The 57,671-nt window shown below is 26.1% G+C and carries 56 protein-coding genes and 1 riboswitch (2 of these 57 cut by a window edge); of the genes, 8 read left to right on the top strand and 48 right to left on the bottom strand.

The annotated features are described in order from the left end of the window. The 8 genes from ACYUE0_RS03805 to ACYUE0_RS03770 form a co-directional block, all read right to left on the bottom strand. A protein-coding gene (locus tag ACYUE0_RS03805) for a bifunctional 4-hydroxy-3-methylbut-2-enyl diphosphate reductase/30S ribosomal protein S1 (RefSeq protein WP_061994752.1) crosses the window boundary here: on the bottom strand, positions 1–1,076 show its 5' portion. Its footprint begins 841 nt before the window's first position; the window shows 1,076 of its 1,917 coding nt (coding positions 1–1,076); its start codon is at positions 1,074–1,076; its stop codon lies beyond the left edge, outside the window. A 132-nt stretch (positions 1,077–1,208) separates the two neighbouring features. Beyond that, complete coding sequence (gene cmk / locus ACYUE0_RS03800) at positions 1,209–1,865, bottom strand: (d)CMP kinase (RefSeq protein WP_061994753.1); 657 nt, start codon at positions 1,863–1,865, stop codon at positions 1,209–1,211. A 16-nt stretch (positions 1,866–1,881) separates the two neighbouring features. Further along, positions 1,882–2,238 (bottom strand): chorismate mutase, encoded by a 357-nt coding sequence (gene aroH / locus ACYUE0_RS03795; RefSeq protein WP_460269546.1) that lies wholly within the window; start codon positions 2,236–2,238, stop codon positions 1,882–1,884. Positions 2,239–2,241: 3 nt separating this feature from the next. Continuing rightward, on the bottom strand, positions 2,242–3,465 hold the full coding sequence (locus ACYUE0_RS03790) for a BaiN/RdsA family NAD(P)/FAD-dependent oxidoreductase (protein ID WP_460269545.1): 1,224 nt from the start codon (positions 3,463–3,465) through the stop codon (positions 2,242–2,244). A 369-nt stretch (positions 3,466–3,834) separates the two neighbouring features. After that, the gene (gene gdhA, locus ACYUE0_RS03785) at positions 3,835–5,187 is read right to left on the bottom strand and encodes an NADP-specific glutamate dehydrogenase (protein ID WP_460269544.1); all 1,353 of its coding nucleotides are present in this window, start codon (positions 5,185–5,187) and stop codon (positions 3,835–3,837) included. Positions 5,188–6,066: 879 nt separating this feature from the next. Next, positions 6,067–6,942 (bottom strand): MurR/RpiR family transcriptional regulator, encoded by an 876-nt coding sequence (locus ACYUE0_RS03780; RefSeq protein WP_010292085.1) that lies wholly within the window; start codon positions 6,940–6,942, stop codon positions 6,067–6,069. Between the two features lie 549 nt (positions 6,943–7,491). After that, entirely contained in the window at positions 7,492–8,034 is a 543-nt protein-coding gene (mnmM, locus tag ACYUE0_RS03775) for a tRNA 5-(aminomethyl)-2-thiouridylate-methyltransferase MnmM (protein ID WP_460269543.1), read from the bottom strand. Positions 8,035–8,038: 4 nt separating this feature from the next. Beyond that, complete coding sequence (locus ACYUE0_RS03770) at positions 8,039–8,764, bottom strand: pseudouridine synthase (RefSeq protein WP_061994758.1); 726 nt, start codon at positions 8,762–8,764, stop codon at positions 8,039–8,041. A gap of 160 nt (positions 8,765–8,924) precedes the next feature. Here ACYUE0_RS03770 and ACYUE0_RS03765 point away from each other — a divergent pair, with 160 nt between their 5' ends. Next, positions 8,925–10,016 (top strand): iron-containing alcohol dehydrogenase family protein, encoded by a 1,092-nt coding sequence (locus ACYUE0_RS03765; RefSeq protein ID WP_460269542.1) that lies wholly within the window; start codon positions 8,925–8,927, stop codon positions 10,014–10,016. 71 nt (positions 10,017–10,087) lie between these two features. Here the strand turns inward: ACYUE0_RS03765 and ACYUE0_RS03760 are convergent, their stop codons facing one another. The 3 genes from ACYUE0_RS03760 to ACYUE0_RS03750 form a co-directional block, all read right to left on the bottom strand. Next, entirely contained in the window at positions 10,088–10,234 is a 147-nt protein-coding gene (locus ACYUE0_RS03760; RefSeq protein WP_157450840.1) for a hypothetical protein, read from the bottom strand. Positions 10,235–10,275: 41 nt separating this feature from the next. Further along, entirely contained in the window at positions 10,276–10,833 is a 558-nt protein-coding gene (locus tag ACYUE0_RS03755) for a GNAT family N-acetyltransferase (RefSeq protein WP_460269541.1), read from the bottom strand. Between the two features lie 193 nt (positions 10,834–11,026). Further along, positions 11,027–11,779, bottom strand: coding sequence for a nucleoside phosphorylase (locus tag ACYUE0_RS03750; protein WP_460269540.1), 753 nt, complete (start codon positions 11,777–11,779; stop codon positions 11,027–11,029). A gap of 318 nt (positions 11,780–12,097) precedes the next feature. Between ACYUE0_RS03750 and recQ the strand changes: the two genes are divergently transcribed. The 3 genes from recQ (at position 12,098) to hcp (ACYUE0_RS03735) (ending at position 17,428) form a co-directional block, all read left to right on the top strand. Further along, positions 12,098–14,245, top strand: a complete 2,148-nt coding sequence (recQ, locus tag ACYUE0_RS03745) for a DNA helicase RecQ (protein WP_460269539.1) — start codon at positions 12,098–12,100, stop codon at positions 14,243–14,245. Positions 14,246–14,564: 319 nt separating this feature from the next. After that, complete coding sequence (gap, locus tag ACYUE0_RS03740; protein WP_061994762.1) at positions 14,565–15,596, top strand: type I glyceraldehyde-3-phosphate dehydrogenase; 1,032 nt, start codon at positions 14,565–14,567, stop codon at positions 15,594–15,596. A 179-nt stretch (positions 15,597–15,775) separates the two neighbouring features. Further along, complete coding sequence (gene hcp, locus ACYUE0_RS03735; protein ID WP_460269538.1) at positions 15,776–17,428, top strand: hydroxylamine reductase; 1,653 nt, start codon at positions 15,776–15,778, stop codon at positions 17,426–17,428. Between the two features lie 128 nt (positions 17,429–17,556). On the opposite strand, the gene hcp (ACYUE0_RS03730) is transcribed toward hcp (ACYUE0_RS03735), so the two are convergent. From hcp (ACYUE0_RS03730) to ACYUE0_RS03715, 4 genes are all read right to left on the bottom strand, one after another. Further along, positions 17,557–19,257, bottom strand: coding sequence for a hydroxylamine reductase (hcp, locus tag ACYUE0_RS03730; protein ID WP_460269537.1), 1,701 nt, complete (start codon positions 19,255–19,257; stop codon positions 17,557–17,559). Positions 19,258–19,680: 423 nt separating this feature from the next. Continuing rightward, positions 19,681–23,112 (bottom strand): pyruvate carboxylase, encoded by a 3,432-nt coding sequence (locus ACYUE0_RS03725; protein ID WP_460269536.1) that lies wholly within the window; start codon positions 23,110–23,112, stop codon positions 19,681–19,683. Positions 23,113–23,357: 245 nt separating this feature from the next. Further along, positions 23,358–24,377 (bottom strand): aspartate--ammonia ligase, encoded by a 1,020-nt coding sequence (gene asnA / locus ACYUE0_RS03720; protein ID WP_061995076.1) that lies wholly within the window; start codon positions 24,375–24,377, stop codon positions 23,358–23,360. 603 nt (positions 24,378–24,980) lie between these two features. Continuing rightward, positions 24,981–25,667, bottom strand: a complete 687-nt coding sequence (locus tag ACYUE0_RS03715) for a Bax inhibitor-1/YccA family protein (protein ID WP_061994766.1) — start codon at positions 25,665–25,667, stop codon at positions 24,981–24,983. A 199-nt stretch (positions 25,668–25,866) separates the two neighbouring features. Here ACYUE0_RS03715 and ACYUE0_RS03710 point away from each other — a divergent pair, with 199 nt between their 5' ends. Both ACYUE0_RS03710 and ACYUE0_RS03705 read left to right on the top strand, forming a co-directional pair. Continuing rightward, positions 25,867–26,220 (top strand): ribonuclease G, encoded by a 354-nt coding sequence (locus ACYUE0_RS03710; protein WP_199869974.1) that lies wholly within the window; start codon positions 25,867–25,869, stop codon positions 26,218–26,220. A 481-nt stretch (positions 26,221–26,701) separates the two neighbouring features. Then, positions 26,702–27,955 carry a pyridoxal phosphate-dependent decarboxylase family protein gene (locus ACYUE0_RS03705; RefSeq protein WP_460269535.1) on the top strand — a complete coding sequence of 418 codons (1,254 nt, stop codon included), beginning with the start codon at positions 26,702–26,704 and terminating at the stop codon, positions 27,953–27,955. Positions 27,956–28,164: 209 nt separating this feature from the next. Here the strand turns inward: ACYUE0_RS03705 and ACYUE0_RS03700 are convergent, their stop codons facing one another. The 25 genes from ACYUE0_RS03700 to ACYUE0_RS03580 all read right to left on the bottom strand — a co-directional run bounded on the left by ACYUE0_RS03700 (position 28,165) and on the right by ACYUE0_RS03580 (position 48,526). Continuing rightward, entirely contained in the window at positions 28,165–29,145 is a 981-nt protein-coding gene (locus ACYUE0_RS03700) for an FUSC family protein (RefSeq protein ID WP_460269534.1), read from the bottom strand. 255 nt (positions 29,146–29,400) lie between these two features. Beyond that, positions 29,401–30,345, bottom strand: a complete 945-nt coding sequence (locus ACYUE0_RS03695) for a siderophore ABC transporter substrate-binding protein (RefSeq protein WP_061994770.1) — start codon at positions 30,343–30,345, stop codon at positions 29,401–29,403. 40 nt (positions 30,346–30,385) lie between these two features. Further along, entirely contained in the window at positions 30,386–31,141 is a 756-nt protein-coding gene (locus tag ACYUE0_RS03690; protein ID WP_460269533.1) for an iron ABC transporter ATP-binding protein, read from the bottom strand. After that, positions 31,138–32,100 carry an iron chelate uptake ABC transporter family permease subunit gene (locus tag ACYUE0_RS03685; protein WP_460269532.1) on the bottom strand — a complete coding sequence of 321 codons (963 nt, stop codon included), beginning with the start codon at positions 32,098–32,100 and terminating at the stop codon, positions 31,138–31,140. Before ACYUE0_RS03685 ends, ACYUE0_RS03690 begins: the two co-directional genes overlap by 4 nt. Further along, positions 32,090–33,043 carry an ABC transporter permease gene (locus ACYUE0_RS03680; protein WP_460269531.1) on the bottom strand — a complete coding sequence of 318 codons (954 nt, stop codon included), beginning with the start codon at positions 33,041–33,043 and terminating at the stop codon, positions 32,090–32,092. Before ACYUE0_RS03680 ends, ACYUE0_RS03685 begins: the two co-directional genes overlap by 11 nt. A gap of 337 nt (positions 33,044–33,380) precedes the next feature. Next, positions 33,381–34,583, bottom strand: a complete 1,203-nt coding sequence (locus ACYUE0_RS03675; protein ID WP_460269574.1) for an ABC transporter permease — start codon at positions 34,581–34,583, stop codon at positions 33,381–33,383. Next, positions 34,564–35,298 carry an ABC transporter ATP-binding protein gene (locus ACYUE0_RS03670; protein WP_460269530.1) on the bottom strand — a complete coding sequence of 245 codons (735 nt, stop codon included), beginning with the start codon at positions 35,296–35,298 and terminating at the stop codon, positions 34,564–34,566. Before ACYUE0_RS03670 ends, ACYUE0_RS03675 begins: the two co-directional genes overlap by 20 nt. 189 nt (positions 35,299–35,487) lie before the next feature. Then, a complete protein-coding gene (locus ACYUE0_RS03665; RefSeq protein ID WP_216449918.1) occupies positions 35,488–35,991 on the bottom strand; it encodes a GNAT family N-acetyltransferase in 504 nt (167 codons plus the stop codon). Positions 35,992–36,332: 341 nt separating this feature from the next. Continuing rightward, a complete protein-coding gene (locus ACYUE0_RS03660) occupies positions 36,333–36,638 on the bottom strand; it encodes a hypothetical protein (RefSeq protein WP_243151897.1) in 306 nt (101 codons plus the stop codon). 224 nt (positions 36,639–36,862) lie between these two features. Then, complete coding sequence (locus ACYUE0_RS03655) at positions 36,863–37,405, bottom strand: GNAT family N-acetyltransferase (RefSeq protein WP_460269529.1); 543 nt, start codon at positions 37,403–37,405, stop codon at positions 36,863–36,865. 209 nt (positions 37,406–37,614) lie between these two features. Further along, complete coding sequence (locus tag ACYUE0_RS03650) at positions 37,615–38,403, bottom strand: NUDIX hydrolase (protein WP_460269528.1); 789 nt, start codon at positions 38,401–38,403, stop codon at positions 37,615–37,617. A 177-nt stretch (positions 38,404–38,580) separates the two neighbouring features. Further along, positions 38,581–39,768 carry a sensor histidine kinase gene (locus ACYUE0_RS03645; protein ID WP_460269527.1) on the bottom strand — a complete coding sequence of 396 codons (1,188 nt, stop codon included), beginning with the start codon at positions 39,766–39,768 and terminating at the stop codon, positions 38,581–38,583. A gap of 4 nt (positions 39,769–39,772) precedes the next feature. Then, a complete protein-coding gene (locus ACYUE0_RS03640; protein WP_460269526.1) occupies positions 39,773–40,447 on the bottom strand; it encodes a response regulator transcription factor in 675 nt (224 codons plus the stop codon). 92 nt (positions 40,448–40,539) lie between these two features. Then, a complete protein-coding gene (locus tag ACYUE0_RS03635; protein ID WP_460269525.1) occupies positions 40,540–40,845 on the bottom strand; it encodes a hypothetical protein in 306 nt (101 codons plus the stop codon). Positions 40,846–41,147: 302 nt separating this feature from the next. Then, positions 41,148–41,675, bottom strand: coding sequence for a GyrI-like domain-containing protein (locus ACYUE0_RS03630; protein WP_199869964.1), 528 nt, complete (start codon positions 41,673–41,675; stop codon positions 41,148–41,150). A 344-nt stretch (positions 41,676–42,019) separates the two neighbouring features. Beyond that, a complete protein-coding gene (locus ACYUE0_RS03625; protein WP_460269524.1) occupies positions 42,020–42,580 on the bottom strand; it encodes a GNAT family N-acetyltransferase in 561 nt (186 codons plus the stop codon). Positions 42,581–42,814: 234 nt separating this feature from the next. Beyond that, a complete protein-coding gene (locus ACYUE0_RS03620; RefSeq protein ID WP_460269523.1) occupies positions 42,815–43,528 on the bottom strand; it encodes a class I SAM-dependent methyltransferase in 714 nt (237 codons plus the stop codon). A gap of 130 nt (positions 43,529–43,658) precedes the next feature. Continuing rightward, positions 43,659–43,979, bottom strand: a complete 321-nt coding sequence (gene sugE / locus ACYUE0_RS03615; protein WP_460269522.1) for a quaternary ammonium compound efflux SMR transporter SugE — start codon at positions 43,977–43,979, stop codon at positions 43,659–43,661. Positions 43,980–44,106: 127 nt separating this feature from the next. Then, a riboswitch (guanidine-I (ykkC/yxkD leader) is annotated at positions 44,107–44,211 on the bottom strand. Positions 44,212–44,337: 126 nt separating this feature from the next. Beyond that, positions 44,338–44,643 carry a hypothetical protein gene (locus tag ACYUE0_RS03610; protein WP_460269521.1) on the bottom strand — a complete coding sequence of 102 codons (306 nt, stop codon included), beginning with the start codon at positions 44,641–44,643 and terminating at the stop codon, positions 44,338–44,340. Then, the gene (locus ACYUE0_RS03605; protein WP_460269520.1) at positions 44,615–44,761 is read right to left on the bottom strand and encodes a hypothetical protein; all 147 of its coding nucleotides are present in this window, start codon (positions 44,759–44,761) and stop codon (positions 44,615–44,617) included. Before ACYUE0_RS03605 ends, ACYUE0_RS03610 begins: the two co-directional genes overlap by 29 nt. A gap of 224 nt (positions 44,762–44,985) precedes the next feature. Next, positions 44,986–45,573 carry a DUF3862 domain-containing protein gene (locus tag ACYUE0_RS03600; RefSeq protein WP_460269519.1) on the bottom strand — a complete coding sequence of 196 codons (588 nt, stop codon included), beginning with the start codon at positions 45,571–45,573 and terminating at the stop codon, positions 44,986–44,988. A 219-nt stretch (positions 45,574–45,792) separates the two neighbouring features. Further along, positions 45,793–46,218 (bottom strand): hypothetical protein, encoded by a 426-nt coding sequence (locus tag ACYUE0_RS03595; RefSeq protein WP_460269518.1) that lies wholly within the window; start codon positions 46,216–46,218, stop codon positions 45,793–45,795. A gap of 352 nt (positions 46,219–46,570) precedes the next feature. Further along, entirely contained in the window at positions 46,571–47,347 is a 777-nt protein-coding gene (locus ACYUE0_RS03590; protein WP_082761142.1) for a TraX family protein, read from the bottom strand. 179 nt (positions 47,348–47,526) lie between these two features. Next, positions 47,527–47,982, bottom strand: a complete 456-nt coding sequence (locus tag ACYUE0_RS03585; protein WP_061994794.1) for a GNAT family N-acetyltransferase — start codon at positions 47,980–47,982, stop codon at positions 47,527–47,529. A 142-nt stretch (positions 47,983–48,124) separates the two neighbouring features. Beyond that, on the bottom strand, positions 48,125–48,526 hold the full coding sequence (locus ACYUE0_RS03580; RefSeq protein ID WP_199869956.1) for a GNAT family N-acetyltransferase: 402 nt from the start codon (positions 48,524–48,526) through the stop codon (positions 48,125–48,127). A gap of 240 nt (positions 48,527–48,766) precedes the next feature. Here ACYUE0_RS03580 and ACYUE0_RS03575 point away from each other — a divergent pair, with 240 nt between their 5' ends. Next, positions 48,767–48,973: a hypothetical protein gene (locus tag ACYUE0_RS03575; RefSeq protein ID WP_460269517.1), complete on the top strand. Its 207-nt coding sequence runs from the start codon at positions 48,767–48,769 to the stop codon at positions 48,971–48,973. A gap of 162 nt (positions 48,974–49,135) precedes the next feature. Here the strand turns inward: ACYUE0_RS03575 and ACYUE0_RS03570 are convergent, their stop codons facing one another. The 4 genes from ACYUE0_RS03570 to ACYUE0_RS03555 form a co-directional block, all read right to left on the bottom strand. Continuing rightward, complete coding sequence (locus ACYUE0_RS03570) at positions 49,136–50,008, bottom strand: glycoside hydrolase family 25 protein (RefSeq protein WP_460269516.1); 873 nt, start codon at positions 50,006–50,008, stop codon at positions 49,136–49,138. Between the two features lie 414 nt (positions 50,009–50,422). Continuing rightward, positions 50,423–50,578: a hypothetical protein gene (locus ACYUE0_RS03565; RefSeq protein ID WP_155844720.1), complete on the bottom strand. Its 156-nt coding sequence runs from the start codon at positions 50,576–50,578 to the stop codon at positions 50,423–50,425. A gap of 621 nt (positions 50,579–51,199) precedes the next feature. Then, a complete protein-coding gene (locus tag ACYUE0_RS03560) occupies positions 51,200–51,694 on the bottom strand; it encodes a hypothetical protein (protein WP_460269515.1) in 495 nt (164 codons plus the stop codon). Positions 51,695–51,761: 67 nt separating this feature from the next. Further along, entirely contained in the window at positions 51,762–52,355 is a 594-nt protein-coding gene (locus ACYUE0_RS03555) for a TetR/AcrR family transcriptional regulator (RefSeq protein ID WP_460269514.1), read from the bottom strand. A 103-nt stretch (positions 52,356–52,458) separates the two neighbouring features. Here ACYUE0_RS03555 and ACYUE0_RS03550 point away from each other — a divergent pair, with 103 nt between their 5' ends. Further along, on the top strand, positions 52,459–52,743 hold the full coding sequence (locus tag ACYUE0_RS03550) for a YciI family protein (protein WP_460269513.1): 285 nt from the start codon (positions 52,459–52,461) through the stop codon (positions 52,741–52,743). Positions 52,744–53,356: 613 nt separating this feature from the next. Here the strand turns inward: ACYUE0_RS03550 and ACYUE0_RS03545 are convergent. The 4 genes from ACYUE0_RS03545 to ACYUE0_RS03530 all read right to left on the bottom strand — a co-directional run. After that, entirely contained in the window at positions 53,357–53,794 is a 438-nt protein-coding gene (locus ACYUE0_RS03545; RefSeq protein ID WP_460269512.1) for a GNAT family N-acetyltransferase, read from the bottom strand. A 268-nt stretch (positions 53,795–54,062) separates the two neighbouring features. Beyond that, entirely contained in the window at positions 54,063–55,595 is a 1,533-nt protein-coding gene (locus ACYUE0_RS03540; protein WP_460269511.1) for a hypothetical protein, read from the bottom strand. 21 nt (positions 55,596–55,616) lie between these two features. Then, the gene (locus ACYUE0_RS03535) at positions 55,617–56,678 is read right to left on the bottom strand and encodes a hypothetical protein (RefSeq protein WP_460269510.1); all 1,062 of its coding nucleotides are present in this window, start codon (positions 56,676–56,678) and stop codon (positions 55,617–55,619) included. A gap of 269 nt (positions 56,679–56,947) precedes the next feature. Next, positions 56,948–57,671 carry the 3' portion of a hypothetical protein gene (locus ACYUE0_RS03530; RefSeq protein ID WP_460269509.1) on the bottom strand. The gene runs 80 nt beyond the window's last position, so only the last 724 of its 804 coding nucleotides appear in the window; its start codon lies beyond the right edge, outside the window; the stop codon is at positions 56,948–56,950.

Genomic DNA, 57,671 nt, shown 5'->3' with positions numbered 1-57,671 from the left:
ACTCTTATTATTTTAGCTTCTATTTCATCGCCTACATTTAATATTTCATCTAATTTAGCGTCTTCATCTCTAGTAACTTCATTTTTTGGAAGATAGCCTTCATTTTTAGCTCCACGTATTGTTAAGTAAGCTTCATTTTCATTAACTTTAAAGATTTCTCCTTTAACTATTCCACCTACTCTTATTTCCATATCTGTATTCATATACTCTTCATACTCTAACATTTCGTTTTCATTAACTTCATTTTTCATTTTTAACATAGCCTCCTTGATTATCCAGTCTGGTGTTGACGCCCCAGCTGTGATGCCAATCCTATTTATATTGTTATAAAAATCCTGTGGTATTTCACTGGCATTTTCTACATGTATTGTGTTTTCACAATTTTTCTTACATATCTCATAAAGTTTAGTTGTATTAGAGCTATTATATCCACCAATTACAACCATAGCTTCTACTTTTTTAGATATATCTTCTGCTGATTTTTGTCTTACTTCTGTAGCATTACAAATAGTATTTAATGCTATTATTTCTTTACAATTTGATACGACTTTTTCTAAAACTTTTTTCCAATTAGACTGCTTCTCTGTGGTTTGTGATACTACACATATTTTTCTTGGAAGATTTTCTAGTAAATCCTCACCTTTAGATATTATTGCAGTATTATCACACCATCCATTAATACCTATAACCTCTGGATGATTTTTATCCCCCACAATTAGTATTCCATATCCTAGTTCAAAATATTTTCTTACTTCCATCTGTATTTTAGTAACATATGGACAAGTAGCGTCTACTACAGTTAATTTTTTTGATTTTAAATTTTCCAACACATCTTTTGACACTCCATGTGATCTTATTATTATTATGTCTTCTTCATTTAAAGTGTCTACTTGATCAATATCTATATGATATATATTGTTTTCTTTCAATAAATTTACTACATCATTATTATGTATTAATGGTCCAAGCGTATATATGTTTTTTGCGTATTCTTTTTTTTTATTTAGCGCTGTATCAACAGCTCTTTTCACACCAAAACAAAACCCCGCTTTATCCGCTAAAAATATCTCTTTCATAGCCCACCACCTTAATGTAGGTTTCCTACTTATACTAATTTATTCCTTTGTAATTTCAATACTTTCATTAATTTGATATATTAATATCATACTACTATTTTAACACATTGTATATAAATACACTAATACTATTTACTTTTTTTTATTTTTTACATGATTACAAATTAACTCCACAACTTCGTCTATTCCTAAATATGAAGAATCTATTTCTATTGCATCATCTGCTTTAGTTAAGGGATTAAGTTCTCTTGTAGAATCTATAAAATCTCTTTTTTTAATATCTTCTAAAACATCTTCAAAATTCACATCTATTTTCTTTTCTGTTAATTCTTTACATCTTCTCATTGCTCTAGTTTCTGCACTAGCTGTTAAATAAAACTTATGTTGTGAATCTTTTAGTACTACTGTACCTATATCTCTGCCATCCATTATAACATCATAATTTTTAGCTATATCCTGTTGCATCTTAACAAGTTTCTCTCTAACCATAGGAATAGCCGCATAATTAGATACATTTTTGCTTATAATTGGCATAGTCAATTGATTGGTTATATCTTTTTTATTTAAAATAAGATTATCTCCATCAAAATACATTTCTGCATTGTTTAACAATTTCATAAGTCTATCTGTATCTTTATATGAAATGTTATTCTCTAATGCAATATATGTTACTGCTCTATACATAGAACCAGTATTTATATACATAAGCCCTAAATTTTTTCCTACTATTTTAGCAATTGTACTCTTACCTGCTCCTGCTGGACCGTCTATAGCAATAGCCATATTCATATTCCATTCTTCCCTTCTAACTATCCTTAATATCTAATCTTAATATTTCAGCATTTTTTAAATAAACAAAATGTACATCTCTTTCCTCTTCATCACTAACAACAGTAACTCTTATGCACATATTCAAGCTGCTTTCAACTTCCATCTCATTAAAATGCATAATACTAACTTTATTTAATTGAAATTTTTTTCTAATGAATGCTCCTGGGTAAGCTTTTGTTATATCTTTAGTACATGAAAATATTAATGCTTTTATTTTGCATAACTCTAAATTATTTTTCTCTATTATCCTTTTCATTAGTTCTATAGAATTTTTCTCTATGTCTTCTCTTGTATTCTCTTCTATTGTTATAGCCCCTCTAATTGATAACATACTTTATTCGCTCACTTTCATTCCTGCAAGGTATCCTGTAGAAAAAGCTATTTGTACATTATAGCCACCAGTATAAGCATCTACATCTATTATTTCACCAGCAAAGCTTAAATTTTCTACTATCTTTGATTTCATCGTAGATGGATCTATTTCCTTGGTATCAATTCCTCCAGCAGTTACTATAGCTTCCGATACAGGTCTTAAGCCTTTATAAGTTAAATTGAAATCATGTATTAAATCTACAAATTTTTTTCTTTCCTCTTTTGTTATAGCATTTACCTTTTTATTTTCATCAATTCCGCTTAATTGAACCATAATTGGTATAAGTTTTTTAGGAAATAAACCATCTAAGGAATTTTTAAAGTCTCTATTTAAATTTTCCTTAAAATCCTTCTGAACTCTCTTATCTAATTCTTCTAATGTTAATGCTGGCTTAAAATTTATAGATATTTTATACTTTTCATTCTCTTTTATATTACTACTAGCACTTAATACTAGTGGTCCTGAAATACCAAAATGAGTAAATAGCATTTCTCCTAATTCTTTAAATGCTACTTTGTTTTTATTATTTTTAATACTTAATTCTACATTTTTAAGTGATAACCCTTGAAGATCTTTTATAAAATCATCACTTAATTCAATAGGCACTAAAGAAGGTTTTAATGATATAATGCTATGACCTGTTTTTTTTATTTCTTCTAATATAACCCCATCTGAACCTGTATGAGGGTAAGAAGCTCCTCCTCCACAAATTATGAAATGATCTCCATATATTTTTTTGCCATTAGATAATATTATTTCCGTTATTCTATTATTATCTAAAACAAGCTTTTCTACATTAGAATTAAGCATAATTTCAACATTAGAATTTTTTAATTCATTTTCTAGTGTTTTTATTATATCTGAAGATTTATCTGAAACTGGAAATACTCTGTCCCCTCTTTCCACTTTAAGCTTTGTTCCTTTGCTTTCAAAAAAATTCATAGTATCTTCATTAGTAAAAGAATATAACGAACTATATAAAAAGTAAGGGTTAGTTGGTATATGATTTATAAATTCACCAATATCTTTCGCATTAGTAACATTACAACGACCCTTTCCTGTTATAAAAAGCTTTTTGCCAATCTTTTCATTTTTTTCAATTAGTAAGACTTTATTGTATTTTGCTGCAGAAATAGCAGCCATCATACCTGCTGGGCCTCCTCCAACAACAACGACTTTTGACATTGCGCCACCACCTATTAATTTGATGTTATTTAAAATTTTCTATTTCAATAGTTAAATAAGTTTCAATACATTATTTTATCATATTAAATTTAAGAATGTATTTAGAATAAAACTTTTTATAATCCAGATATATATTAAACTTCAAGCCTGATTCACTTTTAAACTTTATGTTTAATATACTCATTTAATTATAATTTAAAACCTATAACTTTTAAATTATACTCTAAATAAATAGTATGTATCAATAGAAACTACTAATTTTTTAATCTTCAATAAAGAAATTTTAAATAAAAATTAAAAAAACAAAAAAGGGTGTCTAACCCTTTTAATACAAATTTATTATAAGACACCCTTTAAATATATTCTATATTAGTATATTCCTTGTGCATACATAGCTTCTGCAACTTTTAAGAAACCAGCTATATTAGCTCCTGCAACTAGGTTATAACCAAATCCATATTCTTTAGCAGCGTTTTCTGCATTCTTATGAATATTTTTCATTATTTGATGAAGTTTAGCATCAACTTCTTCAGCTGTCCAAGAGTATCTCATGCTGTTTTGAGCCATTTCTAAAGCAGAAACTGAAACTCCACCAGCATTAGCTGCTTTTGCTGGTCCAACAGTTAAACCTTGATCTAAGAAATATTGTAATGCATCATTAGTACATGGCATGTTAGCTGCTTCACAAACAAATTTAGTTCCATTTTCAACTATTTGTTTTGCATGTTCTATTCGAATATCATTTTGAGTTGCACATGGTATTATTATATCAGCTTTAACTCCCCATGGTTTTTCTCCTGCATGGAATTCACATCCAAATTTATCAGCATAATCTTGAGCTTTATCTCTTCCTGAAGCTCTCATTTCTAATAAATAATTAACTTTTTCATCAGTTATAACTCCTTCTGAATCATAAACATATCCATCTGGTCCAGATATTGTTACAACTTTACCACCAAGTTCTGCAACTTTTTTACAAACACCCCAAGCAACTTGTCCGAATCCAGATATAGCAACTGTTTTTCCTTTTATATCTGTACCTTGATGATGTAACATTTCTTGACAGAAATAAGTTACTCCAAATCCTGTTGCTTCTGGTCTTACTAAACTACCACCAAATGATAATCCTTTACCTGTGAAAACACCGTTTTCAAAGGCGCCTCTTAGCCTTCTATAATGTCCGTATAAATAACCAATTTCTCTTGCACCTACACCCATATCTCCTGCTGGAACGTCTATATCAGGTCCTATATGTCTATATAACTCAGACATAAAGCTTTCACAGAACCTTCTTATTTCAGCATCTGACTTGCCTCTTGGGTCAAAATCAGAACCACCTTTACCTCCACCTATTGGAAGTCCTGTTAGGGAATTTTTTAATATTTGTTCAAAACCTAAGAATTTTATTATTCCTAAGTAAACTGATGGATGAAATCTTAATCCACCTTTATAAGGTCCTATAACTCCGTTGAATTGCACTCTAAATCCTCTGTTCACATGAACATTACCATTGTCATCTGTCCAAGGCACTTTAAACATTATTTGTCTTTCTGGTTCGCAGAATCTTTCTAGTAAGTTTGATTCAACATATTCTGGATGTTTGTCTATAACTGGTGCTAATGTGTGAAAAACTTCTTCAACTGCTTGTATGAATTCTGGCTCCCCATTATTTCTCTTTCTAACATTTTCTAATACTTGATCAATGTAAGCTTTAGTATTCACGGCTATTCCCCCCAATAAATTTGTTGTAATTTTAATTAATTTTTTAAATATTTAAAAAATTTTAAATATTTTATTTCTTTCATTCATTGTATACCTTTCCATGTAGTAATTGCAAGGTATATTTTTATTTTTTAAGTAAATGATTTTTTGCACGTCAATAATTTGAAAATTTTATATTTATAAAAAATTTTATTTTTTCTAATTATTATAATAATTCATGTTTTATAGTAAATCAATATAATTTATAACTATTTTTTATATTGTCTATGTATTTTTTATAACATTATTCAAAAATTTTGTAAAGCTTAATCTTCGTCAAAATTTTACCATAGTTTTTTGTTAAAACACTAATACTTCCTCTTATAAACTTATTTTTCAAAATTACTAGTAATTTCATTTTTTCAACATTTTTATAAATATTATAATTTTATTATATATTTTTAAAAATCAATATTTTTATGAAATTACACTTTTGAAAGATTTATTTATTGCAATTTTAATACAATTATACTTTATTTTAAAAAATATTTTTATTTGAAAACAATAAGTAATTTGTTAATAATAATTAACAAATTTGTGAAAAGATTTAATATTGTTTTATTATAAAACAATATTAAATCTTTTCACAAACCAATTGTATACGTTTTTATAAAAAATATATTTTTATGAAACTTATTATTTAATGAAGAGTTTCTTTTATTTTTGTAAATTCAAACTAGTCAGATAATACTTTTTAAACAAACTTTGTTAAATTTATATTTATTTTATGTAATTTTATGTAATTTTATGTAATTTTATGGTTTTAAATTGAATTTTGTATATTTTTATTTTATAATAAAAAAGATTATAAGCTCCCACAAGTTGAGCTTATAATCTTTTTTATCTGTCTTCTTTTTTATAAGAATAAACCTGATAGTTTTGCCACATATTTTCTAAATCAGCAAATGTTTGAGAAATTTTATCCTTTTCTCTTAATCCTACTGCAATTATTAATGCATTTATTACACTTAACGGTGCAACTAATGAATCAACAAAAGATGCCATATTACTTTCTGCAACAAGAGTATAATCTGCTTTTGTTGCTAATGGAGATAACAAACTATCTGTAATAGCTATAACCTTAGCATTTCTTGATTTTGCAAAATTTAATGCTTCAATAGTTCTCATAGCGTATCTTGGAAATCCAATTCCTATAATACAATCATCCTCAGATAAATTTAGCATTTGTTCAAATATATCGCTCATACCATAAGATACTATTTTTACATTATCTAATATCAAATTTAAATAAAAACCTAAAAAATCAGCTAAAGCTGTAGAACTTCTTAATCCTATTATGTAAATATTCTTCGCTTCAAATATAGTATTTACTGCTTCATCAAAAGCGGAGTGGTTTATTTTTTCTAAAGTAACTCTTATGTTTTCAATATCTGATTTCAAAACACCTTTTAGTGCATTATTGTGGCTTATAAAGTCATTTGAAAGTTCTATCCTTTGAACTGTTGTAAGTTTATTTTTTATAAGTTCTTGAAGAGCCTTTTGAAGTTCTGGATAACCTTCATATCCTAATTGATTTGCGAATCTAACAACTGTTGACTCACTTACGCCTACACTATTTCCAAGTTTAGCAGCCGTCATAAATGCTGCTTTATCATAATGCTTTAATATATATTCTGCAATTAATTTTTGTCCTTTGCTAAGTCTTGGAAACTTAATTTGTATTAATCTCATAAGATCTTGATTGTTATTTTCCAAGTTACAACCCCCGTTCGTTCGCTAACGCTTTTTATTTTAATACTTGAGAAGTACTACATTTTTAGCCAAATATTTTCTCCAAATCAAATTTTAACACTTTATGAACCATATATCAATCAAATATTTCATTTTTTAGTATTTTGAATTTTTAAATTCATATACATTATATACCAATGCTTTTATTCATAAATATTTATATTTTTAAAGCAATTCTTTCATTTTAAAAAACATTCTTTATAGTTTTTATAATTATATATATGCTTTTAAGCTTTGATAACTGAAAGAATTATATATATTCAATAACTGTTATACTTCTTTTAATTAGAACTTTTTCTAATTTGCATATAAGTTAATTTTCCACTTATTCATTTATAGTATCTACCAACATTACTTATTTTATTTCCAAATTTATATTTTTTAAAAAAGATATGCTAATAAAAAGTGAATTTAGCATATCCTTTTTTTGCATTCCAAATATTTTATATTATATGGGGTTTCAAGTTGACTTTTAAAATTATCCATTCCAAAACTTGCATAATAAAAATACAACTATTTTTTTTCTATAATTAAAAGTTTAGGAGCTGATTCACTTCTATTTAAAACCTCATGTAGCATAACGCCATATAATTTTTTATCAAGATTTTTAACATATTTCATAATTGCCATCTCTTCTTTTTTTCCCTCATCATGTCCTACATAAATAGCTATTGAAACTATCCCACCTGAATTTAGCAATTCTAATCCACTCTCTATACTTTTTATAGTACTCTCTACCATAGTAGTTATAGACTTATCACCACCAGGTAAAAAACCCAAATTATACATAATTGCATCTACATTCTCTTTTATATATTTTTCTAATTTACTATGACTATCATTTATTAATTCAACTTTATTGTTATTTCTTTTTTTATAATTATCTACTGCTATTTTTTGTATATCAAAACTATAGACTTTATTAAATTTTTCACTTAAAAAATCTGTGTCATATCCATTACCTAATGTACCATCAATTGCAACATTTTTATTTTTAGTAAAGTTCTTTATTATATGCTGTGAAAGCATACTTACATCACTTACATACTCAAACATAAAACTACTCCCCTTTTAGATGTATAATTTCATCATCTGTTAAAAATCTATATTTACCTTCTTTAAGATTACCTAATTTAATGTTTCCAACAGACAATCTTTTAAGTCTTACAACCTTATGATTTATCGCATCACACATTTTTCTTACTTGTCTGTTTTTTCCTTCATGAATTACTATTTCTAAATCACATAATAAATTTTTCTTATCTTTATCATTTATTTTTAACAATTTACACTGAGCCGGAGCTGTTATATATCCACCTATGTCTACGCCTCTACAAAATCTTTCTATTTCTGATTTTGTAGGTATCCCCTTAACTGTGGCTATATAAACTTTGTTTTTTTCCACCCTAGGATGTATTACTCTGTTATATACATCTCCATCATTTGTAAGTAATATAAGACCTGAAGTATCATAATCTAACCTTCCTATAGGATATATTCTTTCATTTACATCTATCAAATCTATTATAGTTTTTCTTCCTTTTTCATCTTTAACTGTAGATACATATCCAACTGGCTTATTCAGTGCTATATATACCTTTCTTTTTTCTGGTTTTATTTTTTTATCGTCTACTTCTATAACATCCTTGTCTTTATCTACCTTTATTCCAAGTTCTTTTATAAAGACACCATTAACTTTAACTCTTCCAGATTGTATTATTTCTTCACATTTTCTTCTTGAGGCAACACCGCAACTTGCCATATACTTTTGTAATCTTTCTTCCAAATTCTCACATCCTAAATAATTTCAAATATAAGTTATTATAATATCTTAAATTTTAAAATGCAAATCACACTTGAAATCATATACCATTTGTTTAATAATTAAATTATATTATTATTCCGAATCTTTATTCTTTAAGTTATATAATTTAGGAGGAAAATTTATGAACAATACATTTTATATGCCTACAAAAATAATTTTAGGTGAAAATTGTTTAAATGATAATAAAAACTTATTAGAACCACTTGGAAATAAGGCTCTTTTAGTAACAGGAAAACATTCTTCTAGGATTAATGGTTCTTTAAATGATGTTGAAAAAGCTTTAAAAGATTTAAATATTGAATATTACTTATATAATGAAGTTGAAGAAAACCCTTCTCTAGACACTATTAACAAAATATCTACTTTAGGAAAGCTTAAAAATGTTGATTTTGTAATTGGAATTGGTGGTGGTTCACCTTTAGATGCTTCAAAGGCTGCTGCTGTACTTATTAATAATGTAGATGCCACAATAACTGATTTAGCAAATACCCCTTCTTTATCAGCCATTCCAGTAATAGCCATACCTACTACTGCTGGTACTGGTAGTGAGACTACACCATACTCAATAGTAACCGATCATAACTTAAGAACCAAAAGAGGAATATGTCAAAAAGTTTTTCCTATAATATCTTTTTTAGACCCATCTTATCTTATTAATATACCAATATCAATAAGAGTAAATACAGGAATAGATGCACTTTCTCATCTAATAGAAGGTTATTTATCTTCTAACGCTAATATATTAAGTGATAGTTTAGCAGAAAAGGGTCTGGAATATTTTGGAGATTGTATTTATTCCCTTCAAACTGAAAAGTTAAGTTTAAATCAATGTGAAAAATTACTTGTAGCTTCTACAATTGCTGGAATGGTAATTTCTCAAGCCGGAACATCATTACCACATGGAATGGGTTATGCTTTAACATATTATAAAAATATTCCTCATGGTAAAGCTAATGGGTTATTATTAAAGGAATATCTTAACTTTTGCAATGATAAAATAAAAGTTAACAAAATACTTTCACTTCTTAAGTTTAATAATCTAGATGATTTTGGAACATTTTTAGAAGGATTGTTTGGCGAAAAAATCTCTTTATCAGAAAAAGAAATTATAGAATACTCAGATTTTATGGCAAATAATACTTCAAAACTTAAAAACCATCCTACAAAAGTTACTGTTGAAGATATAGCGACCATTTATAAATCTACATTGTAAATTTATGTTTAAAGAAGAAATTATTTTAATTGCTATATAATAATTTCTTCTTTAATTTAAATATATTCACTTTATTTATTTTTCTTTTTTCCCTCATATTTTTTTAACTCATCCATAAATTTATATTCTTTTGTATTTTTATTTTTCTTTTTTCTTTTATCAATCCGCTTATAATCTACATAATTACTACTTTTAAACACCTCACTAACTCTTAACATCACAAATCCCCCCAACCTCTAATTTATATATATTCTCGTACTTATATATATTTCTCCTTCCATTCTTTCCTTAAGATGTCCATATATAAAACATCTTGAAACATTTCATTTCTGCTATCAAAAAAAGCCTCTCTAATTATTCCTATAGGTTTAAATCCTAATTTTCTATATAAACCTTGAGCTTTTCTGTTATCAATCAGAGTAGTTAATTCAATTTTATTTATATTAAAGCTTTTAAAAATAAAATTTATAAAATGATACAATGCATCTTTTCCATACCCTTTTCCCTGTTCATTTATCTCACAAATTTTTATTCCAAATTCACATTTTTCATTTTTTAAATCTAACCCACAATAATTAATCTCACCTATAGGTGCTAAATTATCTTTTTTACATATTATAAATCTCTTATCTTTTGGGAAGAGTTCTTCTTTTACTATTTCTCTGTTCACTATATTTTTAATTGCTTCTTTACTTTGAAGTGTTCCAAAAGCTAAACCCGCATGCCCCATTAATCCTCCATCATTCCACCATCTGTACAAAAGCTCTTCATCTCCACACTCTAATGGCCTTATAATTGTCAAATTTCCTATTATCATAAAAAATCTCCAATCTTTAACTATATTTTTTATAGGGATCCAAGTTGACTCTTAAAGTTATCCATTCCCAAACTTGGATACCTAAAATAGTGAGACATGCTCCGAATTACTTAGAATTCAACACTGCATCTTGTATAAAAATATTTTAAGGTTATTGAATAAATTTAAATTGGAGCTTGTTTCCCTATATACTTTATAATTTTTTTATTAGTTCTTCTACAACTTTAGTTGCTTTTTCAAGTCCACCTAGCACAATTTCTCCCCCAAAGCCTGGATTCCATTTATGCCATAACTCATCGCTTATAGCTAAAATATTACACACTTTTGTATTTGTAGCTTGTCCAAAAGCATACATAGCTGATGTCTCCATATCAACACCATACACCCCCAATTTAGAATATTTCTCTATTTGGTCTAAAGTTTCCTTATATATAGCATCAGTCGTCCATTGTGATCCTACAATATATTTATATCCTATAATTTTTAAAGAATTCTCCATTTTACATTTTAATTCTTCACAAGGATATACATTATCTTTATGATCTAGATAATGGTATGAAGTACCTTCTTCTCTTATGCTTTCATAAGGTATTAATAAATCACCAAGTTTTAAATTTTCATTCAAACTACCTGCAAGACCTATACCTATAAATACTTTTCCTCCAAGTTCCCTAAGTTCTTCCATTGCTGCTATAGTTGCTGGTGCACCTATACTGCTATAAAATAAAGTTACTAACTTCCCATTAACATTTATATTATATATTTCATGTCTTTTACCAAAAGTGTTATATGATGGATTAACCCCATTATACTTATCCTTTAAATAGTCTATAACATTATTAAACCAAGATAATATAACAACCTCTCCAACCTTAATGTCTTCTAATTTTACATTTTTACTTTCCAGCACATAGTTAATATAATCTTTAGATGTAAATCTTTCCATTTAATTCACCACTTTCTACAAATCATCTCCACCATAGGATTTTCGTTAATAATACCATTACTCTTAAGTTTTTTCAAAATAATAAGAATATTTCACATGTTGTCTTTTTTACTATATATCGGTTTTAAATTTTCTTAAATTAGTCTATGATAATAATAAGAGATTAATGCTATAAGGTTCCAAGTTTTAGAACTATTCATTTCAAAACTTGGATTCCCAAAAGATTAATGTAATCTCGTAAGTATTTAATTTCGGACTTATATAAATATATACTTTATATACTTTTATTATTATCAATTTTATGAGGTGAATTTATTAATGATTAATAAGGCTTTAGACGTTTTAAATAAATACTTTGGTTATAATAGTTTTAGAAAAGGGCAAGAAAATGTAATTGATTCTATTTTAAATCAAAATGATACTGTAGCTATAATGCCTACTGGTGGTGGTAAATCCATATGTTATCAACTTCCAGCAATTTTATTTGATGGTATAACAATTGTAGTATCGCCGTTAATTTCTCTTATGAAAGATCAAGTAGACAATTTAAAAGCTACTGGAATAAGCGCTGGATACATAAATAGTTCTCTTTCATCACTAGAATATAAAACCGTAAAAGAAAAAATATTAAATAATGATTTTAAAATACTTTATGTAGCGCCAGAACGATTGCTATCTCAAGATTTTATAACATTAATATCTAATGTCAATGTATCCTTTATAGCTATAGATGAGGCCCATTGCGTTTCTCAGTGGGGACATGATTTTAGATCTAGTTACACAAAAATAAATGAATTTATTAATCTTTTAAAAACCCGTCCAACTGTTGCTGCTTTTACTGCTACTGCTACAGAAGAAGTTAAAGATGATATGGTTAAACTTCTTCAATTAAATAAGCCTTCCATATTTATAACAGGCTTTGATAGGGAAAACTTAATACTAAAGGTTGTTCAAGGTGGAAACAAAGAAACTTTTATTTTAAACTACTTAAAAACTCACAAAGAAGATTCCGGTATAATTTATTGTGCTACACGAAAGGAAGTAGAATCCCTTTTCGAACTTTTAAATAGTAAAGATATTAAAGCTTTAAAATACCATGCTGGACTTTCTGATAATGAACGTTTAGAAAATCAAGAATCCTTTATTTACGATAACTGTAATATAATAATTGCTACCAATGCTTTTGGTATGGGCATAGATAAATCTAATGTAAGATTTGTAATACACCATAATATGCCTAAAAATATTGAAAGCTATTACCAAGAAATAGGTAGAGCAGGAAGAGATGGTGAAGAAAGTGAATGTATTCTTCTTTTTTCTCAATCAGATATACATCTTCAAAAATATTTAATTGATGTAAGCACTTATAATGAAACAAGAAAACTAAATGAGTACAACAAGTTGCAACTAATGGCAGATTTTTCATATTCTAATGATTGTCTTAAAAAATTCATTTTAAACTACTTTGGTGAAAACTATAACCAAGATTGTGGGAAATGTAGCAACTGCCATTTCGAAGGAGAGTTTGTTGACAAAACAGAAGAAGCTAGAAATGTACTATATTGTGTTTATGAAATGAAACGTCCCTTAGGGGTAACGTCTATTATAGATATACTTAAAGGCTCTAAAAATAAAAAAGTCTTAAGACTTGGCCTAGATAAACTTAATACTTACGGAATAATGAGTAATATCTCAAAAGACTATTTAAAAACTTTTATTCATACTCTTATATCTCATAGATATTTAGAAAGCCTACAAGGAACTTTTCCTACAGTAGGACTTACCGAAAAATCTATTCCTATCCTTAAAAGAGAAGAAAGTGTTATATTCAAGGAATTTGTAAATAAAGAATACTCCGATGCAAACAATGAACTACTAACAATTTTAAAATCTTTAAGAAGAGATATTGCCACTGATGAAAACATACCACCGTATGTTGTTTTTTCTGACAGCACCTTAAAAGAACTTAGCATAAGGCTTCCTATTAATAAAGAAGAATTACTTGATATAAGTGGGGTTGGAGAACACAAATGTGAAAAGTATGGAACTCTATTTTTAAATGTAATAAGTTCATATGTAAATGAAAATAATATAACCTTAGATTTTGTTTTCACTAAAACAAAAAATGAATCTCAAGCTAGAGGTTCCTCTCATAAAAGCAAAACTATAGAAGTTACAATGGACTTACTAAGTAATAACCCATCTATTGAAAATGCTTGTAAACAACGTAATCTTCAAATAGGAACTATACTTGAGCATATAAAAAAATATTTAGAAGAACATAAAAATACTAATTTGCCTCTAGATTTCTCTAACTTATATGATGAAGATAATGAAAAAGAAATTTTAGATGCAATAAACCAAGTAGGAAGAAACAGATTAAAACCTATCAAAGAAATAGTAAATCCTAATATAACTTACGACGAGATAAAAGTAGTTATATTTAAGAATTATTTTGTTTCATAAATAGAATTTAATCATCTTTATTAACAAATAAATTTTATTATTAATACAAAATTCAAAAGTGTACACTTTTTATCACTACAACATACTATATAGTATTATATTTAATATATAGTATGTTGTTTTAAAGTATTCAAGAGCATTTAAGAGATATTGTTATCTTTTTCAACGGTATTCAACTTATTTTTATTTTTATTATGCTATACTTTATTTGATTTTTTTCTATTTATGTTGTACTATATTCTTGTAAAGAAAATACGTAATTAATTGATTTAATAATAAATTTTAAAAAGTTTTTAATGAATACTCAGGGGGTAGTTTTATGATAAATGTAGGTATAAACGGATTTGGAAGAATAGGAAGAACATTTTTAAGAATAGCTTCTGAAAATCCTGATAATAATTTTAATATAGTATCAATAAATGCTAGAGCTGATGTTGAAACATTAGCACATCTATTTGTTTATGATTCATGTTTCGGAACTTTCAAAGGTGATGTAAAAACAACTGAAGACTCTCTAATAATAAATGGAAAAGAAATCAAAATAACAAGATGTGCAGAACCAAAGGATATTCCTTGGGAAGCTCTTAATGTTAATTTAGTTATAGAATCTACTGGAAAATTCAAAACTAGAGAAGAACTTATGGGCCACGTAGACGCTGGTGCAAAAAAAGTTATATTAACAGCTCCAGGAAAAGATGAAGATATAACTGTTGTTATGGGAGTAAATGATGATAAGCTAGATGTATCTAAACATACTTTAATTTCCAATGCATCTTGCACAACAAATTGTTTAGCTCCAGTAGTTAAAGTGTTAAATGAAAAATTTGGTATAGTGAACGGATTTATGACTACTATCCACTCATATACAAACGACCAACAAATACTAGATAAGAGCCATAAAGATTTAAGAAGAGCTAGAGCTGCTGGCCAATCAATAGTTCCAACTTCAACTGGTGCTGCAAAAGCTGTTGCAAAAGTTTTACCGGAACTTAGCGGAAAACTTAATGGGTTTGCTTTAAGAGTACCAACAGCAGCAGTATCAATAACTGATTTAGTTTGCGAACTTGAAAAAGAAGTTACTATTGAAGAATTAAATAACGCATTTAAAGATGCATCTGAAAATGAATTAAAAGGAATCTTAGGATATTGTGATTTACCTTTAGTTTCTGTTGATTTTAAAGGTGATGATAGATCTTCAATACTTGATGCACTTTCAACTATGGTAAACGGCAAAATGGTTAAAGTTGCTGCATGGTATGACAATGAATGGGGATATTCTGCAAGAGTTGTAGATTTAGCTAATGTGGTAGCAGAAGCCTTAAATTCTGAAGTAGTTTGTAAAACTGCTTAAAACTTAAAACAACCTCTAAAATAACTACTTATACGAGAGTATAGTAGTTATTTTTTTATTTTAAATTTTAATTCACTTTACCTATGCAAATTAGTTTCATATTACTTTCTAAAAGAATATTTATACTTATCTTTACCAATACTAGATTTGATTACTAAACTAATATAGGAGGTTTTTTTATGGAGAATGATATGTTTTGCTATCAATGTGAGCAAACTGTTGGAGGAAAAGGTTGCACTAAAGTAGGTGTTTGTGGTAAAACACCGGATATTGCAAACCTTCAAGATTTACTTATATATCAATTAAAGGGTATGAGTTTTTACGGACTTGAACTTATTAAAAAAGGTGAAAAAATTGATAAAAAGTATATATCTTTTATAGAAGATAGTTTATTTTCAACTCTTACAAATGTTAACTTTGATTTAGAATTTTTTGTTAATCAATTAAAAAAATCTAAAAAATATAAAAATGAATTAAAATCTAAGATAGCTAATACTATTGATGAATCTGATATAGCAAGATATCAATTACCTGACAATAAAGAAGAAATGTTAAAGGACTCTAAAATAGCAGGCATTATGTACAATGAAAATTTGGATGCTGATATTCGTTCAGTAAGACAAACCATAATTTACTGTCTAAAAGGAATTAGCGCATATTCTCATCAAGCAAGATTTATAAATTATCATGACGATGATGTTGACAATTTTTATTTTGAAGCATTATCAGCAGTTATAGATGATTCATTATCACTAGAAAACCTAATTGATGTAATGATAAAAGCTGGTAAAATGTCTGTTAAATGTATGGAGGTACTTGATAAAGCTAATAACGAATTATTCCAATCTCCATCTCCTCAAAAAGTGAATGTAAAAACTAAAAAAGGACCTTTCATAGTAGTTTCTGGTCATGATTTAAAAGATTTAGAAATGCTTCTTGAGCAAACCAAAGATAAGGGAATAAATGTTTATACCCATGGCGAAATGTTGCCTGCTCATGGTTATCCTAGCCTTAATAGATATGCTCACCTTGTAGGTAACTTTGGAGGAGCTTGGCAAGATCAACAAAAAGACTTTGACAATATTCCTGGATGCATTTTAATGACAACTAATTGTCTTATGAAACCTCGTGATTCTTACAGCGACAGAATTTTTACAACTAGTGTTGTTGGTTGGAAGAATATAAAGCATATTTCCAAAGAAAATAATGGAACTAAGGACTTTTCAGAAATAATAGATAAAGCCTTAGAACTTGGTGGCTTTAAGGAAGATGAAGTTCCACAGGAAATTTTAGTAGGATTTGGGCATAAAGCAACATTAAGCCATGCAGAAAAAATAATAAAACTTGTTAAAGAGGGAAAAATTAAACGTTTCTTTGTAATAGGTGGTTGTGATGGTGCTAGGCCCGGTAGAAATTATTACACAGAATTTGCTAAACAACTTCCTGATGATTGTATAATTCTCACTTTAGCTTGTGGAAAATACAGATTTAACAAGTTAGATTTTGGTGATATAGATGGAATACCTAGACTTTTAGACATAGGACAATGTAATGACGCTTATTCAGCAGTAAGAATAGCATTAGCTCTTGCAGATGCTTTTAATTGTACTGTTAATGATCTTCCTCTATCTATTATACTCTCATGGTATGAACAAAAAGCTGTTGCTGATTTGTTAGCATTACTTTCACTAGATATAAAAGGAATTTACCTTGGTCCATCACTTCCAGCATTTCTATCACCTAATGTACTTCAATATCTTATAGACAATTTTGATATAAAACCTATAAGCACACCAGAAGATGATTTAAAATCAATCTTTAGAAATTCATAATACAAAAAAGACTGCCAAAGCAGTCTTTTTTTATATTATGATATTATAATTATATTTTAAATTAGTAAATGGTAATTTTACTCTAAACTAAAACTTTATTTAAAACATATATCTCACTATTTGTTTTATTAAGACATGAACATGTTTATATCATCATCAACATTTGTTATTCCACCAATTCCAAAGTTATCAACTAATACTTTTGTTACATTTGGTGATAAGAACGCTGGTAATGTTGGTCCCAAATGTATATTTTTGACTCCTAAATGCAATAATGATAATAATACTATAACTGCCTTTTGCTCATACCATGCTATATTATAGCTTATTGGCAAATCATTTACACTTTCAACACCAAATACTTCTGCAAGTTTTAAAGCTATTACAACTAATGAATATGAATCATTACATTGCCCTGCATCTAGCACTCTAGGAATTCCGTTAATATCTCCTAAATTTAATTTATTATACTTATATTTTGCACAGCCTGCTGTTAAAATTATTGTATCTTTGGGTAACTTTTCTGCAAACTCCGTATAGTAATTTCTTGATTTAGCTCTTCCATCACATCCAGCCATAACAAAGAATCTCTTTATAGCTCCCTCTTTTATAGCTTCAACAACTTTATCTGCTAATGCAATAACTTGATTATGAGCAAAACCTCCAACAATCTGTCCCTTTTCTATTTCTGTAGGTGCTTTGCATTTTTTAGCCATCTGTATTAATTGAGAAAAATCTTTTTTACCAAATTTATCAGTTTCTATATGCTTACATCCTGGAACACCTGTTGATCCTGTTGTAAATAATCTATTTTTATAAGAATTGGATGGAATTACAACACAATTCGTTGTCATAAGTATTACTCCATTAAACTTTTCAAATTCTTCTTTTTGTTTCCACCAAGCATTTCCATAGTTACCTGCAAAATGTTTATACTTTTTGAACTTAGGATAGTATTGTCCTGCTAACATTTCACCATGTGTATAAACATCTACTCCTGTTCCTTCTGTTTGCTGAAGTAACATCTCTAAATCTTTCAAATCATGTCCTGATATTAATATTCCCGGATTATTTCTTACCCCTATATCTACTGTTGTAATCTCTGGATGACCATAAGTTTTAGTATTAGCATCATCAAGTAATGCCATTCCATCCACACCATATTTTCCTGCTTCAAGGGCTAACCCTACTAAATCATCTACCGTTAAAGTATCATCTAAAGTTGCGGCTAATGCTTTTGCCATAAATCCATGAATTTCATCACTATCGTATTCTAAATTCATAGCGTGTTTCATATATGCTGATAATCCCTTTAGTCCATAAATTATAAGTTCTCTCAAACTTCTTATATCCTCATTTTCAGTTGCTAATACTCCAACTGTTTCCGATTTTTGCACAAAAGCTAATTCATTATTACCCTTCCATTGGGCAGCATCTGGAATAATTATTTCTTCAGTATTCATACCTAATATTTTTTTTAGAAAACCACCAGTTACCTTTGTCTCTCCTATAACGCCACCAGCTTTTAAAACTTTAACTTTTAAGCTTTCTCTTAATTTTAAAGTCTCTTTAATTCTTCCTAAAAGATCTTCTCTATCAAAATTTGCATTTGTAATTGTTGAAAATAGATTTTCTGTTATACATTTATCTACTTCTTTATCTATCACACCAACTTTTCTACCTTCATTACTTATAATTGCAAGACCTTTAGTAACATATACCAATAAGTCTTGAGTTTTTGCTACATCTTCAGTTTTTCCACAAACACCTTTTACTGTACATCCCTTACATCCTGCTGCTTCTTGGCATTGATAACAAAACATTCCCATTATAAATTCCTCCTTAATTTTTTCGTACTATTTCTATGTATCATAAGGTTTTAAATTTTAATTTTAACTTATACCTTTATAAAATAATAATTTTCCAATTTAAATAAAATGTATATTAGTAGTATTTATGTTAATTATTATTCCCTTTTCTCTATTTGCAACAAAACCTTCATGCATAAATTAAACTTTCAACTTGCATCCCTATATATCATTCTTTTGATACCTGTTTTCTACAATTGAAAGTATACTATTTTTTTAAATGTATTTCGGTAACTTTTGTTACACATTTTATTAATATATAAAATTGTTATTTTTAATTTTTATATTTTTAAGCATCAAAGTTTAGTTCTAAAAATAAAAATAAGAACCTAGTTAAACTAAGTTCTTATTTTCATTATAGTACTTTTATTAAAATGATTTTTATTAAAGTGATTTTAACTTAATTATAAGTTGACCACTTTCAACTTGGCTACCTTCACTAACCAATACTTCCTCTATTTCCCCAGATATTTTAGATACTATATTAGTTTCCATTTTCATAGCCTCTAAAATCATAAGCTTTTGATTTTTTTCTATTTTGTCCCCTTTTTTAATTAATACCTTAACAACTTTTCCCGGTATGCTAGCACCTATCTCTGTATGATCGTCTTTACTAGCAAATATAATTGATTTTTCATTTTTATTTTCTTCAATAGCCCTATCTTTTACATCTATTTCTCTTCTAAATCCATTTACTTCAAATATTACTTTTCTCATACCTTTTGAATCTGGATTTAGAACTTTTATTAGTTTTACTAAAAATACCTTACCTTCTTCAACTTCAATCTCTACAGTTTCACCTTCCACTATTCCATGGAAAAATGGTACACTTGGCATGTTCGAAAAATCACCTTTTGTCTTCTTATACTCTACATATTCTTTGAATACCTTTGGATATAAAGCATAAGCTATAATGTCTTTTTTTTCTGGAATTATTTCTAATTCTTCTCTTAATATTTTTTCTATTTTTTCAAAGTCTTCATCCTTTAAGAGTTCTCCAGGTCTACACTCTATAGAATCTTCGTCTTTTAAAACAATCTTCTGTAAACCTTTTGGGAATCCCCCATTAGGTTGGCCCATCATACCTTTAAAATAATCTACAGCTGAGTCTGGGAATGATAATATTTCACCTTTTTCTAATATGTTATTAGAGTCAATATTATTTTTCACCATAAATATAGCCATATCACCTATCATTTTAGATGATGGAGTAACTTTAACAATGTCTCCAACCATACCGTTCACTTCTTTATACATATCTTTTATCTCTTGGAACTTATGACCAAGACCAAAACTCTTAACTTGTTGTTTTAAATTAGAATATTGTCCACCTGGAATTTCATATTTATATATTTCAGCACTTGTAGCCTTTAACTCAGACTCAAAATCTTCATAAATAGGTCTTACACTTTCCCAATAATCAGATATTTGCTGTAAACTGTCACAGTCTAACTTAGTATCACGTTTTGTATTTTCAAGAGCTGCTACAACAGAATTTAAAGCAGGTTGACTTGTAAGTCCTGACATACTATTAAAGGCAGTATCAACAATATCTACTCCAGCTTGTGCTGCCATAAGTACAGTGGCAACTCCATTTCCACTGGTATCATGAGTATGTAAATGTATTGGTATGCTTATTTCTTCTTTTAATGCAGATATAAGTTCATATGCAGCATATGGTTTTAAAAGTGCAGACATGTCCTTTATACCTAATATATGAGCTCCCATAGATTCTATTTCTTTAGCCATTTTAATATAATAATTTAAATCATATTTTTTTCTACTACCATCTAAAATATCTCCTGTATAGCACATACATACTTCAGCAACTTTTCCTGTTTTTAAAACTTCATCTGTTGCTATCTCCATACCTTTTAACCAGTTCAGTGAGTCAAATATTCTAAATACATCAATACCTTTATCTGCAGATTCCTTTATAAATTCTCTTATAACATTATCTGGATAATTTTTATATCCAACTCCATTAGCACCTCTAATTAGCATTTGAAATAATACGTTTGGAATTTTTTTTCTTAATATTTCTAATCTTTCCCATGGATCTTCTTTTAAGAATCTATATGCAACATCAAAAGTTGCTCCACCCCACATTTCAATGGAAAATAAATCTTTTGCAAGATGAGCCATAGGTTCTGCTATCATAGCCATATCTTTTGTTCTAAGTCTTGTTGCCATAAGTGATTGATGAGCATCCCTCATTGTTGTATCAGTTAAAAGCAATTTCTTTTCATTTTTAATCCACTGAGTAAGGCCTAACGGTCCTTTTCTATCTAAAATTTGTTTAGTTCCATTTAAAGACTGAACTTTAGAAAATTTAGGTATTTGAGGTATATCAAAATCTTTATGACTATGCTTACCTTCATTAACTACTTTTTCTCCTAAAAAATTAAGTAATTTAAGTTCTTTATCTTCTTTAGGTATTACATTTAATAATTCTGGATGGTTTTCAATAAAGTTTGTTGTGCAAATACCTTTTTCAAATTCTTCACAACTCAAAACATTTATTAGAAAATCTGAATTAGTTTTAACTCCATCTATTTTAGTCTCTCTAACTGAACGTTTTGCTTTATTTATTGTTTCTTTAAAAGTTCTTCCATGGGTTATTACTTTCACTAATAAGCTATCGTAATATGGACTTATAATTGCACCAGTAAATCCATTTCCACCATCAAGTCTTACGCCAAACCCTGAACTAGTTCTATACATATCTATCTTTCCTGTATCTGGGAAGAAATTATTCATAGGGTCTTCAGTAGTTATCCTACATTGTATAGAGTATCCCATACAATGTACGTCCTTTTGGCTTCCTATTCCAATTTCTTTAGAACCTAAACTAAATCCTTGTGCTATTAAAATTTGACATTGCACTATATCTATAGATGTAAGCATTTCTGTAACTGTATGCTCTACTTGTATTCTTGGATTCATTTCAATAAAATAATAGTTTCCGTGACTATCTACTAAAAACTCTGCTGTTCCTGCACTTCTATAGTTAACAGCTTTAGCTATTTTTATTGCATCATTACATATACTCTCTCTTAAACTTTCAGGTAATGAAAAAGCAGGTGTATATTCTACAAGCTTTTGATGTCTTCTTTGTATAGAGCAATCTCTTTCATAAAGATGAACTATATTACCATATTTATCTCCAAGCAATTGAACTTCTATATGTTTAGGGTTTTCTATATATTTTTCTATAAAAATATCATCTATTCCAAAAGCTTTTTTTGCTTCGTTTCTAGCACTTATATATGAATCTACAAGTTCTTCCTCGCTACGAACAATCCTCATACCTCTTCCGCCACCACCAGCAGCAGCCTTTAACATTATAGGATAACCACATAAACTAGCAAGTTCTTTTGCTTTTTCTGCTGATTTTATTGGCTCATTTGTTCCAGGTATAATAGGAACCCCAACAGATTCTGCAACTATTTTACACTTTATTTTTTCTCCTAATTTGTCCATCATTTCAGATGTTGGCCCTATAAATTCTATATCATTTTCTTCACATTTTTTAGCAAATTCCATGTTTTCAGATAAAAAACCATAACCTGGATGAATTGCATCAACTTGCTTTTTCTTTGCTAATTCTATTATTTCATCAATAGAAAGATATGCTTCTACCGGTCCTTTTCCACGTCCTATTTGATAAGCTTCATCTGCTTTTGTTCTAAATAAAGCACCTTTATCTTCTTCTGAGTATATAGCTACTGTTCTTATTCCAAGTTCATGACAAGCCCTAAACACTCTTATAGCTATTTCCCCTCTATTTGCAACAAGAATTTTTTTAAAACTCATTTAAATCCACCCTTTCACTAGTTCTAACATAATATGTATATCGTTTTATCTATATAATATAATTATACGATTTTAATTATCCAAATATTTTTAAAATTTAAACTATATAATAGTTATCTTTGTAATTTTCAAATTATAATCATAAATAATTTAACATTCAATCTATTTTTTGTTAATATAGAGTCCAACGGTAAATTATTTAATATGAATTTGAATAATTTACTATTAGACCCTATATAATTTTCTTATAACAATTCTATATTGTTTTCTTTACATTTCTTTATCATTTCTTTATTCCATATACTAGCTTGAACTTCTCCTATATGTGCTTTTCTTAAAAAATACATACAGATCCTAGATTGTCCTATTCCACCACCAATAGTATATGGAAGCTTTTTGTTTAATAGCATCTTATGATATTCTAATTCTTTTCTATCTTCACAGCCATTTATTTTTAATTGTTTTAAAAGAGAATTTTCATCTACTCTTATTCCCATAGATGAAAGTTCTAATGGCTTATCTAGAATAGGGTACCAAAATATTATATCTCCATTTAGTTCCCAATCATCATAATCAGGAGATCTTGTTCCATGCCTTTCTCCAGAGTTTAAAACTTTTCCTATTTTACTTATAAAAACTGCGCCTTTTTCTTTTGTTATCAGTTTTTCCCTTGTATCCGAATCAACATCTGGATACATATCCTCTAACTGCTGAGATGTGATAAAATATATGTTTTCCGGCAACATAGGCTTTATATGTGAGTATCTTTCACATACAATTCGTTCAGTTTCTTTAAAAGTTGTATATATTTTATTTACTACATTTTTTAAATAAACTTCACTACGTTGTTCTTTACTTACTATTTTTTCCCAATCCCATTGATCTACATATATGGAGTGAGTATTATCTAAAATTTCATCTCTTCTAATAGCATTCATATCTGTATAAATACCTTCATCAACCTCAAATCCATAATTACTTAAGGCTATTCTCTTCCATTTAGCAAGAGATTGTACAATTTCCAAATTATCTTCTTTTATGTCTAAAGCATCAAAGGAAACTGGTCTTTCCACTCCATTTAAACTGTCATTCACTCCAGTATTTTCCATAACAAATAACGGAGCTGATATTCTTGTAAGATTTAAGTTTTCTGCTAAACTTTTCTCAAAATAATCTTTAATAAATTTTATAGCTCTTTCAGTTTCTATAATACTTATTTCTGAATTATAATTTTTTGGAATTATTAAGTTTTTATCCTCTTTCACAAATTCATGTTTATCTTTTTTTACTAAAGTATATTCCCCACCTGAACCATCTCCTAACAATTTTTGATTTATTTTTTCATTTCTAAATTATATATTATATTTTAGCGTAAAAATCAATCTCATAATTAATTGTATTTTAACGCCAAATTTAAAAAGAAAACTTATTCTGTATCAGCTTTTGTATCAGCTATTAACATAGTACATCTTTTTTATCAAAATTGCAATATATTTTTAAATTAATTTCAATATTTTTTATTGATTAGTTAATTTAAAGTATTTTTTCTTTATTTTCATCATTTAAATTTGCTATTTAACATACTTTATAGTGTTTTTTAGTGTTTTTATTCCTTTTATAACTTAATTGTTTTTTTTACATGAAACATAGCCATCATAAAAATTTCATTATTGTAGCATTTTATTCATTTGTGATACACTTTTATTGGTTTTTTTTATATTTTTAGATTTTTTTTATATTTAAACTCCTCATAACCTTGTATTTATAATAGTTTAAATAGTGCTCACATAAAACAAATAATATTAAAAATAAAAAAAGTATTTAAAAATAAATTTAAAATTTATTTTTAAATACTTTTTACTATTCATCTATCTTTTTCTACCTAATAATCTTAATAAATATATAAATATATTTATTAAGTCTAAATAAAGATTTAATGCTGCTAATATAGCAAATTTATTAACCTCAACTGGTGAAAGTTCATATGAATACTTATGTATAATCTTTATTTTTTGCATATCATAAGCTGTTAAAGCACAGAATATAATCATTCCTACATAATTTATAAAATTAAAAAGTCCATCATTAGATCCTAAAAGCATATTTATTATACTTACAATAATTATTCCTACAAGAGACATAATAGCAAATCTTCCTAAAGTTGATAAATCTCTTTTAGTTGTCATCCCTATCATTCCTGAGCAAAGAAACATTAAAGCTGCTATAAAAAATATAAAAATAATTGATTCTAAAGAATATGCTAATAATATGGCTGAGAAAGTTACCCCACTAATTACTGAGTACAACAAAAATAATATAAACCCAGTTTTAACAGACATGCTTTCCATTTTTCTAGTTATTAAACTGACTAACCCTATTTCTACAATAATAGCTACAAAGAACGAATACTGATTATAATATAAAAATATTATAAAATCTTCATTAATACATAATGCATATGAAACTATAAAAGTTAATATTAATCCCATAGTCATGTAAAGTAATGTTTTTCCTATAAACTTATTTTGACTAACTTGAAAAGAATTTCCTTCCATTTTTTTAATTCCTCCTTCAATTAAAATTAAATTTTTTTATTTAATTCTACCATTTTAGTTATATTTTTTCAATATATTACTTGTAATTTATGTTATTTTTTTAAAAAAATTTGAATTTTTTTAAAAAATATGCTAGTATATCTATGGATTTATTTATTTTTTGAAAAAAATGTATAATTTTGTTTTAGGAGGACTTATTATGGAAAATGATAAAAACTTTGTCCCTAGTGAAGTTAAAAAATGGAATTGGGGAGCTTTCATGTATAATATTTTATGGGGAATAGGAAATCGTTCCTATCTACCACTTTTATGTCTAATTCCTCTTTTTAATATAATATGGATTTTCGTATGTGGTGCAAAAGGTAATTCTTGGGCATGGAAAAAAGGTAATTTTGAAAGTGTTGATGAATTTATGAAAATTCAAAATACATGGTCTAGAGCTGGATTATTTTCATTTATATTAACTATGATTGTTATAGTTTTATATCTATTAATAGTAATTTTTGCATTTATACCTTTATTGAGTAATTATGGAGAATACTATAATTATTAAACTATATATTATATAATGAAAGAAAAAACTATGTGTAGCTAAAACTCATAGTTTTTTCTTTTATATTTTATAAGAATATACTTTTTAGAGTCAACTTAAAACTTTTTATTAAGTTAGACATTTTACGTATTATTATGTTATAATGAATTGCATATAAATTATATGTTAATTTTCTTTAAACAATTTTTATTATTTCTATAATAGAAATTTATTTTTTTGCAAAGTTTTTGTAAAGGTTTTACTAGTGATTTTTACTAAGTTAGTGTTTTCATATTTTTCGTACACTAATTTAATAAAAATCCATTAGCTTTTATATAATTAAAATATTTTGAATAAAATTAATAATCAATATAAATAATTTTTATAATAAAACATTAAATTTTAAAAGTTAACTTGTAACCCTACAATTAATTTTCTTTAAAATAAAGTAAAAGTAAATTGGATTTAATTTTAAGTTAAGAATATTAGAGGGGATGAAAGAATGAAATATTGGAAAAAGTACACTGAGGAAGAATTAAACCAAAAAGTTTCAGAAGCATTAAGTAGAACTTTAAACTATGACAATACTAACACTATAGGTATTCCTGGAACAAAATTAGATAATGCAATGTTTTATGATGGATTTGATTTTGTTAAAAAATCACCATATCTTAGAACTTTTATACAAAATCCTAATCATATAGGCTGCCATACATACGACAAAGCAGATATATTATTTGGAGGTACTTTTGATATTGAAAGAGAACTCATTCAACTTCTATCAAAAGACATACTTAATGGAGAAGATGAAGAATTTGACGGTTATATTGCTCAAGGCGGAACAGAAGCAAATATTCAAGCTATGTGGGTTTATAGAAACTATTTTAAAAATGAGAAAAATGCTAAGCATGAGGAAATGGCTATAATAACATCTGCAGATACACATTATTCTGCATACAAAGGTTCTGATTTATTAAATATAGATATTATAAAAGTTCCTGTTGAATTTTACACTCGTAAAATCCAAGAAGAAGTTTTAGATAGTATAGTAAAAGAGGCAAAAGAAAACGGTAAAAAATATTTTATAGTAATCTCTAACATGGGTACTACTATGTTTGGTTCCGTAGATGATCCTGATTTATATGCAAATACTTTTGATAAATATGAACTAGATTACAAAATCCATGTAGATGGCGCCTTTGGAGGATTTATATATCCTATCGGAAATAAAAATTGTACTACAGATTTTTCTAACAAAAATGTAGATTCTATTACACTAGACGCTCATAAAATGCTTCAAGCACCTTATGGTACTGGTATTTTCTTATGTAGAAAGAATTTAATACATAATACACTTACAAAAGAAGCTACCTATATAGAAAACTTAGATGTAACAATAAGTGGAAGTCGTTCTGGTGCTAATGCCGTTGCTGTATGGATGATTCTTGCCACTTATGGTCCATTTGGATGGCTTGAAAAAATAGATAAATTAAGAAATAGAACAAACTGGTTCTGTAATGAATTAGAAAACTTAAATATTACTTATTATAAAGAAGAAATGATGAATCTTATCACTATAGAATCTAAATATGTGAATGATGAAATTGTAGAGAAGTATTTCTTAACTCCAGAAATTCATAACGATACCAATAAATGGTACAAGATAAATGTTATGGAACATGTTCATTTAGAAATATTAAACTCTTTAATAAATGATTTAAAAAATCATTTAAATTCTTCTACAAAAACAGCATAAAAAAAGCGTGCAATTGCACGCTTTTTATTGTATATTAACATTTCAATTCCAAATTACACTTTTCATCATTAATTATATATGGTTCCAAGTTGATTTTTAAAATTATTCATTCCAAAACTTGGATACCCCAAATAGTGAGACATGCTCTGAATCACTTGGAACTCAACACTATATTTTGTATAAAAATATTTTAAAGTTATTAAATAAATTTAAATTTGAGCTTGTTTCCCTATATTAAACGGCAATACATAATTGTTAATTACTTTTGATATAATAGTGCCTATGATTATAAATAGAATTCTTTCTAAAGTTATTAAAAAAAGTTCTTGCCCTATAGCAACTGTTCCTAATGCTGATATGGTAACACAAATTATCATTTTTCTATACTCAGTTATATAAGTGTTGGCATATCCTACAACCATTAATAATACAGTTCTTAATACTGACGATTCTATAATTGTAAATAAAACTATAAATATTATACTGCCAATTAATGTTCCCTCTATTCTTTTAGATATTCTTTCATTACAATTATCTTTATATGGCTTTGTAAGAGAAAATACAGTATACATTATCCATCTTACTTCTGGTAAATCAATTTTCTCCATAATAAATGTAGAAATTCCCATAACTAATGCCATTCTAACTCCATATGAAAACATTAAACTTTTCTTTGTGAAATTTTTATTATATTTAAAAATTTCATCCTTTAATTTAAATTTATTTACACTTCCATTTTTATTTCTATTCATTGTATATTGTAATGTTACTGAAAATAAAGCACCAAAAACTAATGCAACTAACCTTATAACAAACTTTTTATCATCAACAGGAGTATTTAACATAAACATATATTGAAGTCCAAAAGGTATATATAATCCCTCATTTAAATTATATGAGCAAACATATGCAACAATAAACATAACTGTAGTATTTAAAATCAAACCTAATATTAATGACTTATATGCTAAAAATGAACATAATCCTAAAAATACATTCATAAATAATATTTTTAAAAAACTTACAATAAATTTTTCACTAGGCTTCTTTTTTATTATCATTAACGCTAAAGTTATTACTGTAACACCTACAAGAGTATTTTCTTGTCCAAATATACTTTTAAATAAACCTATAAATGCCACTATTATAATAAATAAAATACTTTTTGATAAAATCAATTTTTTATTCATATTCAACCTCTTTTCTTTTCATGCTATTGAGGATTTTATCATAGTTTAAATTTTTTTTAAAATTTATTAACTTTCGTTATATGCTGAACTATTTTTATGTTAATATATGTAATGCTGCAATTGCTAACATACTTTTAATATATTAATTTCAATATTTTTCTATACGATACATATATTCTAAATATTTTCATCAAATTTTTATAAACTTATAAATGAATTTAAAAAGATTATTGCCATTTGGCAATAACCTCTTAACTATAAAGATTTTTTTATTTCAGATATCATTATCTCTGTAGAGCTAATTCCACTTCCACCTAAATACCATGCTTTAGGATCAAGATATATTATCTTTCCATTTTTATATGCATCTGTATTTTTAACTATATCTGTTTCTATTATTTCTTTAGCTGATTTTTGTTCTCCTCCAACAATTACACTTTTATCTATTACAAATATATATCCTGGATTTTTAGATAATATATATTCATAAGAAACATTTTCACCATGATTATTTTCACCACTTAAGTTTTCATCTGCACACTTAAATCCGAATTTATCATATATCATACCAAATCTAGAACCTTCTCCAAATACACTGATAGAGCCTTTATTTACCATAAATATTAAAGCATTATTTTCTGAAGCTGTAGTCTTATTATTTATTTCATCTAACTCTTTATTAATCTTTTCAATTTCTTTTTTTCCAAACTCATCTTTTCCAAATATTTTTGACAATATAGATATATTATCTTCTAAAGATTTAAAATGATCATTATTAACTGTTCCAAGACCAATAGTTGGTGCAATCTTAGAAAGTTCTTCATAATATTTGCCTTGTCTTCCTTCTATTATTATTAAATCTGGTTTTAGTTCGTTTATCTTTTCCATATCAAACTCTAATAAAGCTCCTAAATCAGAATATTTTTCATCATTATACTTTGATAGATATTCTGGTAAATTAGATTTAGGTAATGCAATTGGTTCTATTTTCATTTTATCTAATATATCTAAAGAACCATAGTCTAAAACTACAATTTTTTCTGGATTACTTTTAACCTGCGTTTGCCCATATCTATGCTCTATTAGCATATCTCCAGCTAAATTTTCACCTTTATCTTTAGTGGAAAATTTCAAAAAACTGTATCCCCCTATTAAAAATAAAATTATTATCAAAATACTTATTAAAACCTTTTTATTCATCTTTTCCTCCTTGATTTTGAATTTCATTATCAATCTTTTTTTAAAAATAAACGCATATTTTATTTCCATCTATATCTTTTATATTGAAATCTATCTTATAAATATCTTCTAATAACTGCTTATTTATAACCTCCTCCTTCAAACCGTCCTTTACTAACTTTCCATTATTTAACACTATTATATTATCTGAATAACAAGACGCAAAGTTAATATCATGTATAACTATAATCACTGTTTTTTTCAAATCTTCTGTTAATCTTTTTAAAACCTTCATCATTTGAACTGAATGTTTCATATCTAGATTATTTAATGGTTCATCCAAAAGTATATACTCTGTATTTTGAGCTATAATCATAGCTATATATGCCCTTTGTCTCTGACCTCCACTTAATTCATCTAAATACTTATTTTCTATATCCGAAAGTTCCATATATTTTATGGCTTTATTTATAAATTTTTTATCTTCATTTGTAAGTTTTCCTTTTGAATATGGAAATCTTCCAAATGATACTAATTCTTTTATTGTAAGCCTCACATTAATATTGTTACTTTGTTTTAATATTGATATTTTTTTAGATAATTCAACAGTATCCCACTTAGAGATTTCTTTACCATCAATATAAACTTCTCCTGAATCTATACTAGTTATTCTACTTAACATGGATAAAACAGTACTTTTTCCTGCTCCATTAGGACCAATAAAAGATGTTATTTTTCCTTTTTCTATATTAAAAGATACATCGTCCACAATTTTTTTATTACCATAACTTTTACATATGCCTTTTACCTCTATCATATATTGCTCTCCTTTAATAATAAATATATAAAATACACTCCTCCTATAAAATTTATTATTATGCTAACTGTACTACTATAATTTAAAATTCTTTCAACAATAAATTGTCCACCTACTAATGCTAAGATACTTATTAAAATTGATCCTATTATAAGTAGATTGTGTTTATATGTTTTAAGCCATTGATACGACAAGTTCACAATCAATATACCTAAAAATGTTAACGGTCCTACTAAAGCTGTTGATACAGATATTAATATTGAAACTATAATAATTATTTTATAAGATAATTTATCATAATTAATGCCTAAATTTATTGCATTCTCTCTTCCTAGTAACATCACATCAAATTTTTTAATATCATCATACACAACTCCAGCAATAACTACCGTAATTATCAGACTAAAAAATAATATATTAATATTTACATTGTTAAAACTCGCATATAATACTGTCTGTAAAGCCTCAAATTCATTGGGATCTATTATAACTTGCATAAAAGTTGCTGATGTTTTTAATAACGTGCCCATAACCGTTCCTACTAATAATAAAAAGAATATATTTCTTTTTCTAAGTATTACTAATTTGTATAAAGTTAATGTTCCAATTATCATAAGCATAGTAGAAAATATAAAATTTATATTTTTATTCAACATAAATATGGAAGAAGACCCAAACATAAGTACAATAACTGTCTGAAAAAATATGTATAATGAATCAAGTCCTAAAATACTAGGAGTTAGAATTCTATTATTAGTCATTGTTTGAAATACTAATGATGAAAAAGCTATAGACGAACCAGAAATTATTATTGCTATAATTTTAGGTATTCTCTTTGAAATATTGTAATTAAAATTACTTTCATTTAATCCTAAAAATATAAATAGCATAATTAATATTAAATTTATAATAGCTAGTAAATAAATTTTACTTTTTACATTTATATTTCTACTTTTCATTATTATTTCTCCTAAAAATTAACCAAAAAAATATTATGGATCCTACCGAACCTACAGTAACACTTATTGGTATTTCATATGGAAATATTATCAATCTCCCAACTACATCGCAACATAATACAAAAATAGCTCCAACTAATGCTGTAGTACTAATATTTTCAGATAGATTGTCCCCTTTATATAGAGAAACTATATTAGGAACCACTAAACCTAAAAAGGGTATATTCCCAATAGTTATTACAACTAATGATGATATTAATGCAACTATAACCATACCTATAGTAACTACTCTATTGAAATTTAAACCTAAATTTTTAGATATATCCTCACCCATTCCTATAACCGTAAATTTATATGCATATATATATGCTACAGTTAATAAAGGAACAGTTAAAAATAATAGCTCATAATTCCCTTTAATAATCATAGAAAAATTCCCCTGCATAAAAGAATTTACATTTTGAACTAAATTATATTTATAAGCTATAAAATCAGTAATCGAACTAATTACATTTCCTATCATTATTCCTACCAATGGTATAAATACTGCGTTTTTATATTTTATTTTTCTTAAAACTTTCATAAATATAAAAGTTCCAATTATAGAAAATATAAATGCCATAATCATTTTCTCTGTCAGTGTAGTAGTCGAGAAAAACATAACTGCTATTAAAACTCCTAACTTTGCAGAATCTACTGTTGCTGCTGTAGTAGGTGATACAAACTTATTATTACTTATTTGTTGCATAATAACTCCACTTATACTCATACCTACTGCTGAAAGTATGATACTTATTAACCGTGGTATTCTTGATAAGTATATTATTTCTAATTGCATAGTATCTCCATTTAACAAGTTTGAAATATTTAATTCATGAACTCCGACAAATAAAGATACCATTGACAATAGTACTAATATAACTACTAAATATTTATCTTTCATACTTTGAATTTAATAAAGCTTAAAATATTGCTTTAATTTGTGTTACAAAAATCTATTAATGATTTATTGTAACTCCCCCTTTCTATAATTTTTAAGTTATAACTATTAAATTTTATTAATAATTATTATCGATAAATATATGATAATGAAATTCATTATCATTGTCAACTTATTTTTCAAAAGTTTTTTAATAAAATTTAACATTTATTATCTAAAATCTATTTTTCTCTCCTAAATACGTGAAAACTCTATTGATAACAATATAAATTTGAACAACTTCTATAAATAAAAAGCAAAATTAAGAGAGCTTATTTTTTAAGCTCTCTTAATTTTAATTTTAAGTTCTAAAAATTACATTTTCCTTATTAAACATATATCTAGCTATAGCTACTGATATTACTATATACGCAATCATCCACCCTAAAACAACAAGAATATGTTGAATATTTATAACTCCTAATGTTACCTCTTTTAATATAGACATAACATTTGCTATTGGTATGTGAAAGTATATATTATCTATATTTTTCCCATCAACTGTATACATTAAAAAAGTTGGTACAAAAGCTAAAATAGTTAATGGTGTAGTATAAGTTTGAGCCTCTTTAAAAGACCTAGCATATATACTTATAGCTAACTCTAATGCTCCAAAGGCCATAGATGTTAGTACTGTAAATATGAATATTATAAGTATTGCTAACGGAGATATTCCTATATCAAAATTTTCTACTCCTCCACCAAAAACACCAGGGCTTATTTTAAACGAAATTACAAGTCCAGCAATTGCTGCAATAGCAGTAATAATTCCAAGTATAGTTATAGCAAAAACTTTTCCATAAAGTATAGATAATCTGCTTGCTTTTGTTGTCAAAAGTGGCTCTAAAGTGCCTCTTTCCTTTTCTCCAGCACCTAAATCTGTAGCAGCTGGCAGTGGTCCTGTAACACAATATAAAACTATAAATAAAGGTATAATCATAGACATAATCATCTTGCTTACCCCATCATCTTCTTCAACTATAGTTTTTTTATTTATATTTACAGGAAGTAATACACTAGGATCAATACCTCTATTGGTAAGTGTTGTTTTAACCACGTTTTGTGAAAACTCACCTATATATTGATTAACCTTAGAAAATACCATACTAGAAGTTTGACTGGAATCATCATATATAACATCAATATTTGTTTGAACTCCATTTTTTATATTTTCTTCAAAATTATCTGGTATTGTTATAACTACTGCAATCTCCCCATTCTTAACCTTATCTTCTGCTTCATCAAATTCTATAGTTTTTATATTAAGATCATCTTTTTCTTTCAAAAATTTATCTAAAGAGCTTTTACCTTTGTCTTCTATGGCTATATTAAAATTTTCCTTTTTTGCAGTTTTTTCTATACCTGCACTCATAAAGTAAAACATTATAGGCAATAGTAATAGTGGAATTAAAATTCCTACTAATACTGTTTTTTTATCTCTAAATAAATCTGATAATTCCTTTTTAAATATTAGTCCAACTGTTTTAAAACTCAATACCGTCACCTCCAATTAGACTTACAAACACTTCTTCTAAATCTTCATTGTTATATTTTTCTTTAAGTCCTTTTATTGTACCACTCTCAACAACTTCCCCCTTGTTTATGATAACTATTCTATCACATAACTTTTCAACTTCATTCATACTATGGCTTGAAAATATTATAGCTTTATTTTCTTTTTTGCATTTTAATATAAACTTTTGAATTATTCGTGTTGAAATTACATCTAGGCCAATAGTAGGCTCATCAAATAGCATAACTGAAGGATTATGTACAATAGACCTTGCAATAGCAACCTTTTGTTTCATACCTCTGGAAAATTTCCCTACTTTCCTATCTATATATTCTTCCATATCAAGAATTCTTACAAGTTCCTCTATATTTTTATCCGCTTCTAGTTTGTTCATACCATTAAGTAGTGCAAAATATCTTATGTTTTCTCTAGCAGTAAGTCTATCATAAAGTCCTACCTCTCCGCCAAATAAAATTCCAATTTCACCTCTTACTTTGTCAGCATCTTTAAATATATCATGACCATTTACAAGACAAGTTCCTTCTGTAGGTTTTAACATTGTAGCTATCATCCTTAAAGTCGTAGTTTTTCCTGCTCCATTTTCACCTAACAAACCTACAATCTCACCCTTTTGAACATTAAAGCTTATCCCCCTTAATGCTTCAACTCTGCCAAAGTTTTTTTTAATCCCCTTAACATCTATCATTTTTTCACCTCTTTAATAATAAAATTTATATATTATTTATAATAACTTATATTTTAAACATATTATACCATATTGATATGTTTTCAATAAATTCCTATACAAAAGCTCTTTACATGGTTTTTATATACATCCTTTACAATACCAAATCTTTCATTTAATATATAATACTATTTAATTTAAATCTAATTCTCATAAAAATTTAGCTAAAAGCAATGTATCTTCATAATTTCCATTAATTTTTATATTTTTATTACGGACACCCTCCACTATAAAACCAAATTTTTTATAAAGCCCAATTGCAACAACATTTTTACTGAAAACTTCTAATTCAATTTTTTCTATTTCATTTACTTTTGCCCATTCTATTACACGCTTAATTAAAGCACTTCCTATTTTTAACCCACTATATTCTTTTAAAATTGTTATTCCAAATGTTGAAACATGTCTTGTCCTAATTGAATTCCCTTTTTGTAATGTAGTACATCCAACTATTTTTCCTTCCATTTCCGCAATTAAAAATAATGATGTTTTTTTAATATATTCTATTTCTTGTTCAACTGTTAAATTAAATTCTTCTGACTCTTTAGTAAAAAACTGTACTTCTCCCATTACTTTTTTCACTAATTTTATAATTTCATTAGCATCCCCTATTTTTGCTTCTCTAATTATTAATTTTTTAATGCTTTGTACCATTATTATAACCACCCCAATTTTTTCATATAAAAACTCAAATTTAATTGCTATGAAATGTATAATAAGAACTTTCAATACGGTTCTTATAAAAATTTCATCACATATTGATATTAATTATTCTTGATTTATAATTATCCTTTTAAAAATATATTTCTATTCTCCATTTCATTTTGTAATGTTTTCGTAGAAAATAAAAGTAATATTAACTAAATAATGTATTTTAATATTCATAAGAATTAATCTTACAATTAATTAATAATAATTCCAAATTCAGTTCTCTATATTGAATTTTTTACAATAAAAAAAAGGCCCCTTAATGGGCGCTTCAAAAACTAAGGCAATTAACTTAATCCTAATTGCTTATTAACTTGTTTATTAGATCTGGTAGAAGCATCTATTATTTTTTGATAAAGTGTATCACCATCATATCCTTTTTTCATATATTTGCTTTCATAATATTCAAATGGCTTGTTAGTGTTATTATAATTTAAATGGTTTGCTAGTTCTTTATCTTTCATTAACTTTCTAGCTTGCATTCTATATTTATTCCTTAAAAAATGAGCTTGTTGAGCTTGTTTCTTTATTGATAGTGACTTATCTATCTTATTAATTATATTTCTATCTTTGCTATTGTACCATATTCGCACTTCTACATTACTTAGTTTTCCTATTAACTCTATATACTTTTTAAAATCATTAGCTGTTATAACCTCTTTAACCTTTCTTTATTATTTTAAAATCACTATATTATTATACACTATATATTACATTTTGTAAAAGTTAATACTATATATGCTAAAAATACAGCAATTCATTTTTGAATAATTTTATAATAAATTCATTTGATTACATTTTTAGTTTTTAAAATAACTTACTTATTCATTATTCTCCACTTACTTTTTAAAATGGTCATTTCATATAAATTCCAATATCCACCTTCTGTTTTTCTTGCATTTTTTATAAATTTTTCTTTTAAAAACCCAGACTTCTCATAACATTTAATTGCACTCTCATTAAAATCAAAAACTCCAAGAGTTATTTTTTCAAAATTAAAATTTTCAAATCCAATTCTTAATAATTCTTTTAATGCCTGTGTTCCAATCCCTTTATACCTAATATTTTCTCCTCCAATTAAAAATCTACATACTCTACCTATTTTATTAGTTTTATCCACTTCACGAAGTTCAATGGTTCCTATAATTTCATTTGTAGAAACTATAATTATTTTATAAAGAAATATATTAGAATTATGCTTTTTAACATCGTTAAAATAGTAATCTTTAACTTGATTAATAGTTAAAGGATACGTATAACTAGGTCCAGCCCATTGCAATAAATAATCTGATGACTTATTCTTATTCCACTCTACAATTTTTTCTAAATCTTCTTCTTTTAAATATTCAAGTTTAATCATTTTTACATACCTCACAATAAATTATACTTTAATTATAAGTTATTACGTGGCGTAAAGGTCAATCTTAATAATTTAAAATCAATTAAAATGTATTTTAAGTTAGAATAAGTAACTTCATTTACTATATAGAAATAAAATGTACTTCTTAGAATAGAATTTTTAACTTCTATCCTAAAAAGTACATTTTTTTATGCTATATTTCATTAAATTTATTTTTCCATTTCATCAAAAAACTGTTTTGGTTTTTCAATTCCTAATTCAGCTTTAAAGGTGTCTTCTAAATATTCAACACAATCATTTTCCTTTAGAAATTTTAATACACTTTCTTTATCTTTTTTTACAAATACAATTGAATGTAACTCTCTTTCTAAATTATTTTTCTTTAAATACTCATCATATTCTTTAAATAATAATAATAATTCATTTGATGACATATTTAAGTAAACTTTAAAGAAAGTATTTATAAAAGATAAATTTTTTCTTGTAATAAAGTATACATGTTCTGTTTTATTCACTTTTTCTTTGTCATTTAAATCTAAACCAACCTCTTCTAATACTTCTCTTTCAACACACTTTTTAGGTATAATTTCGTCTTTATAAACATCATCTTCACTTATTGCTCCACCTATAAATTTAACTTTACCACCTAAACTAGTGTAATTAGCCATTTTACATAAAACATAAAAGTCATCACTAGTAACCATAAGTGCACTAGCAGCAACAGATCTACATATATATTCCCCTTCCCAATTATTCTTTAAGGTGTACATATAATGAGCAAAATTAGTTTTCTTCATTATAAATTCTAAAGTATCATCATTAAACATAATATCACTTACAGTAAAAATCTCATCATTAGTATATTCTTTACCACTTTCCATTAAATTGTTCCAATTTTCTTCAATACTTTTTCTTATATCTTCAGGCAAAACTACCTTTGAATTACTATATGAAAATTTAAACTTATCAACTTTATCATATACTAATTTACTATTCATTATCTTATCCTCACCATTCATCAATGTATAATTTAAAATATTATTTTGCCTCTACAATATAGCTTATAACTTTTAGTAATATTGTAAACTTACTAAGTTATATTCCATAAAATTTTATATATTCCTCTTTTTTCATCATCATTATAAAAAATAAACACAACTTCTACACTATTTTTATTATTTTAACTTAAAATCTTCCATGCTTATTATGCTTTTTTTATTAAAAATAACTTTAAATTCTGTTCCTTTGTTAATTTCACTATTAACTGATAGTTTACCATCATGTTTATCAATAACAGTTTTTACAATTGATAGCCCTAATCCTGAACCTCTAATTTGCTGTGAATGTGACTTATCAGAGCGAAAAAATGGTTCGAAAATATGTTCCCTGTCATCTTGTGAAATTCCAATACCGTTATCTTTTACATTTATAATAATTTTATCTTTATCTAGCATTGATGAAATATTAATATATCCATTGCTCTTTCCATATTTTATAGAATTTTCTATTATATTAAAAAAAGCTCTATATAATAAAGTTTTATTTCCATGTATATTATTCTCTTGTATATCTAAATTTATTTTTATTCCTTTACTCTCTATTCTAAATGATAATTCACTTAAAATTTCTTTGAATAAGTTTTTTAAATGTATTTCATCATTAAAATCTAATAATTCAGAAGATGTAAGCTTTAATAAATCATCTACTATTTTAATAAGTCTATTAGTGCTTTTTTCAACAATATCTGCATTTTCTTTATAATCTTCTATATTGGGCATATCATCAATTTTTAAAACTTCTAGTGATGCTTTAATTGTAGTAAGAGGTGTTTTTAATTCATGAGCAGCATTTGCTGAAAATCTTTTTTGATTTGCAAATGATTTTTCTAATCTTTCTAGCATTGAGTTAAAAGATTTAGCAAGACTACTTATTTCATCCTTACTATCTTTTACATCAATCCTTTTATTTAGATTTTGATCATTAATATTATGAACTGTATCACTAAGTTGTGAAAGTGGTTTTAATGCTTTACCAACCATAATATATGTGCCACAAATACCAGCAATTATAATTCCTATCATTACAATTATACTTTGAATAGAAAAATTTTTTTGAGCCTCTACAGCCTTAATCCTTACATCTATATTTCCAATATTATTTTCCTTATTAACCGATTCAATAAATTCTTCCCTATTTATATAATCGCTGTTTTCATTTTCAATAATTTCCCTATCCATATTATTTTTCAAAAAATAATAATTTGCACTACTAATAGATATACCAGTTAGAGATATGGCAATCAGTATTATAATAATACTTACCAAAACAGTAATTCTAGTTTTTAAAGTAATTATTCTTTTCATATAATCACACCTTCTCATCTGTAAGAATATATCCCTGACCTCTAATATTTCTAATTACATCCCCTTCAGATACTGATAGTTTTTTCTTTAAAGAATGAATGTGAAACTTAAATGAGTTTGAAAACAAATCTACGTCACTATCCCAAACATGTTCAATGACCTTTTCTGCGCTTATAACTTTATTTTTATTGTACATTAAATACTCTAAAATGGAATATTCTTTTTTAGTAAGTTCTACTATTATATCCTTAACTTTTACTATTTTGCTAGCAGTATCAATTGTTATTTCTCCACAAGAAAGTTTTACATTTTGTTGCACAAAAGCACGTCTTAATAAATTTCTTATTCTCGCTTCTAATTCTGCAAACTCAAAGGGCTTAGCAAGATAATCATTGGCACCACTATCTAAACCTATAATTTTATCCTCAACATCGCTCCTTGCAGACAAGATAATTACTTTTAATTCATTATCAGTTTTCCTTATGTCTTTTAATACATCAATGCCATCTATTTTAGGTAAATTTAAATCTAATATAACCAAATCATAATCATTTATTTCTAAAAACTGTAGTGCCTCTTCACCATCATATGCATTATCAACTGCATATCCATGTTTTTTTAGCCCCTTCGTCATAACTTTCGATAACATTTTTTCATCTTCAACAAGCAAAAGTTTCATAAAACACCTCCTAAATATTCAAAGCCACACAAATTTGTGTGGCTTTTTATGATATATTTTAACCATATATATAATACTTATTTATTTCCTATTTAATTTTCAATGATTTGTTTATTCATTTCTACGGCACCTTCTGGCTTCTCAGGCATTTCTCCTTGCTTATACGTTTTAACTTCACCATTTGAAATTTCTTCATTATCACTATTAATATCACTTTTCTCTAATTGTATCGCATCCTTTGGCATCTCAGGCGCCTTTCCTTCTACATAAGTACCTATTTTTGCTGAAATTTTATCAACAATATTTTCCCCACCTTGGCTTGATGCAAAAACACTTGTTGTTGTACCTACTAACATAGCTACTGTTAAAAGTTGAATACCTAATTTTTTCATTTTCATATTAAAATCCTCCTTGTTTTTTATTGATGTTCTATATCATGGCTTTATTATACATAAGTTAAAGTTAGATTAAAGTTAGATTTTAAAATGAAATTTATTATATTCTATTTTTATAAAATAACTATTCAAAATATTTCATATAGCCATGTATGTTTATGTCCTGGAAATTTATAAATATTACTATAATTTTTTATTATAAAAATAATTAATTATAAAATCTATTTAATTCAATAAATATAACTTCAAAGAAAATGACATAAGCTATAAACTTATGTCATTTTCTATGTTTAAACAAATTATTTTTAATTAAGTATTTTCCTCTTTCTCACAGGAATCCATACTTCAAAACCACATTTATTTGATTTTTCTTCTTCTGGACAATATACTTGAATTTCATAATTCATTGACTTTTCATAACCACTTGTAGGTAACCACTCTGTATTAATCACCTTCATTAAACTTTCTATAGTGTTGTTGTCCTTACTTAAAAATTCCTTAGTCTCAAATACAACCCATGTACTTGCTGGAATTTTAAATGTATCTAAATCTTTATACTCCTTACCATCAGCTTCTGCACCAATAGATATAACATTTTCTCCGTTGTCTAATGTTTGCCTTGCACACATTCGCCAAAATGGTGGACGATAAAGCTTATACTCATTCCCAATTTTCTTATCCATTCCCTTATTAAGAAATTCATCCCAAAATAACCATATATCTATATTTTTTTCTTGCCAATTATTAATTTTAGCATTTGTAGTACATTTTTCAAAATTTCTAATAGCTCCTACAATCTCAATTTCTTGTTTTTCAATAATATGATATTCCATATCTCTACCCCCTTTTATTTCCATACAAAAGTCAACTTTATAATAGAAATTAATTTTTTCTATAAATCTATTTTTAGTATGAAATGGATGACATACATTTTAGAATAACTGTTTAGGGATGTATAACAATATTTTACAGCCATTTACAATAGTTTGCAACTTATGTATCTTAAATTATATGTTTTACCTAGTAAACGGCTTTATTGAAACTACATTACGTAATTCTACGCTTAGTTGTAAAACAAAGAATATGGATTTTATAGAAAGATAATATATAAAGCTACTCATTAATTTTTTGAGCAGCTTTATTTCATAAAATATGACTACTTTATTAAGTTTTAGTATTATTTATAATATTCATCTTTTAATATTGAATAATACTTGCAATCAACTAAGTTACAACTATTATCCTTAATAAGCTTTCTTAAAGTTCCCTCATAAATTAAATTACATTTTTCCATTACTCGTCCTGATGCAAGGTTATTTACATCAAAACGTGCTCCTATACGTTGAAAACCTATTTCATTAAAACCAAATTCAATTACTTTTAATAATGCTTCTGTCATAATACCTTTATTCCAAAATGCTTTACCTATACAATATCCTACCTCACAGTTTTCATCATTATTATTAATCTCTAGTAAGCTAATATTACCAATTGCATGTCCAGTTTCTTTTAACTCAATAGCCCATTGATATTGTTCCATATTTTTATAATTATTTATCCACATTTCTATGAGTTGTTTACTTATTTCAACACTTTTATGTGCAGACCATGAAAGATATTTAGTTACTTCCGAATCAGATGTCCAATTATTAAACATGTCTAATGCATCCGCTTCTTTAAATTTTCTTAAAATAAGTCTTTCAGTTTCTAGTTTTTCTGTTCCCTTATGTTTTAACACAACCTTATTCACCCCCTGTTATAGAATTCCAAATTGACTTTTAAAATTACTCATTCTAAAACTTGGATACCTAAAATAGTGAAATATACTCTGAATCACTTAGAATTGAACATTCTATCTTGTATAAAATAAACTTAAATGGGAGCTTGTTTCACTATAGCATAACCAATTAAAAACATCATAATTTTTAATTTATTTTATAAAATAAAAAAAGTAAGTTTCTCAAAAACCTCTTTATTTTTTCTTCATTAGTACTGTCCATATAAAGCTCTTCCCAAAAACATTATCATTATATGATTCTTTCATTTCCCTAAATTCAATTATTTCAAAATATGGTTCCAAAATTTTTTTCAATTTATATTTAGTAAACCCAAGACCTCCATGCATTGAATAATCTCTATATACATCATAATCGGAAATATTTGCTCCACCTTTCAAATTGAAACAAGTCATTGCAAAATATCCATCTTTTTTTAGATGTTTTAATATAATATTTAAATATTGATTTCTTCTATGTGGCTTTATATGATGAAAACATCCACTATCATATATAAAATCAAAGCTATCTAATTCATTCTCAAATTCAAATATGGATTGACATAAAAAGTCTACATTTATAGAACTTGCTTTAGCTGTTTCAATAGCCCATTCAATAGTAGTATTGGAAAAATCTATTCCTATAACATCCCACCCATTTTGTGCAAGATATAATGAATTTCTTCCATTTCCACAACCTATATCAAGTGCCTTTCCTTTATTCAATATACCTGAATCAAAATACGAAATAAGATTTTCATCTGGAATATTTTCAAAAAACGGTACAGGCTTATCCTTATTAGAATAAAAATCATTCCACCATTTGTTCTCTCTTTTTTCCATTAAGCTATCCAACATAATAAGTATGTCATCTTCACTATTTACAATTTCACTATCAATTGCATTACTCATCTATATTCCTCCTATACTGATTTGAACTTTTAACATATTTATTATAATTATACTAAATATTGTTTAAAGAGTAAATATTTCAAATATTCAAATTTAATCATGGGCTATCTCAAATATGTTAAGACTTCAATTAATGAGATGATACTAACTTCAATCCCACAATTCCAACTACTATAAATCCAATACAAATTAGTCTAGTAATACTTATTGGTTCCTTAAATAGTACTATTCCTAAAATTACAGTACCAACGGTACCAATTCCTGTCCAAATTGCATATGCAGTACCCAATGGAAGATTTTTTAATGATAATGATAAAAAATAAAAACTTGCTATCATTCCCAATACAGTAAATGCACTTGGCATAAATTTTGTAAACCCTTCTGAATACTTCAAGCCTAAAGCCCATCCTACTTCAAATAAACCTGCTAAAACTAAAAATAACCATTGCATAATTTTCATTCCTTTCTAATATTAAGTAGTTAAACGCAATTTATTTCTCATCTATTTCTTTTAAAATTTCAACCTATTCCCCTCCTTTTAATGACAAATAAAAAAAGCCAAGGTCGATACGCAAAATATCTCCCAGGCTTTTATCCTTCCGTGAATACAGTTAAACTGTACGTTTTATCTTGGACCAGACCAATTTCTAATTTAAAATTGCGGAACCCTATAAAACTTTTAAGACATATATATTTTTATGTGTCCTAATATATCAAAATTTATTAATATAGTCAATATTTATTAATGTTCTTATTTTCAACCTATATAAGAAAAATATGAAATTATTCAAAACATAATTTTCTTCAAATTACATATATACAAATCTTAATGAATAAACTTTACTTTCTACATAAATACCTTCTATTATAACAGTAGTTTCATAGTTATTATATATACATTCAATCATGATGAACTCTCTTAACATTTTATTTCTATGTTTCGTTACTGATTCTTCTTCATTAAATATTATAGCTTTTTTCTCAGACATTTTTTCACTAATATCTTCTTCATTACTTACATATATATTTTTTATATTATCTGCCTTAATGATTTTAGTCATTTCTGAAAATACAAATTGAATTTCATTATCCATTAAAATCATTGATTGTAGCATACTTTCCCTTATCTTTAAACCCTGATATATATCTAAGTGAATCAGTAAATTTCATTATATAATTTTTATTATTTCTTTTAATTTCAGCTTTTATTTTTAAATCTTCTTTTTTCTCCATATCTTTTTCTTCTATTTTTCCTATTAAAGCTAAAATTAATATACCCCCTACGAAACAAAAATTAATCTTTCAAAATTGTTCATAACAACATCCACCGAAAATTAAATTTTATCATTTAAATGATGAAATAACTAAAGGATACTAAATAGCATCCTTTAATTTCTATATGTTTTACGTATAAAAGCTTTTCATTAATATTCAATTTAGATTAAACTTTCACTATATTACTTTAAGTTAAATTGAGCTTTCATAGTAACTACGTTACTTTGGAATGTTACATTACAATTTGTTCCATCCTTATTTATCCAAGAATATATGCAACTATCTATATCCATTACCTTTGATTGTGAAGTTAACTCTCCTTCTCCTAGAATTGAATTTACTTCTTCTAGACTCATTCCTTCATTAATTTCATTGTATTTTTCTAATGTTATGTTTGCATCATTTTTTTTCAATCCTGCCTGAGCTTTTCCTGTAACAACGCCATTTTGAACTGTTATATTCATATTTGATATTCCACTACCTGTCCATGTATACATTTTAGTAGTAATCCCTCCAATATCAGAAGAAGTTGTCTCTGTACCCTCTCCTAATACTTCACACGCATCTTCATAACTTTGATCCATTCCTATTTTTAAGAAATTTTCATATGTAACCTTAGTTTTCGCTTCTTTCTCTTTGTTATTTTGAGACGATGATGTTGCAGATTCATCATTTTTAGTAGTATTATCCGAGCTAGATGTTCCCTTAATCGCAATAACTATAATGATTATAGCAAGCCAAAACCACCATCTTTTGTAAATTTTTTTCATAATATTAAAATCCTCCTAAAATTTATTCCATTTCAAATTATAACTGCTAAATTTAAACATGTACAGGGTTTAATATTTGTTAAAATATTAAAATTATTATAAATATTATAAATTTTAGAATTGACTTTGATAATATGAAATTTTATCTGATAAAAGCTAACATTAACACCAAAATATAGCCTTGTAACCATTCAGTAAAAATAGGATATCATTACACTTTTATGTTAACTTAATTTTAATATGACCTTTAGCATCATCACCATTAATTTCCACTTTCAATTTTTCATTGTTATTTGGAATTGAAATAGTTTCATCAACAGTACCATTTTCCTCAAAAAATACTTCACTATTATTATAAATTTTAATGCTTAAATCTCCTTGTTCAACATTAGAATCAATCTTCATTGTATAAGAATCCTTTAAAGAACTTATTTCCTTTAACTCTGTTCCATCAAATGCTTGAAATTTAATATCATAAATATTATTTTTAGTCTCATCAGTCCACATTATTGTTTTGGCATCCCAACCTATTTCATTTATATTAAAATTCTTCTTTTGATTAATATTTACATATGAATACCCCCCAGCAACACAAAACAAACAAGCTAATATACATACAATTATAAATTTTTTCTTTTTTACCATTGTTAACACCTCTTTATTACATTTTATTTATTAATTCTTTTTAGTATTTATTTGTAAAACTGTATTATTTTTCTACAATTAAATTATACTAAACATTTTAAAAATAATAAACCACTATTATTTTTATATTTTTGCTTATCATTACTTTTTATACTTGTTTATAATCATTATGATATTTCCAGTCCATAACACTAAAAAAGTGATTAAAATTTCTTTATTTGTTTTTATTTTAAAATACAAAAGGGATTGCCTAAAATAAATTTATATTTTAAGACATTTCCCTATTATTTTTTATATTTTATTTTAAATTTATATTAGTTTTTCATTAAACATTCTTATAAATTAACTTCATTTACCTTGTTGTCAAATATAATCTTACAAAGTATAGTATTAGTAAGTGTGCTGGATAAAAAAGATAAAAAAAGTATTTTATTTTCAAACCCCTTTCTCCATTGTAAAAATAGATTGCAAGTAGTGAGAGATACACTATTCCCAAACTTGAAGGTACCTCATATAAAAATACAATAGCTCCTGATAATATTTGTAACAATCTCTTTTCTCTAAATATATAAAAAAGAGCTATACAAAGTATTCCGTAATAAGTAAAATCACATTTTATAAATTTAGCCATTATTCCAAATAACACTATAGTAGCTATAATACAAAATATATTAACTACTTTATTCATTTTTTTGCTATTAATAACTTCAATTATATACATTACGCATACTCCTAAAAACAATGTGAAAAACACATTATTTAATCTAGAAATTGGTATAAACATTTTATTACCAAATGCTAAATTGAAAGGTATTTCAGAAACTAAAGCAAATATAAAAAGTCTAAATGCATATTTCTTTTTATTACTTGTATGAACATATCCTTCAACAAGCAAAAAACAAAATATTGGAAAACATATACGTCCTACAGCTCTCATCATTAAATATATGCCATTTAATGTATTCATATCTCCAGTATAAGGTATTTTTTTAGAATATATACCCATTAATATTAACATTGCTGCAAGATGGTCAATAAACATTAAAATTATTGCCATAATTTTTAATGTACTTCCTGATAATCCCCTTTTTGATGATATTTCTGTTTTTTCAATTATAGATGTATCCACTATTATTTCTTCCCCCTGTAATCATAGTTAATAAACATATTTATAAAAAATATATTTATTATAATACAATAAGTCTGTAATCATTTTCATACACTATTTTAACTATTTTTTGTTTAATTGTCAAATATTTCTCAATTTTTACAATATTTTCACTTATTGTATAAAAACCAATATTTTATTTATATTTCTAATTCCATAACTTCATTTTCTATTAAAAATCCATGACGTTTATAAAAGTTTATCGACCTTTCACTTGGCCAAACAAATAACAATTCAATTTTATTATATAATGCCCATTGTTTCACTTTTTTTATAAGCTCCGATCCTATACCTTTGTTTCTAAATTCTATTTTTGTATAAACATTTGTTACATATCCTATTTCTGCAAATAACTTTTGTGGTTTAGGTACCTTTCTTATTCTATTTATATATATATTTGAAACAATTTTATTACTATCTTCAGCTATCCAATATTCCCAACTTTCAGTTTTTAAACCATTTACTAAAAATACATTACACTCTTTAATAAAATCTTCTTTTGAAATCTCAAAATTTCCTTCTTCTTCATATTCGTGTTGCCACCTCATTTCTGAAAGTGTCGGAATATCTTTTTCTGTTGCTAATCTATATATCATATTATCATCCCTCCCACATAACATAAAATTTATTGCGATTTTCTAATGCTATTACTTTATATTAATAAGTTTTTTCTGGAGTTGCATTTGCTATAATAGTTGAATACATTTTTTTCATAATGTCCATTAAAATATTCTACATTTATTTAATTAACCTCTTTCTTACAAGCTTTGCATAGGGATGTGTCCAACCTAATTTTAAATAAAATGATTCTGATGATGGTAAAGCATCAGCGATAATTAATTCACAGTTTCTCTCCATTAGAATATTTTCTACATGTTCAAGAAGTTTACTACCAATCCTATGTTTTTGCATTTCTTTAGAAACAGCAAGTTTTGCAATATAAGCCCTAAATCCAAAATCATATGCAAATATACAACCTACTATTTTATTTTCAATTTCATAGACAAATACAATAGCATTAGATGAATTAAATGCTTTTTCTAACGTCTTATTATTCCAGTTTGGATGCCAAAAGTCAGGAATTGATTGCATTAACTGTTTTACATAAAGTAAATCTTCCTTTTTCATTTTTCGAATCATACATAGACCTCCCACGTAAATTTAAATTTGTTTTTCTTATATATTATAATAAAATTAATTCTTAAATTAATTCCCAACTTTAAACATAAGTTTATTCGCCTATGTAATTCAATAAAAGTTTCAGAATTCCTTTATATAAGTATTTTTCTAATTCAAAGTACTCCCATAATTTGAATATCAAATACATCATAATCTCATATTATAATATATAAATATATATTAATTTTTGGGGGGATTTTTATGTCATGTAACAATTGGAATAATAACTGTTGCAATGATTGTAACAACAACTGCTGTGATAATTGGGATGACTGCAACAATGATTGTAATAACAATTGGATTGACCACTGTTTAACTGATTGGAACAATAACTGTTGTGATAATTGGAACAATGGCTGTTGTGATGATTGTGGCTGTGGCCTATTTGACTGGATATTTTGGTGTTAAATAATTATAAATATAATTTTATATTTTCTACACTAACTAAAAATCATCTAATACAATATTAGGTTTTAATATAATACCCACATATTAAACTAGACAAGCTTAATATGTGGGTATTTTTATATTATTTATTCTATATTAGTAACTTTTAATTAAGAGTTAATCTTATCTTAACCCTATTCTTTCCTCAGCAAGTTTAAGAGTTTCTTCTCTATTTTTACCGCGTATATAAACATTAGCCTCTACACCGGTTAATGCTCCAACACTATAAACACTTTTACCCATACCTTTTACATATTCTTCATGATTAACTACAATGCAATCTTCTAGTTTCCATGATAGAATTTTAGCTATACATTCATCTGCGTCTGATCCTTTAGCATAAACAACAACATTTCTATAAACTTTCAAATTTTTTTCACTTCCATTCAAGCTAGATTTTTTTATAATAGATTGATAGTCTACATAGCAATAATTCGTATCAACTTGTCCATTAATCCCATCAAAAGTTCCACTATCTGTAAACTGCCATATACCATAATTACCTCTATAATTACAATTAGAATTATATTCTGCTACCCATTTATCATATCTATTAAATATATCACTTGTAAGTTTATTATTAAACCAATAAGTGTTAGCATAAATTCCAACATGATATCCAGCAGCTTCTATAATATCGCAAAATGTTTTAGCTATAGATGCTATGACACTATTGTCCAAAGTTCCTGTAGTTCCATCGTCCTCTAAATCAAGGTATACTGGATAATCTAACTTGTAACCTTTTATATTTCTTAAAACGTGTTCTGCTTCACTTTTGGCATGGTCTATTGTAACTGCATAAGAGTATATATAAACCCCTACAGGAATACCTAAACGAGCACATTCTTGTATATTTCTTTTAAATTGACTATCGTCTTGACTAGTCATGTTATCTCCATAGCCAACCCTAATAATAGCAAAATCTATTTGACCTTTTATCTTGTCCCAATTTATAATTCCTTGATGTTCACTTACATCTATTCCTTTTAATTTCAAGTTGTTCTTCCTCCTTTAGCCTATTCATTGGTTCAATTGTGATGATATTATCTATTATTTTAAATAGAGCATCAAAAAATTTTAATCTTAAAATGAGTAAAAAACTATTAAAAATAAAAGATAATATTCTATATATTTTTATTTTTCATTCTAAATATCTTTTATAATAATAATTAGACTTATTTTTTTAATTGCTATAATATAAACTATGCTTTAATTAGTACTTTGCTCGCTAATCTTTAAAATAAAAATAAAAATAAAGGAGGCATCAAAAAACTACCTGCAATAATTAGAATCTTATTTTAAAATTAACTTTTAGTACCATTTAAATATCATTAAATTCTACATTATATAATTCATCACCATCTTCATAGGCACTCCTCACCATCCCAATTTTATGATTTTTCCTATGTATTAAAATAGCATCTTCACTCTTTGTATTGAGCCATTTACAAAGATAAGCAGTAACTCTTTTATAAGCATTATTCCCATATAAAATATAATTTCTACTATTTGAAAAACTTCAACTATTCTTTTTCTCTTCTTATCAATTTGTTTTAACATATTCATAGTATGTATCCTCCATTGCTACCAAAGTATATAACATAAAATTTATTAGCTATTCATAAATCAGTTTATATTTTTCTATTTATAACCATATATCTAGAATTATTCCCATTTTAATAATTCTAAACATTTATTTTTCATTTACTCTTTTATTTTTAAACCTAAATTTTATTTAAGATTTTATCATTATAGAGGAGAATATTTTAAATTTATTGCTAAAACAAAGAATGGTCTGTATTAGAATAAAGTTATAAAACTCCATTCTAATACAAACCATTTTTTATATGATATTTTATTTATTGTAATCTGTAATATTAAATACTATTCCTTTAATAGTGGATATTTTAATTTTTGTCTTTCTTAACTGTCTAAATAATCTTCGCCCCGCATTTTCTTTTTTATTTCTCTCCCTTTTTATTTTTTATCATAAACTTGCGTCACTTAATAAGAATATTGACAAAAAGTTGCTATTGTTTTTTATGATTTTTTTCAATAAACATCTCTATTAATCCAATAGAAAATGTTAAAACTCCTATTACCATGATTGAATGTATATATCTAATGGCACAAATCTTCTTCATAATTAACCAGCTAGAATATAATAATTAAGTTAAGAGATATGTATTATGAAAAAGTTATTGATGAATTTCCTTCTTCAGATACCAACCTTAGCGGGCTGGATAGAAATTGAATTAAAGGATGTCTTTCATAATCCCACGAATACACAATATAATAGCCATCAAAGATTTTTACATTCTTTAAACTAGCAAAAAATACCTCAATGTGTTCAATACTATCAATCTGTGATCCTTTCTGTTCTAATACAACATACCCATCATATCCTGTTTTGTATTTAGAATAATACTCCTGGAGTTCTTCTAATGATAATTGAGATTTTATCAAAATTGCACCAAAAAATTGTATTCCAGAACCATTGCCTGTCAAATATCCCACTTTTGAAACAGCATCGCAGAATTTAGTATTACTAGGAAGCGGAGTGTCTTGTAGTTTCTTTTTTACTCCATCTGCAATAAAATCATTCATAGACGGCATGTGAATAAATATTAGGTAAAGTCCTGTAATAATAAATATTATTGTAATTTTTATGAATTTTTTCATTTGTTTATCTCCTTAACATACAAAACTGTTTGAAACTAATATGGTTTAACTATAATACACGTTGTTATTATAACCCTTTTATTATTTCATTAATATACCTTTCTCCTCTTTTAACAATATCAAATTCTCCATTTGCAAAACACCATGAAGCCATAAGTCCCCTTACAAAACTTTCTAAATACAGAAATATTTCTTCTACTGTTTGTTGTGTATTAAATGCATTTTGATTAATTCCTTTTAAAATTAATGCCTTTAAATCTTTTGAAAACTCACGTCTTTCAAAATGGTTGCTGCATTCTGATATACATTCAGTCAAATTTGTCACATAAGCTCGACATGTCATTGTATATCCCACATGATCAGTAAACATAAGTTCTGATATAAGGAATTTTTCTATTTTATCTTTTATATTCATATTTTTATCTTGTGAAATCAATTCTTTATATTGTCTTATAATAAACTGATTCATATCGGAATAATAACTTTCCTTTACGATATCTTCTTTAGATTTATAATGCACATAGAAGGTCCCCTTTGCAACTCCTGCTTTTTTACATATCTCGCTTACGGTAACATCATTATATCCTTTTTCTTTAATTAATTTAATAGCAGTCTCAAATACTTTGTTTTTGGTTAAAATAGCTTTTTCTTTTCTTAACATACTTATCCCTCTCTTGATTTTTTTTATTGTAAGCGTATAATGATGACTATAGTCACTGACCACGGTCATTATTATGATAATTTATTTAAAGGAGAAAATCAATATGTTTATACTAAATCTTACTTATAACAAAGACATTAATGAAGTAGAAAAATATTTATCTAGCCATATATCGTTTTTAGATAAATACTATAAAGCCGAAAAATTTATTTGTTCTGGAAGAAAAAATCCACGTACAGGTGGAATTATTCTTTGTAATGCTAAAAGTATTACTGAAGTTGACGCTATATTAACTGAAGATCCATTTTACAAAGAAAAAATCGCCAATTATGAAGTTATTGAATTTCTTCCTAACAAATATGCAGATAATTTTAAATGCTTTATTTAATACATAATACTTGTAAAAATACATATATAGATTATAATCAACTTAAATGTATAAGCTAAAAAAGGTAGCATAAGAATTTTTTCTATGCTACCTTTTTGAAATAAACTATATAACTATATAAAGCTAATGTGACTTATCTATTTTATTATTTAATATAAGTTAATTTACGAATTCTTTAAATATGTATTTAAATATATCCTTTTATGTTACTATTTTCTTATATATTAAGTTAAGGAGATTAATCCAATGATTTTTTTATGTATATTAATTTCTATTTTTTCTATTATCCTTTTCGTAAATAATGCGGTTTCAATAATCAAAAAGGCTATTTCTAATAAACCAACATGGAAGAATACTATAATTTGTTGTATAACTTTAACAATTTCATGGTTATGTTTGTTATTTCTTTGTTCACCATAAACTATAATTTATAAAATAAGGTAGTCTAAAGTTTTTACTCTAAACCACTCTATTTTTTGCAACAAGTAAAATAAATATGTTAATAAATATATTTATTTTACTTTAAACCTACTCTTTTAATCACTTTTTTAATGTATCAAATCTACCTATACCTTTAAATATTACAGTATCTTTATTCTATATATTAATTGAATCAAACTGCTAATTTCATAATTATCTCATCTTCGTCACGTTCTCCTGTATCTTTGAACCCTAGCTTTTCATAAATATAAATTGCATGACTGTTATCTATATTACAAGTTAAAATAATATCATTTGATTGACCGAAGGGTTTTGATTTTATATAATCTATGCATAACTCCATGGCTACAGTTCCATATCCTTTACCTTGATATTTTTCATCAATCATCATATGCCAAATATTATATATTTCTTCATCGTAATCATAAATAACCATAATATCATCCTTATAAATTGCAAAAGGTGTACATTGATTATAATATACATATGCCTGTGCCAAACTATGAATAGGATGTGATACAAACTTATCTTGTCCCTTTCCAAGCTTTAAATTAAAACATTCAATAAAATTGCTTTCTTCAACTTTCTTTAAAGTCAATTCTTTCTTCACAAAATCCCTCCATTAATTTAAGGAAACTATTTAATTCCTATACCTCTATTATTACAATAATACTTTTTAAATATATTCCATACCATAATAATCATCTCCTTCTACATTACTGTTAATATTCTATCTGTCCTAATAAGTATTTCTGCAAAGCTATTTAAAATCCTTATCATATTAATAAATTTAATCTAAATCATAAAAAAGGGAGCTCCTAAGAACTCCCCCTTAAATATACATTCACCTTTTAAAGCTAATGCGAATTAAGTATTTTTTATTTGCAACTAAAAAGATTTATAATCTTGAGTATTTTTACATCTCCACTTATCCAATCTAAGAAGATTAATAATATAATATTAAAACTTAACCATAGTATAGATATTAAAATTTGCCTAATCTTAAAGGATTTTTTTACATTACTATAGCTTTTAACATTTTCAATAATATATTTTACATTTTCCTCTCCTAGCAACACGCCATATCCAGATACTAAATCTTCAATATAATCTGTTATTCTTTTTCTTTTATAATTTGTTTTTATATTTGAATATATTAGAAATAGACATGATCCCAGTATAATTATTGCAATTATTTGCACCACTTCAAAAGTAAATATATTATAAAAATTTCCTTGTGTTAACGTGTTAGATACAATTAATGTTGCTAAAAAAGTGAAATATGCTAATAAATTCTTCCCCATACTCGCTATAAGCTCGTATAATGTTTCTGATAACAATTTACCTTCCTCAATTACAGAAATTGTCAAATTCTTTTTTTCTTCCAAAAAGTCATCCATATTTGTTTTTAAGTAATAAGTATAATTTGTTTTCATTGAATTTAAACTTTCATCATCTAACTCTAAAACACTTTTATGTCTGCAATGTAAGCTTATTACATTTCTCGCAATAGTAGCCTTATCTATTAGATTTCCATCATTATAAATCCATCTATATATCTCATATAATCTATCATTCTTTTTTCTCTCTTCAACATCCTTATAAAATATTTTAAACTCTGAACTCTTATAACCATTTATTCTAATATCTGAAAAGTTATCTTCAATTAATGATATATCTGCTATATAAATAATTGATAAAATATCTCTAATACAATTTAATCTTTTCTCTAATCTTATATCCACATATTCATATTTTATTATATTAAAATCTTCTGGGATTACATTTAATTCTTTCTTTTGAATATTTGTAACATCTAATCTTGAATTAAGTATACTTTTCCTATTAATTAATCCAAAGTCTTTTACTATATCTTCTTCTTTCGTCATTTGAAATGTTTCTGTTAAAATTTTCATTTCTTTATCATATGAAACAAATACTATATAATCTATAGATTCATAAATTTTAGAAAAGAAACTTATTGTTTGATAAATGTCTTTTTCCATTATCCATTCAATAAACTTTTCTACTGAATATATTGATATAAATTTATTTTTATAGTCTTTATTTATTTTTATTGTAACTTGTAGCTTATCTTCCTTTATTCTTATTTCATTAAAAATATCTATTATTTCATTAATATTATTACTTTTAACTATATGCTCTGAACCATTATATTTTAATTCACCATTTTTCATTATTAAACAAAAGAAATCATCGTCAGATGCTTTAATACACATGTTAAATGAATCTCTTTTAGGATACTTCTCTAATAATTTTTCTATTTTATAAAAATTATTTAATTCAGGGAGAGAATTTATTTCAAATACCAAGTCAAAGCTAGCTAATTTATCAGATTTACTTATTATTTTATAGTTATCAAATTTATCTAGTAATTCTTTTATTAACATAATTTCTCCCCCTTTTACATTTTATTTTTTATCTTTATTATATCTTTCAAAAACATCTTTATTATCAGTTTCAATTTGTACATATTTTTTTCCAATCTCATCTTCAAACGCTACTATCTTGTCATCACTGTTCATATCTTTTACTATTAACTCAATATCGTTTGTCAATTTATAAGATTCTTTAATCATCCTTACTGAAAGTGCACTTGGATCTGGTGTAAATTGAGTATCAAAAGTTTCCCTACTAGGAAGTTCTTTTAAATCCTGTATTAGTTTAAATCTTTGCTTTTCATTTAATCCATCCTCTTCATATTTATACTTTTCAAATTTACTTTTTATTATTGCTGGATAGTCAATTTGATCCGTAGTTCTTATATGTTCAATAATAGCATTTCTTAAAACAGAATAATCTCCCTTACTAAATTTATAAACATCCTTTTTCAATACTCTTTCAATTTCTCTAAAAAATTGTTGTGTATTTTGTTGATCATCCCTTAATTCATTTAATTCCAAAAAATTTTCCGTCCAATATTTAGCTGTATTATCTAAATATACTCTAATTTCGCTTACTTTTACCTCATCATTTTCTATAATACAACTAATTAAACACGATTTCCATAAATTTTTTTCATCTACTTTAAACCCTTCTTCTATACTATAATTTTTTTCACCCATATATTTATTATGCTCTGCCTTACTGATTAAATACTCATATTCCTTATATGATGAATCCTTAAAAATGGCTTGCAATAAACTTCCTTTTTTAACTTCAACGCCCATATGTCTAATTTTTTTTTGAGCTTCTTCTTCTTTTTCTCTTAATCTATTTGAAATACTGTCCATGATTACTGAAATACCTTCTGTATTATCATTATGTAATTTTTTTACTATGCTTAATACATTGCTTAATACTTGGGTTGTTAAATCCTTCTCCTTAAAAAACTGCACTTTATCACTATCTTCGATTATGTCATGTAACTTTAATATATATCCATTCAAATCATCTGTTACAGTTCTATTTTCTATATTTGGTTTTTCATAATCAACTATACAAACATATTTATATAATATATTTTTATCCAATTGTATCCCCTCCCCTTTATATAATATTTCTACATAAAAGAAGAAAGTCCTACAATAATAATTCATTTTTTTATTATATATTAATATTAAAAGTAAATTAATTTAGCTACATCTTTTAAAATATCATATCTATTACTACCAGTCTTACCACCTATTTGAATTAGCTTTTTAACTTTCAATCCACTAACATCAAAATCACTTTTTCATCATAAGACATTGATTTTTTTGTGCCATAATTACTGCACTTAATACATCTATTCTTTATTAAATTAAGCAATGAAAAAACAAAGCACTACTATAACTATCATTGTTATACATATGAAGCTACTCAGCTTCTTATTAAAAATACTTTTATTTTTTTGCTTTGTAAAACTAGTATCCTTATTAATAATCTTATCAATCATATAAAACAAAAAATATAGTGAACTTACAATACTTAAATTTATAATAGCAATACAACCAGCATATTCCCATGGCTTAACTAAAGATTTATTTTCAACTAAAAATTTTATTCCTCCAATATTAAATCCTATTATTGAAAATGCAGCTATTAGAATTGACATTATTGAAATTATATTGTTATTAAATGATTTTATATTCTTTTCATGCTCTTTTATCTTATCTATGGATTCTTTTAAGTTTTGATTTATATCACTAATAATATCATTTACTTTTTCATTTCTTTGCTCTAAATCTTTAATTTTTTCATCAGACACTTTTATGAGTTTACTATAATCAAAAAACTTTATATCTATTCTTTCTCTTATTTTTTTTGAATGTTCTTCTAACTCATTGACAGTTATATATTTGATAAGTGCATACTTCTCTCCCCAGCCCGTTAATGTATAAACTTTTTTCTTCCTCTCATTGTCTATTTTTATAAATCCACTATTTTGCAACTCTAAGAGTATGTTATTTATTTCCTCTAAACTTTGTTCTACATATCCCTGATTAAGCAATTGTTCTTCTATAAAATTAATAAAACTTAATTTT

This window comes from Clostridium sp. CTA-19 (assembly GCF_054767855.1).
Note: the sequence above shows the minus strand (reverse complement) of the source record. Positions and strands in the feature narration are given on the sequence as shown.

What these genes read in the sequence shown, in the direction of transcription:
- ACYUE0_RS03575 (WP_460269517.1), top strand. Translation starts at nt 48,767, where the DNA reads ATGTCATGTAACAATTGGAATAATAACTGTTGCAATGATTGTAACAAC.
- ACYUE0_RS03645 (WP_460269527.1), bottom strand. Translation starts at nt 39,768, where the DNA reads ATGAAAAGAATAATTACTTTAAAAACTAGAATTACTGTTTTGGTAAGT.
- ACYUE0_RS03540 (WP_460269511.1), bottom strand. Translation starts at nt 55,595, where the DNA reads ATGTTAATAAAAGAATTACTAGATAAATTTGATAACTATAAAATAATA.
- sugE (WP_460269522.1), bottom strand. Translation starts at nt 43,979, where the DNA reads ATGCAATGGTTATTTTTAGTTTTAGCAGGTTTATTTGAAGTAGGATGG.
- mnmM (WP_460269543.1), bottom strand. Translation starts at nt 8,034, where the DNA reads ATGTTTGAGTATGTAAGTGATGTAAGTATGCTTTCACAGCATATAATA.
- ACYUE0_RS03555 (WP_460269514.1), bottom strand. Translation starts at nt 52,355, where the DNA reads ATGTTAAGAAAAGAAAAAGCTATTTTAACCAAAAACAAAGTATTTGAG.
- ACYUE0_RS03620 (WP_460269523.1), bottom strand. Translation starts at nt 43,528, where the DNA reads ATGAGTAATGCAATTGATAGTGAAATTGTAAATAGTGAAGATGACATA.
- ACYUE0_RS03600 (WP_460269519.1), bottom strand. Translation starts at nt 45,573, where the DNA reads ATGAAAAAAATTTACAAAAGATGGTGGTTTTGGCTTGCTATAATCATT.
- hcp (WP_460269538.1), top strand. Translation starts at nt 15,776, where the DNA reads ATGGAGAATGATATGTTTTGCTATCAATGTGAGCAAACTGTTGGAGGA.
- ACYUE0_RS03610 (WP_460269521.1), bottom strand. Translation starts at nt 44,643, where the DNA reads ATGCTACAATCAATGATTTTAATGGATAATGAAATTCAATTTGTATTT.
- gap (WP_061994762.1), top strand. Translation starts at nt 14,565, where the DNA reads ATGATAAATGTAGGTATAAACGGATTTGGAAGAATAGGAAGAACATTT.
- ACYUE0_RS03680 (WP_460269531.1), bottom strand. Translation starts at nt 33,043, where the DNA reads ATGAAAGATAAATATTTAGTAGTTATATTAGTACTATTGTCAATGGTA.
- ACYUE0_RS03550 (WP_460269513.1), top strand. Translation starts at nt 52,459, where the DNA reads ATGTTTATACTAAATCTTACTTATAACAAAGACATTAATGAAGTAGAA.
- ACYUE0_RS03705 (WP_460269535.1), top strand. Translation starts at nt 26,702, where the DNA reads ATGAAATATTGGAAAAAGTACACTGAGGAAGAATTAAACCAAAAAGTT.
- ACYUE0_RS03725 (WP_460269536.1), bottom strand. Translation starts at nt 23,112, where the DNA reads ATGAGTTTTAAAAAAATTCTTGTTGCAAATAGAGGGGAAATAGCTATA.
- ACYUE0_RS03595 (WP_460269518.1), bottom strand. Translation starts at nt 46,218, where the DNA reads ATGGTAAAAAAGAAAAAATTTATAATTGTATGTATATTAGCTTGTTTG.
- ACYUE0_RS03560 (WP_460269515.1), bottom strand. Translation starts at nt 51,694, where the DNA reads ATGAAAAAATTCATAAAAATTACAATAATATTTATTATTACAGGACTT.
- ACYUE0_RS03635 (WP_460269525.1), bottom strand. Translation starts at nt 40,845, where the DNA reads ATGAAAATGAAAAAATTAGGTATTCAACTTTTAACAGTAGCTATGTTA.
- ACYUE0_RS03765 (WP_460269542.1), top strand. Translation starts at nt 8,925, where the DNA reads ATGAACAATACATTTTATATGCCTACAAAAATAATTTTAGGTGAAAAT.
- ACYUE0_RS03755 (WP_460269541.1), bottom strand. Translation starts at nt 10,833, where the DNA reads ATGATAATAGGAAATTTGACAATTATAAGGCCATTAGAGTGTGGAGAT.
- ACYUE0_RS03670 (WP_460269530.1), bottom strand. Translation starts at nt 35,298, where the DNA reads ATGATAGATGTTAAGGGGATTAAAAAAAACTTTGGCAGAGTTGAAGCA.
- ACYUE0_RS03715 (WP_061994766.1), bottom strand. Translation starts at nt 25,667, where the DNA reads ATGGAAGGAAATTCTTTTCAAGTTAGTCAAAATAAGTTTATAGGAAAA.
- hcp (WP_460269537.1), bottom strand. Translation starts at nt 19,257, where the DNA reads ATGGGAATGTTTTGTTATCAATGCCAAGAAGCAGCAGGATGTAAGGGA.
- ACYUE0_RS03710 (WP_199869974.1), top strand. Translation starts at nt 25,867, where the DNA reads ATGGAAAATGATAAAAACTTTGTCCCTAGTGAAGTTAAAAAATGGAAT.
- ACYUE0_RS03685 (WP_460269532.1), bottom strand. Translation starts at nt 32,100, where the DNA reads ATGAAAAGTAGAAATATAAATGTAAAAAGTAAAATTTATTTACTAGCT.
- ACYUE0_RS03690 (WP_460269533.1), bottom strand. Translation starts at nt 31,141, where the DNA reads ATGATAGAGGTAAAAGGCATATGTAAAAGTTATGGTAATAAAAAAATT.
- ACYUE0_RS03665 (WP_216449918.1), bottom strand. Translation starts at nt 35,991, where the DNA reads ATGGTACAAAGCATTAAAAAATTAATAATTAGAGAAGCAAAAATAGGG.
- ACYUE0_RS03565 (WP_155844720.1), bottom strand. Translation starts at nt 50,578, where the DNA reads ATGAATATGTTAAAACAAATTGATAAGAAGAGAAAAAGAATAGTTGAA.
- ACYUE0_RS03655 (WP_460269529.1), bottom strand. Translation starts at nt 37,405, where the DNA reads ATGATTAAACTTGAATATTTAAAAGAAGAAGATTTAGAAAAAATTGTA.
- ACYUE0_RS03700 (WP_460269534.1), bottom strand. Translation starts at nt 29,145, where the DNA reads ATGAATAAAAAATTGATTTTATCAAAAAGTATTTTATTTATTATAATA.
- ACYUE0_RS03760 (WP_157450840.1), bottom strand. Translation starts at nt 10,234, where the DNA reads ATGTTAAGAGTTAGTGAGGTGTTTAAAAGTAGTAATTATGTAGATTAT.
- ACYUE0_RS03630 (WP_199869964.1), bottom strand. Translation starts at nt 41,675, where the DNA reads ATGGAATATCATATTATTGAAAAACAAGAAATTGAGATTGTAGGAGCT.
- ACYUE0_RS03650 (WP_460269528.1), bottom strand. Translation starts at nt 38,403, where the DNA reads ATGAATAGTAAATTAGTATATGATAAAGTTGATAAGTTTAAATTTTCA.
- cmk (WP_061994753.1), bottom strand. Translation starts at nt 1,865, where the DNA reads ATGAATATGGCTATTGCTATAGACGGTCCAGCAGGAGCAGGTAAGAGT.
- ACYUE0_RS03695 (WP_061994770.1), bottom strand. Translation starts at nt 30,345, where the DNA reads ATGAATAAAAAGGTTTTAATAAGTATTTTGATAATAATTTTATTTTTA.
- ACYUE0_RS03750 (WP_460269540.1), bottom strand. Translation starts at nt 11,779, where the DNA reads ATGGAAAGATTTACATCTAAAGATTATATTAACTATGTGCTGGAAAGT.
- ACYUE0_RS03790 (WP_460269545.1), bottom strand. Translation starts at nt 3,465, where the DNA reads ATGTCAAAAGTCGTTGTTGTTGGAGGAGGCCCAGCAGGTATGATGGCT.
- aroH (WP_460269546.1), bottom strand. Translation starts at nt 2,238, where the DNA reads ATGTTATCAATTAGAGGGGCTATAACAATAGAAGAGAATACAAGAGAA.
- ACYUE0_RS03580 (WP_199869956.1), bottom strand. Translation starts at nt 48,526, where the DNA reads ATGATTCGAAAAATGAAAAAGGAAGATTTACTTTATGTAAAACAGTTA.
- ACYUE0_RS03640 (WP_460269526.1), bottom strand. Translation starts at nt 40,447, where the DNA reads ATGAAACTTTTGCTTGTTGAAGATGAAAAAATGTTATCGAAAGTTATG.
- recQ (WP_460269539.1), top strand. Translation starts at nt 12,098, where the DNA reads ATGATTAATAAGGCTTTAGACGTTTTAAATAAATACTTTGGTTATAAT.
- ACYUE0_RS03585 (WP_061994794.1), bottom strand. Translation starts at nt 47,982, where the DNA reads ATGATATATAGATTAGCAACAGAAAAAGATATTCCGACACTTTCAGAA.
- ACYUE0_RS03605 (WP_460269520.1), bottom strand. Translation starts at nt 44,761, where the DNA reads ATGGAGAAAAAAGAAGATTTAAAAATAAAAGCTGAAATTAAAAGAAAT.